The sequence below is a fragment of the Streptomyces sp. NPDC127097 genome, assembly GCF_042724075.1.
Lineage (GTDB): Bacteria > Actinomycetota > Actinomycetes > Streptomycetales > Streptomycetaceae > Streptomyces.
On the sequence record NZ_JBHXFI010000005.1, the window covers coordinates 150,943 to 206,739 of the forward strand.

Sequence of the window (55,797 nt, forward strand, 5' to 3'; positions counted from 1 at the left end):
GCTGCGGCGGGATGGCCGGGCTCCAGGAGAAGGTCGCCGCGGCGCTGGGTGTGCCGCCGCCTCCCCTTTGCCGGCGTCGCCCATACGCCGGCGGGATGCCGCCGCCCCGGGAGCCGTCACCTCCCGGCCGGCAGCACGAAGTTGCCGTGCGCGCGGCCGCCGGGCCCGTGACGCGGCGCGCCCACGTGACGGATTTCTACCCCTCGCGGACGCCCGATTCACCTTGCCGCGTCGGCGGAAGTGCGGCTGCGCACAATCCTCATGACGCCCCCGCACCTGTGTGCATGACGGGGAGAAAGATCGCCTGAAGAGGCGGTGCGGCACGGGGAGTTGAACGGACGCCGAGGGGCGCGGGCGCGTCAGGGAATCACGATCACCGGGCGCTGGGCCCGGCGGGCCAGCCGGCCGGCCACCGAGCCGAAGATCCGGCCGACGATGCCGTGCGTGGAGCCGACCACGATCGCGTCGGCCTCGTACTCCCGGCCGACCTCCTCCAGCTCATGGCAGATGTCCCCGCCGCGCTCGACGAGGATCCAGGGCACCTCGGTGAGATGATCCGCACACGCCAGCTCCAGGCCGAGCACTTCGGTGCGGTGATCCGGCACGTCCACGAAGACGGGGGGCTCACAGCCCGCCCAGACGGTCGTCGGCAGCCGGTTGGCCACATGGACGATGATCAAACCGGAGCCGAGGCGCCGGGCCATACCGATTGCATACGCCAATGCGCGCTCGCTCGACATGGAGCCGTCGAAGCCGACCACGACGCCGTGCCGGAAGGCGGGGTCGCAGGAGTGGCGCGTCTTTTCCGCCGCTTCGAGGTCCGCCAGGGGATCGGCGACCTGCTTGCGGTCCGCGGGTTCGGGGATTTCGTGACCGGCCATTGGTGTCTCGGCGAGGACGTCCTCTTGCGGAGGGGCGAACGGGGAACGGCGATTGACTTGATCCGGCAGTTGACTGAGCTGACTCGCCCGAAGTGCGGGAGCCATAGTTCAAAGAGGAACGATACGACTGGGAATCATCTTCCCAACCCGATACCCCAAGAGTACGGCGCCACTCCCCCGCTGCCCAGAGCCCGCCGCGGACGCGGAGCGCCCGTGCGAGGTGGGTGGGGCCTCGAACGTTCCCCGGAGCATGCCGGAGCGTGGCGCGGATGGCAATGCCCCGGCCTGCCCCCGTACGTACCCCTCGCGGTGACCCATGATCGTCGGCCGCGTTGTAGTAGCAGCCCGTCCGAGGGGAGTGCGCGGTGCCGTTGCCGTCCGACAGATCACCCGACCCAGTGAGCGACGTGGTGCGCTGGGGCGCGTTCAGCTGCGCCCTGGTGCCCCTCGTACTGATCTTCAGCGGTACGTCCTGGGCCGGTGCGGCCGGCGCCGCCGCCGGTCTGGCCGCGGTGACCTGCGCCTGTCGCGCGCTGTTGCGGCATTCCGAACGGACCGCCGCACGCGTCCGCGTGCGCGAGGTCGGACGACACCGGGACAGAAGCGGACGTTCAGGGACGACAGCGCACGGGGGCGGTCGGCACTCCGAAGGGCGTACGCCGGTCGATTGAGGCGTCTGCAAGTCTGCGCGCGACCGTTTTCAGCCAACTTCCGGCCGAGGTCCCCACCTTGCCCGTGGCACCCCTCAACCCTGGTGTGAGCAGGGAGGAAAGGACCGCTGGGCATGGTTGTGCCCTACTGCGAACGGGCAGAGCCGAGACGCGTACTTCCCATGTAGGCCCGACGAGTGGAACGCTTCGTGATCGAATGCTTCGCGCCAAGTTGCCATATCGACATACCAGCGGGTGGTGAACTTGGCACTCCATCCTCACGGAACACAGTAGATTCGATCTTGGTAGCAATGGCGGGGGAACTGTGCAGGACCGAGAGGGCGAGACGACCGAGGGGGGCTTAAGTGCCATGAGCCAGGACTCCGCTGCCGTACCAGATGCCGCACGCAAGCTCGCCGCCCGACGACGCCGCGAAATAGTCGCGGTGCTCCTCTTCAGCGGCGGCCCCATTTTCGAGAGCTCCATTCCGCTCTCGGTCTTCGGCATCGACCGACAGGACGCAGGCGTTCCGCGGTACCGGCTGCTTGTGTGCGCGGGCGAAGATGCGCCTTTGCGCACGACCGGGGGGCTCGAACTTTCCGCCCCCTACGGGCTGGAGGCGATCTCCCGTGCCGGGACGGTCGTCGTTCCGGCCTGGCGATCCATCACCCAGGCGCCGCCGCCCGCGGCGCTCGACGCGCTGCGCCGCGCGCATGAAGAAGGCGCCAGAATCGTCGGGCTGTGCACGGGGGCGTTCGTCCTCGCCGCGGCCGGACTGCTCGACGGCCGCCCGGCCACCACCCACTGGATGTACGCACCGACGCTCGCCAAGCGTTACCCGTCCGTCCATGTGGACCCCCGCGAGCTCTTCGTCGACGACGGCGATGTGCTCACGTCCGCGGGAACGGCGGCCGGTATCGACCTGTGTCTGCACATCGTGCGCACCGACCACGGCGCGGACGCCGCGAACGCGCTGGCCCGCCGGCTCGTCGTGCCGCCCCGCCGGACCGCGTCCGATATGGGGCACCAGCGCTACCTGGACAGGTCATTACCTGAAGAGATCGGCGCCGACCCGCTCGCCGAGGTCGTCGCCTGGGCGCTGGAGCACCTCCACGAGCAGTTCGACGTGGAGACGCTGGCCGCGCGTGCGTACATGAGCCGGCGCACCTTCGACCGGCGCTTCCGCTCGCTGACCGGCAGCGCCCCGCTCCAGTGGCTGATCACCCAGCGGGTGCTCCAGGCCCAGCGGCTGCTGGAGACCTCCGACTATTCGGTGGACGAGGTCGCCGGGCGCTGCGGCTTCCGCTCGCCGGTCGCCCTGCGCGGCCACTTCCGGCGACAGCTGGGCGCCTCGCCCGCGGCCTACCGTGCGGCGTACCGCGCGCGCCGGCCGCAGAACGGGGGATCCGAGCCCGCGCTCAGACCGGAGCGTGCCGAGCGGCCGGAGCGCGAGCGGGCGATGCTCGGCGCGGGCAGCGGGGAGCGGTACGCCGCCGCCGCGCTGGCCGGCCACGGGCTGGCGACCGCGGAAGCGGCCGAAGCGGGCAAACCGCAGTCGGACGCCTACGCCTCCCGGCTGCCGGAATCCCCGGTCGGCCGGGGTCCTGGCCGCCCCGTGCTGCCCGGACAGCGGGAGCGCCCCGTAGGGTGAGATGTATGAACGATCGCATGGTGTGGATCGACTGCGAGATGACCGGACTCTCGCTGGCGAATGACGCGCTCATCGAGGTGGCCGCCCTGGTCACCGACTCGGAGCTGAATGTGCTGGGCGACGGGGTGGATGTGGTGATCCGCCCTCCGGCCGGGGCGCTCGGCACCATGCCGGAGGTGGTGCGCCAGATGCACACCGCCTCCGGGCTGCTGGAGGAGCTCGACGGCGGGACGACGCTGGAGGCGGCGGAGGCGCAGGTGCTTGCGTACATCAAGCAGCATGTGCCGGAGCCGGGGAAGGCGCCGCTGTGCGGCAATTCCGTCGGCACCGACCGCGGCTTCCTGCTGCGCGACATGCCGACGCTGGAGAGCTACCTCCACTACCGGATCGTCGATGTCTCCTCCGTGAAGGAACTGGCCCGGCGCTGGTTCCCGCGGGCCTACTTCAACAGTCCGGACAAAAACGGCAACCACCGGGCGCTGGCGGACATCCGTGAATCCATCGCGGAACTGCGCTACTACCGGGAGGCGGTCTTCGTGCCGCAGCCCGGCCCCGACTCGGACACCGCGAAGGCCATCGCCGCCAAGCACGTCCTTCCTGCTGAGCCGCAGTCCACGCCGTAGCAAGCCACAGGGCGCGTGTCGTGCGGGTGCCCACGGGGCCACCGTGACCCGCACGACACGCCCTCGGGCCCGGGACGCGAAACCTGGGCGCGAGCACCCCCCGGGACCCTGTACACTTTTTCTCAGCCGGTGGGGAAAAAGAACCACACAGCACCGGTCATGGTGGGTATAGCTCAGCTGGTAGAGCACCTGGTTGTGGTCCAGGATGTCGCGGGTTCAAGTCCCGTTACTCACCCCACTTCAAGGCCCCCGACCTCAGGTCGGGGGCCTTGGCGTTTGTGGGCGTCCGGCCGAGCCGCCTATATAGGGGACGGGGCCGGGGCGAGTCGGGGTCCGAGGCCGGGGGCGAGTCGGGTCCGGGCCGGGCGGGGCGAGGATGTCGCCGGTGGTCACCATCAGGCGCCGAGGGCCGTGGTGATCTTCACCAGGTCGCCGAGGGTGCCGTCGGCCACACAGAGGGTGAGCGTGAAGCAGACAGGTGACCGTGAGGCGCCGTGAGGGCGTGCCGTGGAGAGGAAGACGGCGGGGCGCAGCGGGGGGGGGGAGCCCGCTGCGCCCCGGCCTGGGGGACGGGCGGTCCGTGGGGGCGGACCGCCGGTGGGGGTCAGCCCTTGTACGCGCCGAAGGCCCTGGTGAAGTCCAGCGGCTGCTGCTCGATGGAACTACAGGTCGGCTGCGCGGAGTTGCCGGTGCCGCCGGGGCAGGCCCGGTCCCGGGTGGAGGACCACATCGACAGCCAGGCCAGGTGCTTGGTCCGGGCGAACTTCACCAGCTCGGTGGCGTCAGCGCGGCGGAAGACCTCGTTCTGGACGTCGTTGACGCCGATCATCGGGGTCACGGCGACGGTCTTCCAGGCGGCCGCGTCGCTGAGGCCGAGAGCCTTCTTGAGCTGGCCCTGGGTGGCGGTGGCGGCCTGGGTGGCGTAGGTGCCCATGTCGCCGCTGTAGGCGGGGCCGTAGTCCATCGCCATGATGTTGACGGCGGAGATCTTCACGCCGTTCTTCTTGGCGTCGGCGAGCAGGTTCACCCCGTCCTGGGTCAGGCCCTCGGGCATGACCGGCAGGGTGAAGGAGACGTCGAGGCCGGGGTGCTTCTTCTGGAGCTGGGTGATGGCCTGGGCACGGCGGGTGTTGGCGGCGGTGTTCGGCAGGGCGCCGCCCTCGATGTCGAAGTCGGCCTTGGTGAGCTTGAACCGGTCGATGACCTTGCCGTAGGCGGTGGCCAGTTCGCCCGTGGAGCCGCAGGCCACGCCGAGCTCGGAGCCGTTGGCGCCGCCGAAGGAGATCCGGACGTCGCCGCCGGCCGCGCGCAGCGCCGGGATCTGCCGGGCCACCGCGTCGTCGCCCAGCTCGCCGGAGCCGCCCCACTTGGGCACACAGCCGCCGCCGGAGGTGACGAAGGCGAGATGGAAGGTCTTCACCCCGGTCTTCTTGGCGGTGTCGACCAGGTCGTAGGCGGGGCTGAGCGAGGTGTCGACGTACGGGGCGAAGCCGGCCGCCGCCTTCGCGGTGGGGCCGGCGGTCCGGGGTGCCTTGGCGGCCAGGGCGGAGCCGGCGACGGCGAAGGCGCCGCCGGCCGCGACCGCGGCGGCCGCACCGGTCACGATCAGCTTGGTGGTGCGGCTGGTGCGCCGGCGGTGTACCGAGGGACTCATCTCGTGCCTGCCTGTCGTCGCATGGGGGGGGTGGGAGTGCACCGTGGTGCGTCCCGCACGCTAGCGACAGTGAAACGGACAAATGTCGGGAATGGTCCGGCAGTTGGCGGAATTATGGCGGCCTTAAGGTGGCGGAAGGGGGTGGTTAAGAGCCCCTGGCAGTTGCCCGCCGTGCCGCCCGGCCGGTGCCCCGCTCAGGTGTCGATACGCAGGGCCCGCCGCCCCCGGGCACAGAGCGAGCGGCTCAGCCGGCGGCCGCGCCGTCCGCCGTGCGGGGCGCCCCCGCCGTCCAGCGCCAGCCAGACGCGCACCTCGGTCCCGCCGTACACCGAGCGGCCGATGCGGACGTCGCCGCCGGTGGACTCGGCCAGCCGGCGCACGATGTCCAGCCCGAGGCCGGTGGAGCCGTCCCCACCGCCGCCATGGCCGCGGCGCAGCGCGGCGTCCGGGTCGGCGATGCCCGGCCCGGCGTCCGAGACCAGCACGATCACCGCCTCTTCCGCGTTGTGGACATCGACCGCGAACGCGGTGCCCTCGGGGGTGTGCCGGAAGACGTTGCCGAGCATCGCGTCCAGGGCGGCGGCGAGATCGGGGCGGGCTACGGGGAGGCGTACGGGGCGGTCCGCCCCGGCGACGCGTACCGTCCGGCCCTCGTCCTCGGCGAGCGCCGACCAGAACGCCATCCGCTCGCGGATCACCTCGGCGGCGTCACAGCCGGCCACGGCGGCCGCCTGCTGGGTCTGGGCCTTCTGCTCGCGGGCGGTGCGGATGATCTGGTCGACCTCGCGCTCCAGCTGCTCGACGGCGGACCGGGTCTGGTCGGCGGCCGGGGAATCGCCGAGCGAGGCGGCGTTGAGGCGGAGCACGGTCAGCGGGGTGCGCAGCCGGTGCGAGAGGTCGGCGGCCAGCTCCCGTTCATTGGCGAGCAGCTGGACGACCTGGTCGGCCATGGCGTTGAACGCGCTGGCCGCGGACCGCAGTTCCTTGGGGCCGTCCTCCAGGACGCGGACGCCGAGCTTGCCCTTGCCGAGGTCGTGGGCGGCCCCGGCCAGCCGTTCGGCGGGCCGCACCATGCGGGTGCCGAGCCGGTCGGCGACCGCGACCGAGCCGATGACCAGCGCCAGGCCGACGCCGGCCAGCAGCAGCCAGGAGGTGGCGACGCCCCGGGTGAGCGCCTCATCGGGGACGAACACCTCGACGACGGCGATACCGGATGCGACCGCGGTCGGCTGGAGGAGCGAGGTGCCGCCGGCGACCGGTGAGAGGGACGCCCGGCCCAGCTTGACGGCGGCCGCCACATCGGCCTGCGGGGCGCGCCGGGTGCCGATCTCGGTGGGGCTGTCGTTCTTGCCGCCGGGCGGGACATGGACGCCGATCCGGCCGCCGGAGCCGGTCTCGGCGCTGGCGACGGCGCGCTCCAGCTGGCCGCGGTCGGTGGTGATGGCGAGGACCGGGCCGATGGTGGCGGCCTGCCGCTCGGCGTTGGAGTAGGCGCGGTCGCGGGCCAGTTCCTTGACGACCAGCCCGAGGGGGACGGCGAAGGCGACCACGACCATCGCGGTGACCGCCAACGCCACCTTGACCAGGGCCCATCTCACTGATTCTCACCCTTTGCCGCTCCGCCCACGAGGCGCGGAGACGCGGCTGTCTCCGCCGCCTGCGGCCCGGCGGCCGCGCGTGTGACGCTCACCGCGGCGGCTCCAGCTTCACCCCGACACCCCGCAGGGTGTGCAAGTAGCGGGGCCGCGCCGCGGTTTCCCCCAGTTTGCGGCGCAACCAGGACAGATGGACGTCGATGGTCTGGTCGTCGCCGTAGGACTGCTGCCAGACCTCGGCGAGGAGTTCCCTGCGGGCGACGACGACGCCCGGCCGGCCGGCGAGGAAGGCCAGCAGATCGAACTCCCGGCGGGTCAAGTCGAGCGCGACGCCGTCCAGTTCGGCCTGCCGGCGCAGCGGGTCGATGGACAGGCCGCCGACCCGGATCACCCGTGAGGGCGGTTCCGCACCGGCCGCGGTGGCCCGGGAGCGGCGCAGTACGGCCGCCATCCGGGCCGAGAGGTGCTCGACGGAGAACGGCTTGGTGAGGTAGTCGTCGGCGCCGTCGTTCAGCAGCCGTACGATGTCGGCTTCGTTGTCCCGGGCTGTGGCGATGATCACTGGGACATCGGTGATGCCGCGAAGCATTTTGAGCGCCTCGCCCCCGTCCAGGTCGGGCAGACCGAGGTCGAGGATGACGACGTCGAAGCCGACGTGGGCCACCTCGCGCAGCGCCTCCAGCGCGGTACCGACACTGCGTACCGTATGGCCGGCCTCGGTCAGATGCCGGATGAGGGCCGAGCGTACGAACTGGTCGTCCTCGACCACGAGCACACTTGCCATGGGCGGCACCGTACGCCATGCGGGCGACATCTCCGGACCGGAGTTGACAGCGGGGCGGTGCGGTCCGCGGTGCCCGGCCCGGACTGCCACCGGGCGGGCCGGTGGTGCAGTATGAGCCCAATGCAACGAGGACTGGTTCACGTGGCGGCCTGGACGCTGGCGACCGGGGCCGCGGCCGCCCTGTCGTGGTTCGGCGTGCACACCGTGCTGTCCGGCACGATGTACGACGCCCCGCGTGCCCTGCCCCTGACCAGCCAAGTGGGCTCCTCGGGAGGGAAGTTGGACGGCGCCACCCCGCGGGTCTCCTCCACCCACCGCCCCAAGCCGACCCCCTCCCCCACCCGCAGCACGACACCCGACGACCCCGCGCCGTCACACCCGGCCACGCCGTCGCCCACCGGCTCAGCCCGCCCCCGGCCCCCGGCCCCCGACCGGCCGGGCGGTACCGCGCCGGTGTCCGACGGCCAGGTCAGGAGCTACTCCACGTCGGGCGGCCGGGTGGTCCTCGACATGGACGACCGGTCCGCCGAGCTGGTGTCGGCGACCCCGAACCCGGGCTGGGAGATGCAGGTGTGGAAGCAAGTGGGGTGGCTGCGGGTCGACTTCACCGGCAGCGGCGGGCACACGTCCGTGATCTGCACCTGGAACGGCCATCCGCCGACCGTGCAGACCAGCAATCAGGCGACCTAGGGTGCCGGGACCGGACCCGGGCGGAGCCACATGCCGTGGCCGCGCCCGGGCTCCGGGCTCCGGGCTCCGGGCTCCGGGCTCCGGGCTCCGGGCTCCGGGCCCAAGTCTCCGCCGGTCAGCCCGGCGTGATGCGACCGCGCCAGGCGCCGCTCTCGACGCCCCGCTGCTCGATGTAGTGCTTGAAGCGCTGCATATCACCCTTGACCCGCCGGCCGATGGTGCCTGTCAGGTCAGCGGTCTTCTCCGCCGCCCCGCTGGGCTCGACATCCATCACGAGTTCCACCCGGGTGTGCGTTTCGTCCAGGCGCCGGAAGGAGACGAGGCCCTTCTGCTGGGTCTCGCCGTTCGTGGTGCGCCAGGCGATCCGGTCATCGGGAAGCTGGTCGACGATCTCGGTGTCGAACTCCCTCCGGACGCCGCCGATCTTGGTGGTCCAGCGGTTGTGGCGGTCGTCGAGCTGGGTGACCTTCTCGACGCCCTCCATGAACTTGGGGAACTCCTCGACCTGCGTCCACTGGTTGTAGGCGGTGTGGACCGGGACCTCGACGTCCACCGTCTCCTTCACCGTGCTCATGCTTACGCCTCCTCAGTGGTGACTCTCCTGCGTGCATTCCGAGGCGCGCCGTGCGCGCCCCTTCGCGAGTGCCCACGATCGGCTTTCTTCACTCGCCCGCCGGTTCCCGTTCCGGACGCGGCTCAGCCGCAGCGGTCGGTTCGGGGCTGCGGGGCGGGCCGTCTCGCCTACGGCGGTGAAGGCGCGCTCCAGTCCTCCGGCGAGCGACGGGGCCGTGTTCGTCAAGGACGTCCCGCGGAGCGGCCCCTGCCGTGCGCCCGTCCGCGTCAGTCGAAGACGTCGGCCGGCGGGGCGGGCGAGGCGGTGGCGGTGGCGTCGGTGACCGGGGGCGCGCCGGCGGTGAAGTCCCGCAGCGCGCGGCCGTGTTCGACCCGGCCGGACTGGGGATCGGTCGCCGCCCGCCGGGTCAGTTCGGCGACGGGCAGCTCCGCTTCGGCGGCCAGCAGCACGGCGTTGCCGAAGCGCTTGCCGCGCAGGACGGCCGGGTCGGCGGTCAGACACAGCTCGGGGAAGACCGTACGGACGGTGGCGAGCTGGCCGCGCAGAAACCGCAGCGGCGGCCCGTCGGCGAGATTCGCCGCGTAGAACCCGCCGGGCCGCAGCGCCCGGTGAACCTCCGTCACGAATTCGGTGCTGGTCAGATGCGCGGGCGTGCGGGCGCCGGCGAAGACATCGGCGATGATCAGATCCGCCCAGCCGTCCGGGACCTTCGCGAGGCCGGCGCGGGCGTCGCCGCCGCGCACCCGTATCCGCCAGCCGCTGTCCAGCGGCAGCTGCCGTCGTATCAGCTGGACCAGGGCCGTATCGATCTCCACGACCTGCTGGGTGGACCGCGGGCGGGTCGCGGCGATGTAGCGGGCCAGGGTCAGGGCGCCGCCGCCGAGATGGACGACGCGCAGCGGTTTGCCGGCCGGTCCGGCCAGATCGGCGATGTGCCCGAGCCGCCGCTGATAGGGGAAGTCCAGATACGCCGGGTCGTCGAGGTCCACATGGGACTGCGGGGCACCGTCGATCAGCAGCGTCCAGCCGCGTGGCCGGTCCCGGTCGGGCCGTAGCTCGGCACGCCCGCCGTCCACCGTTCCGGTGACGGGTTCCGGGCCACCGCGCCCGCGTCTGCTCTTCGCCATGTCCTCCAGTATGGCCGGTGCCCGGGATGCCGTATCCGCTGGTCAGCGCGATAGCGGTGCGCGGGAGAGCCGGGGCCCGGAGGCAGGGGGCAGAGTGGCGGACCACCCACGACCGAGGTCAGGGGCGATCCGCCAACTGCACATCACGACCCGTGCCGGTCCGAGGTCGATCCGGACCGGCGGGCGGGTCACCTATTGAGGCAGACGTTTCCGAATGCCGGGTTCAGCAGCGCGGCAGCGTTCAGGCTGTTGCCGCAGATGTTGATCGGGATGTTGATCGGGACCTGGACATTGTTACCGCTGAGAATGCCCGGGGAACCCGCCGCAAAGCCCGCCGCGTTGGCACCACTGCGGTGGTTGTAAAGACCGCGGTGGTCGTGACGGTAGTGGTCGCCACGGTGACGCCCGTGGTCCCCGCTTGCGGATGCGATGCCTGCGCCACCCAGAACCATGGCACAGCCGGCCGCAGTCACCGCGGCGGTCGTAACAAACCGCTTCATCCCATTCTCCTTTCAGTTCGCGAATGGGGCAACCGGTCACAACGAGCGAAATGAGGCAGGGATGCGGGCATTCCCTCTTCCGGGAAATCGTTAGCCCTTCTGGCAGTAACAGCCGGGCGATACGAACTCCGGCATTCCCCTGAATGGCCGCCGCCGGCCGAGGTCCGGCGCGCCTGCCGCGGTTTCCAACATGATTTCTGTCAGAGTGCTCTCCTGTTTGACTGATTGAAGTCGGAGAGGAAGACATGCGGAAGTCGATGGACCGCACCGGGCGCGGCGTCGTATGCGCGCCGGCGTCCTTGGCATTGTCGGCCGCCCGGTCTTCGGCAGTGGCCGCACCGGCCCCCGGGGAATCCGCACGAATTCCTTTCACCGGGCGCAATCACGCCACTCAGCACGGCGGTACCGCCCGCGCCGCCAACTCCAGCAGCGCCACCCTGCGCATCCCGGCCGGCTCCCGGGTGAGTGACGCCCGGCTGTACTGGGGCGGCAGCCTCCGCGGCGGCACACAGCAGACCGCCGGGAACAACGGCCGGGTGCTGATCGCCGAGCCCGGCGGCCGGTACCGGCAGGTGATCGCCGACACCCTGAGCGGACACCGCCCGCATTCCGCGGCCGAGGGATTCCAGGCGTCCGCGGATGTCACCCGACTGGTGCGCAGCAGCGGCGCCGGCGCCTATACCGTGGCGCAGATCAATATGGCGACGGGCCATTCCCGCACCGGCGTCTGGGGCGGCTGGACTTTGGTGGCCGCATACGAGAACAAAAAGCAGCCGCTGCGCGGCATCGCGCTGTGGGACGGTTTCCAGGCGCTGGGCGCGGACCGCCGGGAGCTTTCGCTGCGGCTGCCCGGACCGCGCATCCCGGTGAATTCACACGGCCGGGCCGGCGTGGTGGCATACGACGGCGACCGCGGCCGCGGAAATGACACGCTCTCCGTCCGGGCCGGCCGGCACACCGCGCAGACGGTCCGCGACGCCGCCAATCCGGCGACCGACGTGATGAATTCGACGGTCACCGATTTCGGCCGGCCCACGGTGCGGTGGCCCGCTTACCGGAACACACTCGGATTTGATTCCGACGTATTCGACATCACCCCCGCGCTGCGGCCCGGCGGCGATGGGCTCACCTTCCGCTTCACCACCCGCGATCCCGGATATCTGCTCGGCGCGCTCTTCGTCCAGACCGATACCCGGCGCTGAGCCAAGGGCTGTCCCGGAAATTCCCGCCGTGCCCGGAGAGCAGAGAGCGGATCAGCCGATGACGACGGAGAGCGCGGACGCGCACCGCGCCGCCCGGGTCCCGCCCCGGCCGGCGGTCCCCCGCCCGGCGGCCGCGGTCCGTCCGCCCCGCGGGCCGGGGCGGGAAACCCTGCCCCCGCCCCGGCCCGGCCGCGGCGTACGGCGGCGGACCGTCGCCCCGCTGCTGGCCGCCGACGCGCTGGCCACCGCCGCCACCGCGCTGCTCGTCCTCGGCGCCACGACGCCACCCGCCGCCCTCGGCCTCCTGCTGGCGGGCCTGCTGCTGCTCCACTCCCACGCCGGCCTCTACCGCCCCGGCCCCGCCCCGCGAGTGCTGACCGAACTGCCGACGCTGCTGGGCCGGTCCGCCGTCTGCTGGTGCGCGGCGGCCGCGGTGCTCGCCGCCGTACGCCCCGGACAGGCGCTGTCGCCGGTCCTGCTGGCCGGTGCGGTGGCCGGGCACACCGCGCTGGTCTGCGGCGGCCGGGCCGCGGTCCACCGGGCCCGCCGCCGGGCCGCCCGCCGCCGGCCGCGCGCCACGCTGATCGTCGGCACCGACCCGGCGGCCGGGCAGCTCGCCGCCGTGCTGCACGCCCACCCCGAGTCCGGGATGCGCCCGGTGGGGGTGGTCACCCCGCCGTCCCTGCCGCCCGGCGGGCCCGCGGACGCGCTCCCGTCCCCCACCGGCCCGCCGCTGCCGCGGATCGGCTCCGCGCCCGACCTCACCCGGGCCGTCATCCAGCACACCGTGCGGGACGTGGTGTTCACCCTGCCGCCGTACGGCGATCCGCACACCGCCGCGCTGCTGGGCCGCTTCATCGACCAGGGCTCGGCCGTCTGGCTGGCAGGCCCCGCCGCAGCCCGCGAGGGCCGGACCCCGCATGCCCGCACCGACCATCTGTGGGGCTTCCCCTGCCGGCGTCTGGAGACCGCCCCGCCCCGGCACGGCGGCGGGAGCAAACGGCTGCTGGACCTCACGCTGGCCGCGTCCGCGCTGGTGCTCACGGCGCCCTTGCTGCTGGGCTGCGCCCTCGCCGTCCGGCTCGCCGACGGTCCCGGCGTGCTCTTCCGGCAGGAACGCATCGGCCGCGGCGGCCGCACCTTCACCCTGCTGAAGTTCCGCACCTGGCACCCGAGCGACGCACACGAGGCGGCGACGCGCTGGAGCCTGGCCGACGAGCACCGGATGAGCCGGACCGGCCGGCTGCTGCGGCGCACCTCGCTGGACGAGCTGCCGCAGCTGTGGAACGTGCTGCGCGGCGAGATGAGCCTGGTCGGGCCGCGGCCGGAACGCCCCTTCTTCGTCGAGCAGTTCCTCCGCAGCTGCCCGGAGTACGGCGCCCGGCACCGGATGCCGGCGGGCATGACCGGCCTGGCGCAGGTGCACGGGCTGCGCGGCGACACCTCCATCGAGGACCGGGCCCGCTTCGACAATCTCTACATCGACAGCTGGTCGCTGCGGCTGGACCTGCTGATCCTGCTGCGCACCGTGGCCTCGGTGGTGCGGCTGGAGGGCAGATGAGCGCGGGCGCGCCGCCGCCCCGCCCCGGCCGCACCGCCGCGGTGCCCGCCCTGCCCGGCAGACCCGGGGGCGACCACGCCTGGGACCCGCCGGACCCCCGTGACCGCGCCCGGCATCCGCTGCGGCGCCGTGCCCTGCCCCCCGACCGGACCACGACCCCGGCCGCTACCCCTGGAGGCATCCGGTGAAGGTTCTGCATGTGATCACAGACCTCGACGTGGGCGGCGCCGAACAGCAGCTGCGGCTGCTGCTGCGCCGGCTCCCCGTGCCCTGCGAGGTCCTCACCCTGACCAGTCCGGGCCCGGTCGCCGAGGGCATCGAGGCCGACGGCACCCCCGTCACCCACCTCGGGATGACCGGCAACCGGGACCTGACCGCGCTCCCCCGTCTCACCCGGCTGATCCGCGACGGCGGCTACGACCTGGTGCACACCCACCTCTACCGGGCCTGCGTCTACGGCCGGGTCGCCGCCCGGCTGGCCGGCGTACGGGCCGTGGTCGCCACCGAACACTCCCTGGGCGACGCGGTCATCGAGGGCCGCCGGCTGACCCGTGGCGTCCGCACGCTCTACCGGGCCACCGAACGGCTGGGGACGGCCACCGTCGCCGTCTCGGACACCGTCGCCGCCCGGCTGCGCCGCTGGGGCGTACCGGAGCAGCGGATCCATGTGGTGCCCAACGGCATCGAGGCACACCGTTTTGGATTCGATCCGGGGGCACGGGCGCTGGTGCGGACCCGGCTGGGGCTGCCGCTGGACGCCTTCGTGGTCGGTGGCGCAGGGCGGTTGGTGCCCGGCAAACGGTTCGACGTACTGGTCCGGGCGGTGACCCAACTTCCGGGCGTACACCTGCTGTTGGCGGGCGCGGGACCGGAGCGGGACATGCTGCGGCGGATGGCGGAGCAGTTCGGCTCGGGCGACCGGATCCATCTGCTGGGCGAACGTGACGGGGCGGTCGATGGGGCGGTCGATGGGGCAGTCGGTGGAACGGCCGAGGGGGCACCCGACGGCCGAGGGGCCGCCGGGCCCGATATCCCCGGGCTGCTCTCGGCCATCGACGTCTTCGTCTCGCCCTCCCCGGACGAGGCGTTCGGCCTGGCCGTCCTGGAGGCGCTCGCGTCCGGCCTGCACGTCCTCTACGGCAGCTGCCCGGCCGTCGACGAACTCCCCGCCGACCAGGCCCCCGGCGCCCGCCACTTCGGCCTCAACGTCCATGAACTGGCCACCGCCCTACGGGAACTGCGACGCCAGGGCCCGGGCCGGCTGCCGGTGCCGCCCGTGGTGCGGCGCTACGACATCGCCCGCAGCGCCGAGGCCCTGATGTCCGTGTACGAGCAGGCCCTGGCCGACACCCCGGCCCGGCGCGGCGGCCCGACCGCGGTACCGCCACGCCAGGGGCGGGCGGCCGCGCTCCCCCCGGCGAGCGTGTCACTGCCGGATCCGGCACGGTCGCCGGATCCGTCGCCGGATCCGTCGCCGCTCTCGAATCGGTAGGCGGGGGGCAGTTGCCAGGCACAGCACCGCCCCGCACCTCACCACACAAAGAGAAAGCGCAGGGAACTTCCATGTACGACCTCGTCGTGGTGGGCGCCGGCCCCTACGGACTCTCGATCGCCGCGCACGCGGCGGCGGCCGGACTGCGGCTGCGGGTCCTGGGCCGGCCGATGGCCTCGTGGCGCGATCACATGCCCGACGGCATGCTCCTCACGTCCGCGCCCTGGTCGACCGACCTCTCCGACCCGGCCGGCGGCCACACCCTGGCCGACTACTGCGCCGCCCACGAGCTGACCGCCGAGCACGGCGTCCCGCTGCCCCTCGGCACCTTCGCCGCGTACGGCAGCTGGTTCGGCGAACGGGCGGTGCCGCAGGTCGAGGAGGTCACCGTCACCGCCGTACGCCCGGACGGTGACGGCTTCCACGTCGAGACGGACACCGGCGAGCAGATCGCGGCCCGGACCGTGGTGCTCGCCGTCGGTGTGCTGCCGTTCGTCAACCGCCCCTGGCCGCTGCTCGAACTGCCCCCGGAACTCGCCTCGCACAGCAGCGACCACCGCGATCTGCGCCGCTTCGGCGGCCAGGACGTCACCGTGATCGGCTCCGGGCAGTCCGCGCTGGAGACCGCGACCCTGCTGGCCGAACAGGGCGCCCGGCCCCGCCTCGTGGCCCGCGCCGACGAGCTGCACTGGCACGCCCCGCCACCGCCACTGGAGCGCGGCCGGCTGCGGGCGCTGCGCGCACCGCACTCCGGGCTCGGCACCGGCTGGCCGAGCTGGCTGTGGTCGGAGCTGCCCGGGGCGGTGCGCCGGCTGCCCCCGGCGACCCGGGTGCGTCTCGCCACGCACGTACCGGGCCCGGCGGGCGCGTGGTGGCTGCGGGAGCGCTTCGAGCCGGCGGTGCCGGTCCTGCTGGGCCACCGGATCCGGGCGGCGACTCCTCACGAGGACGGGGTGCGGCTCCAACTCACCCATACGGACGGCGGTTCCGAGACCATCGACACCGACCACGTGGTGGCGGCCACCGGCTTCACCCCGGACCTCGGGCGGCTGCGGCTGCTCCACCCCCGGGTGCGCACCACCCTGCGGACGGTGGGCGGCAGCCGGGCGCCCGAACTGAGCGCCGGGTTCGAATCGTCCTGGCCCGGACTGTTCTTCGCGGGGCTGCTGTCCGCGCCGTCGTTCGGCCCGTCGATGCGCTTCGTGTACGGCGCGGCCTTCACCGCGGCGCGGCTGCTGCGCGGCGTACAGCGCCGGCTCGGCGACCGCCGCGGCGCCACCACCATCCCCCGCCCGGCGCGGGACAGCACCCCGGCCGCGCACTAGGGGTTGACCTCGGAGTCCCGCCCGCCCGAAGGGGCCGCCCGGCAGTGGCCGGACGGCCCCTTTCGCGTGCGGCCCCTCCCGCGTGTGGCCCGCTCGCGTACGGCCCTCTCGCAGGCGGCCCGGCCGGGGTCACTGACAGCGGTCGACGGCCTCGATCGTGCGGGCCGCCTCGCCGAGTGCCGCGCGCAGGACGGCCGGATCGGTGGCGGCGGCGCCCGCGCCCTCCGGCGGCACCAGCCAGCCGGTGCCGGTCACCGGCGGCTCCTCCGGGGCCCCTTCCTCGCACAGCGCGCCCAGGGCGATCCCCCGCCCGGAGGTCTGGGTGCAGGCACTGCCCGGCACGTCCCAGCCGTCCGCCGTGCCCGCGGGCACGAGGAAGCCGAGGGTGTCGCAGGCGCCGTCGTGCAGGACGGGGCCGACCCCGTCCCGCAGCCGGAGGATGTCGACGGCTTCCAGACCCTGCCGGGCGGGCACCGTGACGAGGTCACACGCCTGGGCCGGTACGGCCGGTGTCCCGGCCGCGACGGCCGGCCCCCGCCCGCCGCCGGCCCGGCCCGCGGACCCGTTGCCGCCCCTGCTCACGCCGGTCTCCCACACGGAGAACCCCTCCTCCTGCACGTACCCGAGCCTTTACACCGACTTCAACGGCCGGACGTGTCAACAGCTACGGCGGCGTAACGCTGCAAAGGATGGCAGTTCATGGCAGATCGCGCGCGAGATATCCGATTTGTAGCCAAACTGTGCGTATCGGAGCCATCACAGCCGGTACGGTCAACCCGCCGCACCGCCAGGAGGCGGCAACGCCACCTGATGGCACGGAGAGGGCACGGAGAGGGTCCGCCATGGCGTCGCCAGCAGCTAGTTCAGCGTCGTCCCGCACCGTACCCGCCCGCCCGAACCTCGCTTTCCGACAGCTGCGCGGCCGGCTGTCACCGGGCGAGTTCGCGGCGGCGGTCCGACGGTCCGCCCGTGAGATCGGCGAACAGGTCTCGTGCGACGCCCGCTATGTGGGCCGCGTCGAGTCCGGGGAGATCCGGTGTCCGAACTACGCCTACGAGCGGGTGTTCCGGCACATGTTCCCCGGGCTGACGCTGCCCGACATGGGCTTCGCGCCGCGCGAGGCGGTACGCGGACGGGGGGCGCGTACGGCGGCGGTCGGCGCCGCGCCCCTGGCAACCGACCCCGACCACCGCGATACCCGTATCCAGATCTGCGAGGAGAGCGACGTGCTGCGTCGCGCGTTCATCACCGGCGGCCCGGCAGCAGCCCTGGGCTTCGCCGCCCTGCATCCCATCGAGGCCGCTGCCGCCGCCGCGTCCGCCCATGTGCCGGGCCCGCGCGCGCCCGCCACCGGGCGGCCCGGAGCCGCCGAGGCCGCCGCGGTCGAGGAGGCCGTCCGCCACATCCGGCTGCTGGACGACCGGCACGGCGCGGAGGGCATCTACCGCCGCGCCACCCAGCCGCTGCGCGCCGCCTACGAGTTGCTGGACGCGGGCGTACAGCGCAGATCGGTCTCCGACCGGCTGCACGCGGGGGCGGGTGAACTCGCCATCACCGTCGGCTGGCTGGCGCATGACTCGGGACGCTTCGGCGACGCCAGATCGCACTACGCGGAGGCCCTGGCCACCGCCCGGGTCTGCGGTGACGCCGCCCTGGAGGCGCACGCGTTCTGCAATACGGCCTTCCTCGCCCGCGATGCCGGCCGGCCGCGGGAGGCGGTGCGGGCCGCGCAGGCGGCGCAGCAGGCCGCCAAGCAGCTGGCCTCGCCGCGGCTGCTGTCGCTGCTGGCGCTGCGGGAGGCGGGCGGCTGGGCGGGGCTGGCCGACCGGGCCGGCTGTGAGCAGGCGCTGGCGCGGGCCGAGCGGCTGTTCGCGGGCGGGCCGCGGGACGGCGACCCGGAGTGGATGACGTTCTACGGCGAGGCCGAACTGGCGGGCCTGGAGGCGCAGTGCTGGTCGGCGCTGGGTGACGCGGGGCGCGCGGTGGAGCATGCGCGCCGGGCGGTGGCGCTCCAGAATTCCCATTTCACCCGCAATATCGCGCTGTTCACCGCGGAGCTCGCGGGCGATCTCGCGGACAGCGGCGAGCCCGAGGAGGCCGCCGCGGCCGGGAGCCGGGTGCTGTCCCTGCTGGAGGAGGTCCGTTCGGCCCGTATCCGGACGATGCTCGACGAGACGGCCCGGACGCTGCGGGCCCACCACGACGGCGGTGTGGTCGCCGACTTCCTGGAGCGGCACGCGGCCTCGGCCGGGTCCGGTGGCGGGACGCCGGCCGGGGACTCGGCCGGCTGACGGCCCGCCCGCCGGCATCGGCCGCCCGCGGGCCGGGCCCGACGCCCCGTCAGGCGGCTGCGGCGCCGCCCCCGGCCGGGCGGCCGCCGTTCGGCCCAGGCGTCCGGTGTCGCCGTTCAGCCCAGGTGTCCGGTGTCGTCGGTCAGCCCAGGTGTCCGGTGTCGTTCCAGCGCTCGATCGCCGGTTCGCCGTAGGCCCAGCCGAGCACCGACAGGGACGTCGGGTCCAGCCGGATCCGGGCGCCGAAGGAGATGTCCAGGCCCAGCCAGCGGGCGCCGAGGGTGCGCAGGATGTGGCCGTGGGCGAAGACCAGCACATCGCGGTCGGCGGACCGGGCCCAGCTGACGACCTCGTCCGCCCGCGCGGCGACCTCGGCGAGCGTCTCCCCCTCCGGCACCCCGTCGCGCCAGAGGAGCCAGTCCGGCCGGCCGGACTTGATCTCGGCCGGGGTCAGGCCCTCGTACGCGCCGTAGTCGACCTCCATCAGCGCGTCCCACGGCTGCGCCCGGTCGCCGAAGCCGGCCAGCTCACAGGTCTCACTGGCGCGTACCAGGGGGCTGGTGCGGACCTCGACACCCGGCAGTCCGCCCCAGGGGGCACGGTGCAGCCGCTCGCCCAGCAGCTTGGCGCCGCGCCGGCCCTCGTCCAGCAGCGGGACGTCCGTACGGCCGGTGTGCCTGCCGGAGAGGGACCACTCGGTCTGCCCGTGTCTGGCCAGGAATATGCGCGCTGCCATGGTCGTACCTCTCGCCGATCGCTCGGCTGCTCGTTGCTCGGTGCGGGCGGCGGTGACCGCGGGCCTTCCATCATCGCGCATCAGGTCGATTTGTCCCTGACCGGGGAGGGCCTCCCGCCCGGAGGCGGGCTCCCCGGGGCGCTCCCGGATACGGCACAGGGGGCGGGGAGCGGCATCCGGCGACGGCCGGCCGGCGGGCGAGCGCCCCGCATGTCGGTGCCGGATGCGAGACTTCCGCGGGTGAACGTTTCGCGCGAGAGTCGATCCGCGTCGGCCGCCCCTCCGGCGGAGCAGCCGACGGCCACGCCGAGCCTGCGGCAGCGGCTCGCCGAGCTGCGCGGCCCCGGCGTCCGCCCCCGCTCGCTCGACGCCCGCGCGCTGGCCGCGCTGGCCGCCAACCCCGGCTGCCGGCGCCGCGCGCTGCTGGACGGCGCGGGCATCGACAAGGGCGCGCTGGCCCAGGCACTGGGCTCGCCGGCGGCGTACGGCCAGTCCCAGTTCGCGATCGTCCGCGGCAACGCCTTCGAGGCCCGGGTGAAGGCCGACGGCGGCACGGAGCTGCTGCGGCTGCTGCACGAGCGGCTGGCGCCGGGCACCCCGCCGCCCGTGCCGGAGGAGGTCGCCACCCCCGAGCTGTCCGCAGCCGGGCCGGAGGGCCGGGCGGCGCGTACGGCGCTGGCGCTGCGCGAGGCGACCGCGGCCGGCGGCTGGGCGCTGCTCGACCATCCGATGCTGGTCGTCGAGGTGGCCGGTTCGCCGGCCTATGTGGAGCCGGACGCGGTGGTGGTGCATCCGGACGGCAGCTGGACGGTCGTCGAGATCAAGTCCTTCCCGATGATCGACGGTTCGGCGGACGCCGCCAAGGTGGGCGCCGCCGCGCGGCAGGCGGCCGTGTATGCGCTGGCCCTGGAGCCGGTCGCCGGTCATGTCGCCGCGCACACCGGCCGCGCGGTGCGGGTGCGCGACCGGGTGCTGCTGGTGTGCCCGAAGGACTTCTCCAACCTCCCCACGGCCGCCGCCGTCGACGTCCGCAAGCAGCTGGCCACGACCCGGCGGCAGCTGTCCCGGCTCACCCGGGTCGAGGAGATCGCCGCCGCCCTCCCCCCGGAGACCACCTTCGACCTGCGGCTGGCGGACGACGGGAAGACGGCGACCCGTCCGCCCGAGGAGCTGGCCGAGGCCGTCGAGGTGGTCGGCGCGGCCTACGCCCCCGAGTGCCTGGCCGCGTGCGAGCTGGCCTTCCACTGCCGCACGCGCTCCCGTGCGGACGGCGCGGTGGAGGCGCTGGGGCGCGGCGTCCGGGGCGAGTTGGGCGGGCTGCGCACCATCGAGGAGGTGCTGGCGGCGGCCCGTCCCCAGGATCCGGAGCCCCCTGCCGCCGACGGGCCGGACGACCCGGCCGTCGTCGCGCTGCGGCGGGCCGCCGCGCTGCGGGACGGGGCGCTGGCCCGCCCCACCGTGCCGGGACCGCGAGCGGAGGAGCCGGGATGTCACTGATCGAGACGCTGGCCCGGATGGAGGCGGTGGCGGCGGGCCGCGCCCAGCCGCGGTGCACGGTCCGGCACCGCCATCTGGCCGAACGCCCGCTGGTGTTCGTCCCGTTGACGACCGCGGGCGAGGCCGGTGCCCCGCTGGGCGCGCTGGTCGGCACGGACCGCGAGAAGCCGGCGCTGCTGGCCGTGCCGCAGCCGCGCGACCGCGATCTGCGGTTCGCGTTCCTCGCCGAGCTGGCGGAGACGGTGCTGCCGTATGTGGACGGCTTCGCGGACGCCATCGAGTGGGAGGAGCGCAAGGAGACCGACCCGGAGACCGGCAAGAAGGTCCCGGTGCAGGTCGAACTGTGCGCGGATGCCCCGCAGTTGATCGTGCCGAGCGCCGCCGGTATCGAGTTCGTCCGGCTGCTGGGCCGCTCGATGCGGTTCCGGCGGACGGCCGAGCAGGAGCCCGAGGCGCCGTATCCCGCGCCGCCGCATGTGCCACTGCTGGGCCGCTGGCTGACCCATTTCGGCGAGCGGGCGCGGGTCCCGGGCGCGAGCCTGCTGCTGTCCATGACGGGCCTGCTGACCCGCCATTGGGCGACGGGCCAGAGCGTGCTGGAGGACCAGCACCTGGGCGCGCTGCTCTCCTGGATCGACCCGCCGCCGGGGACGTCGGGCCGGGCGGCGGCCGAGCTCGCGGAGTCGGCGCGGGACGCGGACGGGCAGCTGCGGTGCCCGCCGGCCGGCCCGGCCACCGACCCGGCGTTCGACAACCGGCTGCTCGCCCCCGCGATGGCCCGCTACGACGCCGGGCTGCCGGGCGCCGAGGAGGCGCTCCGCACCCTCGTCGAGGGGCAGTTGCGGCCGACCTGGGACGCCGTCTGGCACGGCATCGACCTGCTGCGGACGCTCCCCGCGGGCGCCCGGGTCCCCGACCGCTGGAAGCGCGACCGCTGGTCGTACACCGCGCACCGGGACCGGATCCGCGCCGGGGAGCCCCCGCAGCCCAAGCAGGACGACGCCGTCACCGCCGCGCAGAAGCTGTCCGCGCGGGAGACCGCCCAGGCCCAACTGGACGCCCAGGAAGCCCTGGACGACCCGCTGGTGATGGCCGGGCGCCGGCTGGCCGGGGAGGCGTTCCAGGGCACGGTCACCGCCGTCGAGATGGCCTTCTCCGAGGGCAAGCGGCCGATGCCGCGCCCGCTGGTCACGCTGCGGACGGCCGACCGGCCGCAGCTGTCCGGGGGCGGCAAGCTCTACCGTCCCCTGGCGGACGGCAGGACCCAGACCGCCGAATACGTGGCGGCCGGGGAGCCGGGGATCCTGGTGATCCGGCTGACGGGCGGGATGGGGCGCGGGAAGACGCCGGAGCCCGGTTCGGTGCCGGAGCCGGGCGACGCGGTGTGCTGGACGCTGTTCGAGCACGCCCCGCGCGGCGGCCCGGAGCTCCCGGATCCCGAGGACACCCCATGGACCCATGGCGGCCCGCCGCCCGGCGCCGCGGACCTGCCGCACCCCGCCCCCGACCCCGTGACCGCGGAGGACTTCCTGTGACCGGCGCCCGGCCCTCGACCACCCTGGAGAACGCTCCCGTATGACGGCCACTCAGGACCCATGGGGGTACCTCCCACGCCGTTCAGGCAGTGGGGGAACCACTACGGACGGTCCCTTCGACCCCGCTGCCGCGGCCGCCGCGGCGACCGAGGCGATCCTGCGGGACACCCTGCACGGCACCCGGCGCGGCGTGGTCGTGGACTCCCCGCCCGGCGCCGGCAAGTCCACCCTCGTGGTGCGGGCGGCCCGCGAACTGGCCGCCGCCGGACGCCCGTTGATGGTGGTCGCACAGACCAACGCCCAGGTCGACGACCTGGTGCTGCGGCTCGCCGAGAAGGATCCGCGGCTGCCGGTCGGCCGGCTGCACAGCAGCGAGCCCGGCGCGTTCGACCCGGCGCTGGCCGAGCTGCCCGCGGTCCGTACGTCCGCGAAGATCGCCGATCTGGCCGGGCTGGACATCGTGGTCTCGACGGCCGCGAAATGGGCGTACACCAAGGTCGACGAGCCATGGCGGCACGCCATCGTGGACGAGGCGTATCAGATGCGCTCCGATGCGCTGCTGAGCGTCGCCGGGCTCTTCGAGCGGGCGCTGTTCGTCGGCGATCCGGGCCAGCTGGACCCCTTCAGCGTGGTCGGCGCGGAGCAGTGGGCGGGGCTGGCCTACGACCCGTCGTCCAGCGCGGTCGCCACCCTCCTGGCCCACAACCCCGACCTGCCACAGCACCGGCTGCCGGTCTCCTGGCGGCTGCCCGCCTCAGCGGCGCCGCTGGTCTCCGCCGCGTTCTATCCGTACACCCCGTTCCGCAGCGGCACCGGCCACGGCGACCGCCGGCTGGCGTTCGGGGTGCCGGGCGACGGCTCGGGCGTGGACCGGGTCCTGGACGAGGCCGCCGAGTCCGGCTGGGGCCTGCTGGAGCTTCCGGCCCGCCATACCCCGCGTACGGACCCGGAGGCGGTGCGCGCGGTGGCCCATGTCGTGCGCCGGCTCCTCGACCGCGGTGGCGCCACGACCAGCGAGGCGCCCGGGGCCGCGGAGGGGGCCGCGCCCGCCCCGGCACCGCTGACCGCCGCCCGGATCGCGGTCGGCACCGCCCATCGTGACCAGGCGGCGGCGGTCCGCGCCGCGCTCGCCGAGCTGGGGGTGACCGGCGTCGCGGTGGACACCGCCAACCGCCTCCAGGGCCGCGAGTTCGATGTCACGGTCGTCCTGCACCCGCTGTCCGGCCGGCCCGACGCCACCGCCTTCCATCTGGAGACCGGTCGGCTGTGCGTGCTCGCCTCCCGCCACCGGCACGCCTGCATCGTGGTGTGCCGGGCGGGCGTCGCCGGCCTGCTGGACGAACACCCCTCGACCGAGCCGGTCCGCCTCGGCGTCACGGTCAAGTTCCCGGACGGCTGGGAAGCCAACCACGCCGTCCTCGCCCATCTCGCGGAACACCGGGTGACCTGGCGCCCTTAGGAGCGTCACCCGGACGGCGCCCCGGCAGCGCGTACGGCCACTCCGCGGGGCCCACTTGCGCGCAGCGGGACAATGGAATGCGGCACACGATCTGGAGGTAGGTACATGTCCGAGCCGCGACCGGCTCCCGACCCGCGTGGTACGGCGCCCGGACCACGGCGGCTGAAGCCCGCGCAGCTGCTCTTCGAGCCGCCCGAGGCCGTCGCCGACCCCGAGCACTTCTTCGGCCTGGAGTCGATGGAGGACCCGCGCGAGCTGCTCGGCCGCGCCACGGAGCTGACCCTGGCCTTCCGCGCCGCGGCCGACCGCGCCACGGAGTTCCAGGCGCTGGCCGCGGCCCAGCTGTCCGACCCCAGCCGGTTCGACCGGCTGCCGCTGGCCGTGCTCGCCGAGCAGGCGGAGTGGACCGAGGACTATGCGCAGAAGATGATCGAGTTCGGCCGCAGCCTGATGCGCAGCGGCAGCACCCTGCCGGGCGACATGGACTGACCGCACCGGCCCGACGGCCCCCGGGAATCCCACCCGCCCGACCTGCCTCACCAGCGGCCCATGGTCCATGATCATGGGCCGCTGGCATATGCAAGGGGGGAAAGATACCGGCTCCCCCACCGTCCCGTCCCGTTTTCCGCCAATCGGCCAAGTACCGTGTGCCGGCTGGGTAGACCTGTCCCCATGAGCGACTGGCTGCCTGAGACCCCCCGCACCCTGGCCTTTCCGACCGCGGCTTATGTCACCCTCGCGGGCGCCGACTGGCTCGCCTCGGCCAGCCCCCATCCGGACGAGATGCACGCCCTGTGGGCCACCCGGCCGGCCGCACCCAGCGCACTGCCCTGCGGTACCGCCTTCGACGTGATCAACGCCCCGGCGCTCTTCGGGCGGCGGATGGTGGACCGCTTATGGTCCGACGGCCCCGGCTCGGGGCCGGTGGCGGCGCACCGCGGCCGCATCCTGCTGTTCGCCGCCCCGGGCACCGCCCAGCGGCTGCCGGCGCTGCTCGTCTGGGAGGAGTGGGCCACCGCCGTCCCGCCGCTGCTGTGCCACGGCAGCGGTGACGCGGTCACCATCCCGCCGCTGCACCCCCGCCGGAGCCCCGCCGTGGACCGGGCCGCGGGCGCCGGCGCCCCGGCCGACGCGGACCCGGCCGGCCCGTCCGCCTCCCGGTGGCTGGTGGCACCGGACGTCCGCAACCCCTGGCTGCCCGGTCCCGACGTGCTGCTCTGGGCCTGTGTCCGCGCGGCCCGCTCGATGGCCGGCCCGGCGCCTGAAGCCGCAGCTCAGCCCCCTGTTTCGCTGCTGACCGCGGGCTGAGACAAACCGATTTTTGTCCTCCCCGACCATGATGCTAATGTTTTCCCCGTCAGCAGGCGCCGCTAGCTCAGTTGGTTAGAGCAGCTGACTCTTAATCAGCGGGTCCGGGGTTCGAGTCCCTGGCGGCGCACAGACGGTCGAAGGCCCTCACTCCGGTGGGGGCCTTCGTCATTGCGGTGGACGGCACGGTCAGCCGCGGTTCACCTTCACCGCCCAGTCCCCGTCGGCCATCCGGCCCTCGACCTGGATGCGGACGCCGTCCTCGGCGTCGTCCAGGCTCTCCCCCACCCCCAGCGGCGCGTCCGCGAGCGGCGGATAGACCGAGGTGCCCCAGCAGGCCGAGGTGGCCGGATGCCCGTCGAGCACCTGCACCGGGCCCGACCCGGAGGCCGTCCGGCTGTGCACGCGGTAGACCAGGACGCCCTCGGTGCACAGGGCGCGGTCATTGCCCCTGGCACCGCGTGCCTCGATGGCGAGTGCGCTGTCGGGGCCCGTACGGACCACCAGCAGCCGAGGGCGGCGCTGGGCGCGGGGCTCCTTGGGGGCGGACAGGGGCCGCAGGGAGTGCATGGCGGGTCCGGTCAGCGCGACGCAGTCAACCTGGCTGTCGGCGATCCAGCCGAGCTTCCACTTGTGCCAGGCGAACGGGTCGGGCGCCAGTCCGAACTGGCTGCCCATGAGGTCCCAGTCGCCGACGTAGGTGTCCCAGTCGCCCTTGCCGTCCTCCGGCCGGTGGTAGAGGTCCGGCAGGTCGAAGACGTGCCCGGTCTCGTGGGCGAGGACATTGCGGTCCGGCGGGCTCTGCTCGAAGACGGTGACGAAGCGGCGCAGGTCGTGGTCGTCGGCGTGCATCGGCCGGTCGAGGTTGACGACCTTGGTGGCGTCCGAGTCGACGCCGGGGGCGTCCGGGTCGGCGACGAAATAGACCACGTCGTAGCGGCTGAAGTCGATGGACGGATCGGCGGCGGTGACCGCGTCGTGCAGGTAGGACGAGCGCCGGCCGGCGTCCCAGTCGCGCCGTATCCCGTAGGCGGCGGACGCGCGCGGCATCCGCACCCAGTGGCGGTGGATGTGCGGGCGCAGCCGGAACTTCCCGTAGGAGGCGCGGTCGAAGAAGCCGGAGGTGGCGGGGAAGTAGGCGCGGGACAGCTCCTGCGGCGCCGAGAGGGGCCGGGCGTCCGGGAAGGACAGATAGATCATCACGGCGTTGAGCGGGCGGTCCGGGCGCGGATAGGAGCCGTTCCAGCTGTCGACGCCCTCGGAGTGGTGCGCGTCGGTGCGTCCCAGGGCGCACGGGAGCACGGCCTCGGAGGCGGTGGCGGGTCCGGCGACGATGGAGGTCGCGATGAGCGCGCTCAGAGAGGTGGCGACGGCCGCGACGCGCCGCAGGCTGCGGCGCTCCACCCCGTCGAGCGTCTGGGCGCGCGGCACACATACCTCCAGGGACGGATTCGGAGACCTCATCTACCCTGTGGCGATTTAATGCTATTCGTCCTGTTTTGACGGCCCAGACGGGTGACCGGCGCGTCTTGGCCCTCCCGTAACGGAAAGTCACAAACGACCAAGGGGGCAATCCGTACGAACAGAGCCGGGCAGAAATGGCTGAAGTTCCGTCACGCGGGCGGGCGATCACGGCTGCGTCGCTGGATCGGCCGTCGTGCCAGCCTCTATGATCGCCACACTTTCCAGCGCGAGACCCCCCTCCATCACGAGACAGCGCCACGCGGGAGCGAGCAGTGAGCGGACACCCCGACAGCCCGGGCCGCACGCCCGGAGCGACGCTCCCCTCAGTGACGGAGCGTGAGGACACGACCAAAGAATCCACCGAGGCCCGGCCGGCCCCGAGCGGGCCCGGCGACGACACCGCCGCCTCGCTCGGCGACTACCGCGCCACCTTCTACGCGGCGCGGGTGGCGATGGCCGTCCTCAACCGCGACGGCCTGGTCCTCGCCGCCAACCCGGCCTTCGGCGAGCTGGTCGGCACCGCCCCGGACGGGCTGGTCGCCGCCACCGCGGCGGACCTGACCGACCTCGGCGCCGACCCACGGGTGTGGACCGCCTACCGCGAGGTGCTGTGCGGCCGCAGCGACCGGATGCACTGCACCCGCCGCCTCAAACACCCCGAAGGGCACTCCGTCTGGGTGGAGGTGACCGTCGAGCCGCTCACCCCGGAGCCGCTCAGCGGCGAGGAGCGGATGCTGCTGTCGGTGGCGGACATCAGCGACCGGCACGATCTGCTGGCCCGGCTGCGGCACCTCCAGATGCACGACCCGGTGACCCGGCTGCCCAACCGGGCACTGTTCTTCGAGCGGCTCGCCGCCGCCCTGGAAACGGCCTCCTTCGCGCCGTCCGGCACCGGCCGCATCGGGCTCTGCTACCTCGACCTGGACGGCTTCAAGGCCGTCAACGACACCCTCGGGCACCGCGTCGGCGACCGGCTGCTGAGCGCGGTGGCGCAGCGGCTGACGCGCTGCGCGGAGGCGGCGGCGGAGCGCGGGCCGGGCCGTGGCGGGCACCTGGTCGCCCGGCTCGGCGGTGACGAGTTCGCTCTTTTGGTGGAGGACTCCACCGGCACCGATCAGCTCGCCGAGCTGGCCCAGTGTGTGCTGGACGCGCTTCAGCGCCCGTTCGACCTGGCCGGGCAGCGGCTGTCGGTCTCGGCGAGCATCGGCGTCGTGGAGCGGACCGCCACCGGCACCACCGCGACCGGCCTGATGCAGGCCGCGGACACCACGCTGTACTGGGCCAAGGAGGACGGCAAGGCCCGCTGGACGCTCTTCGACCCGGAGCGCAACGCCCACCGGATGACCCGGCAGGCGCTCTCCAGCACCCTGCGGCCGGCCGTGGACCGCGGCGAATTCACCCTGGAGTACCAGCCGCTGGTCGGGCTGGGCGACGGCCGGGCGCAGGGGGTGGAGGCGCTGGTGCGCTGGCGGCATCCGCAGTTCGGGACGCTGTCGCCGAATCGGTTCATCGCCCTGGCGGAGGAGAACGGCGCGATCGTCGAGCTGGGCCGCTGGGTGCTGGAGCGGGCCTGCTATCAGGCGCGCGCCTGGCAGCTGGCCCACCCCGGCGAGCCGCTCTTCGTCAGCGTCAATGTGGCCGTACGTCAGGTGTGGGACTCCGACCTGGTGGCGGATGTCGCCGGGATTCTCGCCGAGACCGGGCTGCCGCCGGAGCTGCTCCAGCTGGAGCTGACCGAGTCGGCGGTGATGGGCTCGGCCGGCCGCCCGCTCCAGGCCCTCCAGGCGCTGAGCGACATGGGCGTACGGATCGCCATCGACGACTTCGGCACCGGCTACTCCAACCTCGCCTACCTCAGCCGCCTCCCGGTCTCCGTACTGAAGCTGGACGGGTCCTTCGTCCGCGGCTTCCGCTCGCAGGAGCATCCCAACCCGGCGGACGAGATGATCGTGGAGGCGCTGGTGGCGCTGGCACACCGGCTCGGCCTCACGGTCACCGCCGAGTGCGTGGAGAGCGCCGAGCAGGCCGAACGGCTCCGCCGGATCGGCTGCGACACCGGCCAGGGCTGGCTCTACTCCCGCCCCGTCGCCCCCGACCGCGTCGCCGCCCTCCTCGACGCGGGCCGGCACACGGGAGCCTGAGGGGACCACGGCTCACCGACGCGGGCGGGCCCGGACGCGGCCCGGTGCGGGCGGGCTCCGACGCGCGCCCGGTGCGGGTGGAACAACGTTCCGCCCGCACCGGAAGAGAATCCCGCCGCGACGGCGCGCCACCCCCACGGCGAGGGTCCGGCGGAATCACCACCGGCCGCAACCACCACGTACGAACACCCTAGGCCGGCAGGCCATACGCATCGGCGATCAGCTCGTACGAGCGCAGCCGGGCCGCGCCGCCATGCGCGTTGGCGGTGATCATCAACTCGTCGGCGCCGGTGCGCTTGGCGAGATCGTCCAGGCCGTGGCGGACGGCGTCCGGGGTGCCGTGGATGACATTGCCGAGCCAGCTGTCGACGAAGCCCCGCTCCAACTCGTTGAAGCGGTACGCCTCGGCCTCCTCCGGGCTCGGGACGAGACCGGGGCGGCCGGTGCGCAGCCGGACCATGGACAGCGCGCCGGTCATGACCTGGCGGCGGGCCTCCCGCTCCTCGTCGGCGGCCAGCGCCGCGACCCCGATCAGGGCGTACGGCTCCGCCAGCGCCTCGGAGGGGCGGAAGGAGGCGCGGTAGAGGTCCAGCGCGGGGAGGGTGTTGGCCGCGGAGAAGTGGTGCGCGAAGGCGAACGGCAGGCCGAGGGTGCCGGCCAGCCGGGCGCTGAAGCCGGAGGAGCCCAGCAGCCACAGGGGCGGGCGGTGCGGGTCCTGGACCCCGCCCGGCGAGGTGGCCTGGACCGGGCCGGGGACGGCGTGGATCTTGGCGTACGGATGGCCGTCGGGGAAGGAGTCGTCCAGGAAGCGGGTCAACTCGGCCAGCTGCGCGGGGAATTCGTCCGCCCCTTCGTGGAGACGCTCGGTCCTGCGCAGGGCCGCGGCGGTGGCCCCGTCGGTGCCGGGCGCGCGGCCCAGGCCCAGGTCGATCCGGCCGGGGGCCATCGCCTCCAGGGTGCCGAACTGCTCGGCGATCACCAGCGGGGCGTGGTTGGGCAGCATGACGCCGCCGGAGCCGAGGCGGATGCGCTCGGTGTGGGCGGCGAGGTGGGCGAGCAGCACCGCGGGCGAGGACGAGGCGACGCCGGGCATGGAGTGGTGCTCGGCGACCCAGTAGCGGTGGAAGCCCCGGCGTTCGGCCGTACGGGCGATGTCGACGGCCGTGCGCACCGCGCGGGAGGCGGTGCTGCCGGCCCCGACCGTCACCAGGTCGAGCACCGACAGCGGGACGGGTGCGGTGCCCCGGGCGGTGCCCCGTATCCCGTCGCCGGCCGTCTCGCCGCCGGCCCGGATCTCCTCGTCTTCGCCGCTCACGGTGCGGGTCCTCCTCGCGTCGGTGGTCTGCCGAGGAGGACAACCGGAGAGGTTCTCCACTTATTCCCGGGTCAGATACCCGGCGCCGCACCGTGGTCGGCGGGGCCGCCGGACCTGACTCGTCCGGGGCCCCGGGCGCCTCCTAGGAGTGCGCGGTCCGCGAGAAGAGGGTGCCGAGCGCCGGACAGTTGATCATCCGGTCGAGCAGCCGGAGCCCCTCCCAGGCCGTCACCTGATTGGCGGTGAGCACCGGCTTGCGCAGCTCCGCTTCGAGGGCCGGCAGATGTTCGGCGGTGTGCAGCGCCGTGTCGGGCAGCAGCACCACCTCGGCGTCCGGATGGTCACCGGCGCGGGCGAGCGCCAGCACCTCCTCGACGCCCCAGGTGCCGACCTCGGCGGCGGTGATGATGCCGCTGCCGCGGGTCGAGACGACCTCCGCCCCGGCGGACTTCAGGAAGGCGTGGAAGCGCTCGGCCACGTCGTCGGGGTAGGTGGCGGCGATCGCGACCCGCCGGGCGCCGAGCGTCTGGACGGCATGGGCGAAGGCGAACGACGTACTGGAGGCGGGCAGGCCGGCGGTCGCGGACAGCTCCCTGACCTGTTCGTGGGCGCCCTCCCAGCCGAAGACGAAGCTGGCGCTCGTACAGGCCCAGACGACGGCCTCGGCGCCGCGCTCCTTGAGCTCGTCGACGCCGGCCGCCAGCCGCCCGGCGGAGCCCATCTCCAGCAGGGCGTCGACGCGGTGGGCGTCCTCGCCGATGTCGGTGTGGACGAGCGGCAGGCGGACCGTGCCGCCCAGGAGCGATTCGAGCCGGGGGTAGTCGTCCTCCGCGGAGTGGCCGGGGTAGAGGAAGCCGACCGATGCCATGCAGTTCTCCCTTGCGTGTACGGCTGCGGGGGTGTTCGTGGGTGCGGGTGCGCTCACCGGTGATGCGGTGACGCGGGGAAGGAGCGCTGCCGGCGACAGGGACGACGCCGGCAGCATCCGAGGTGGAGGTCGGGTTCGGACCGGCCTCAAACCGGGGGCAGACCACCCGTGTCATCGGGTGGATACGGCGGCGGCTCAAGGCCGTCGAGGGGCTCCCCCTCCGGCGGGGCGGGGGGCCCGGCGAAGGCCGCCTCGGGGGTGGGCCCCGGCACACCTTCCGCGGGTCCGCCCGCTGTTCCGGTCATCGCGGCCGGACCGCGCCGCGCCACCGGGTCGAGCAGCGCCTGGTACGGGCCCACCGCCTGGACCCCGATGGCGCGCAGCGCGGCCCACATCGTGACCTGGTTGGCGGACAGCACCGGCATCCGCAGCTCGGCTTCCAGCTGCGGGATGACGTCGTACGTCGGCAGGTTCGTACAGCTGATGAAGAGGGCATCGGTGGCGCCGACGACGGCCGCGCGGGCCATGTCGACGACATCGCGGTACGGCACCTTCCAGATGTGCCGGGTCAGCCCGAGGTAGGCCCGGCCGGTGACCGTGATGCCGGCCTCGCCGAGATAGTCCTCCAGGGAGTCGGTGACCGATTTCGTGTAGGGCGTGACCACGGCGATGCGCCGCGCGCCGATCTCGCGCAGCGCTTCGATCAGTGCGCCCGAGGTGGTGAGGGAGGGAACCTCCCCCGCCTGGAGCATGGCGGCACACATGGCCCGCTCCCCCGCCACACCCCCGACAAAGCTGCCGGAGGTGCAGGCATAGGAGATGACCTGCGGAGATACCGCACACAGAGCCTGGACGGCGGCGTCCAGCGTTTCGTGCTCACTCACCATTCGGGCCAGGTCGAGGCTGACCTCGACGGGCACAAAAGGGGTGCGGGTGAGGTGGAGGGACACGTCGTCGGGCACCCAGCGCCAGAGCTCTCGGTCGAGCGCGAAGTCGAAGGGAGCGACGACGCCCACGCCGAGCTGCGGCTGTGGGCCACCCAGAAAAGAGACGTCCATGAAGGCCCCTAGAAGAAACGAAGGGCTGGAATGGCCAGGCCAGTGGCCGGAGGATGAGGTGCAACCGGATCAAGCCGGGACGTCGGAACAGAGCCGTTGTTGACACCGTAGATACGACTTCCTAGCGTGGTCAATCCTCGCATCTCAGGCATCTGTCGGCGCCCCTTTTCAGTGAAAGGGGCTCACGTTTCAGAACGGTTTCTGGCCTATGTCCGAACGCACCGTCCTCGTCCTCGGATCCGACCCGCCGCCGAAGCTGGACCGGCTCGCCGGCCGGGCTCGGGTGATCTTCACCGATGAGGACTCGCTCGCCGACCGACTGCCCACCGCCGACGTGCTGTTGGCCTGGGACTTCACTTCCGATGCGATCCGCAGAGCCTGGCCGGAGAAGGGCCCCAGGCCCGGCTGGGTGCACACCGCGAGCGCCGGTGTGGATCAGCTCCTGTGCCCGGCACTGGTCGCCGACGACACCCTGGTGACCAACGCCCGCGGGGTCTTCGAGCAGCCGATCGCAGAGTACGTGGCCGGGCTCGTGATCGCCATGGCCAAGGACTTCTACGGAAGTTGGGAGCTCCAGCGGCAGCGGCGCTGGCAGCACCGGGAGACCCTGCGGCTGGCCGGCAGCCGGGCCGTCGTGGTGGGCTCCGGACCGATCGGCCGGGCCATCGGCAGCACCCTCCTGGCACTGGGTGTCAAGGTCGATCTGGTCGGCCGCCGGGAGCGCCCGGACGATCCGCACTTCGGCCTGGTACACGCGAGTGACGCGCTGAACGACCTGCTGCCCCAGGCGGATTGGGTGATCTGCGCGGCGCCCCTGACCGAGGACACCCACGGCCTCTTCGGCAAGGCGGCGTTCGCCCGGATGTCACCGCGGGCCCGGTTCATCAACGTCGGACGCGGGCCGCTGGTGGTCGAGGACGCGCTGATCGCGGCGCTGCGCGAATGGCGGATCGCGGCGGCGGCACTGGACGTCTTCGAGGAGGAGCCGCTCACCCCGGACAGCCCCCTGTGGGACGTCCCGCATCTGATCGTCTCGCCCCACATGAGCGGCGACACCCTGGGCTGGCGGGACGCCCTCGCCGAGCAGTTCCAGGACAACTTCGATCGGTGGTCGGCGGGCGAGCCGCTGGACAACCTCGTCGACAAGCGGCTCGGGTACGTGCCGGTGAAGTGACGGGCGGGCCGCCGGGCCCGCCCCGGCAGCCGCGCTCCCCCGCCGCCGTCCCGCCCGGGGCGGCCAACGCTCGGAGGACGCATGACCACCGAACCGACCCACCTCGCCGACCTCGGCGCCACCCGGCTCACGGCCGGGTACGCGGCCGGCGAGTTCTCCCCCGTCGAGGCGGTCCGGGCGGTGCTGGAACGCGCCGAGGCCGCGCAGGCCGCGACGAACTGCTTCACCCGGATCGACGCGGACGAGGCGCTGTCCGGCGCCAAGGAGTCGGCGGAGCGCTGGCGGGCCAAGGAGCCGGCCGGGCCGGTCGACGGGGTGCCGGTCACCGTCAAGGACCTGATCCTGACCCGGGGCACCCCGACGCTGCGCGGGTCGCGCACGGTGCGGGCCGAGGGCCCGTGGCCGGAGGACGCCCCGTCGGTCGCCCGGCTGCGGGAGTCCGGTGCGGTGTTCGTCGGCAAGACCACCACCCCGGAGTTCGGCTGGAAGGGCGTCACCGACAGTCCGCGGCACGGGGTGACGGGCAATCCGTACGACCCGGCGCGCACCGCGGGCGGCTCCAGCGGCGGCAGCGCGGCGGCGGTGGCACTGGGCGCGGGCCCGCTGAGCCTGGGCACGGACGGCGGTGGCTCGGTGCGGATCCCGGCGTCGTTCTGCGGGATCTTCGCGCTCAAGGCGACCTACGGGCGGGTGCCGCTCTATCCGGCGAGCCCCTTCGGGACCCTGGCGCATGTCGGGCCGATGACCCGGGACGCGGCGGACGCTGCGCTGATGATGGAGGTGATCTGCGGGGCGGACTGGCGGGACTGGTCCCAGCTCGGTCCGGCCGCCGGCTCGTTCCGGGAGGCGCTGGCCGGTCCGGTCTCCGGGCTGCGGGTGGCGTTCAGTCCGTCGCTCGGCTGGGACGTGCCGGTGGTGCCGGAGGTCGCCGCGGCGGTCCGGTCGGCCGTCGACACGCTCGCCGGACTCGGCGCGGTCGTCGAGGAGATCGACCCCGGCATCACCGACCCGGTGGATGCCTTCCACACGCTGTGGTTCAGCGGCGCGGCCCGGGTGGTGCAGCATCTGGACGACGCGGACCGGGAGCTGCTCGACCCGGGCCTGCGGGAGATCTGCGAGCAGGGCGCCCGCTACAGCGCGCTGGACTATCTGGCCGCGGTCGACACCCGGATGGCGCTCGGTCAGGCCATGGGCCGCTTCCACAGCGCCTACGACCTGCTGGTGACGCCGACCGTGCCGATCACCGCCTTCGCGGCGGGCGTCGAGGTCCCGCCCGGCTCGGCGCACACCCGCTGGACGGGCTGGACGCCGTTCACCTACCCCTTCAACCTCACCCAGCAGCCGGCCGCGACGCTGCCCTGCGGGGTGGACGCGGACGGGCTGCCGATCGGCGTCCAGCTGGTCGGCGCGCGGCACGCGGACGCGCTGGTGCTGCGCGCCGCGCATGCCCTCTACGAGGCGGGGACCGCGGAGATCCCCGCGCCGCCCGCCCCTAGGGGGTGTCCGCAAAGTCCCGTCGTTCGCCCGTAGGGCGGGGCGCGCGGCGTCTGGTGCGTGCGATCGCAAGGCGGAGGGTCGTCCCGGTACTGGGTGTACCGGGGCGATCCCGACAACGCAGCGAGCGTGCGTGCCAGACGCCGCGAGCCAGGCGGGACTTTGCGGACACCCCCTAGGCCCGCCGGAAGCTGAGGGTCTCGCCCAGGGCGCCGGCCCGCCACAGGTCCTGACAGGCATCCGCCATCCGGTCCAGACCGTCGACGACACTTCCCCACACGATGCCCGGCACCCAGCCCGCGTCACCGTTGATCAGTAGATTGTTGCGCTCGTAGAACAGCGCGAGATCGACGACGGTGGCGCGGCCCTGGTGTGCGGCCTGGCTCTCGTAACCGTAGGACTTGGTGCCGAGTTGGGTGTCGGTGAAGGTGAAGTAGCACAGATCGCCAGGGATCGGGGTGATCGTCGGATTCTCCAGCGGCGGCTCCTCGGGAGCGAACGGCTCCAGCAGCGCGTAGATCTCATTGCGGGCGTACTTGGCGTGATAGACGTCGCCGCCGAGCGGGAGGGCGTCCCATACGGCATTGCAGGTGATCGGCGCGCGGTCGTCGAGCAACTTGGCCGTGCAGCTCACGCCGCGCTTGTCCAGGGAGACTTCGATGAAGCGATCGGTCATGCCCCGATCGTAGGTGGGCAATACCGGCGTACGGAACAAGTCCGAGGCACTTCCATCAAGGGCTGGAAACGATCGGCATATGTGTGAGGCGTTCGGGTAGCCGCGCGCCCATGGCTCCACCACAGGAGAACACCAAAATGATCAAGAGAAAATTGGCAAGCGGCATCCGCCGCCGCTCGCTGCTCGCGGGGGTAGCGGCGCTCGGCGCAGCGGGTGCGGTGGGAACGGTCACGGGCTGCTCCCAGGTCGATGTCTCGGGCGCGACCGGCGGCGGGCATCTCCTCGAGGATCTGCGGAAAAAGGGCACCGTCCGCATGGGAATCGCCAGCGAACCGCCCTATGCCTCGATCAACAGCAAGGGCGAGCTGACCGGCGAGGCCCCGGCCGTCGCCAAGACGATCTTCCGGCGGCTGGGGATCAAGAATTTCGAGCCGGTGCCGGTCGAATTCGGCGCCCTGGTGCCGGGTCTGCATTCCTTCCAGTACGACGTGATCGTCGCGGGCATGTTCATCAACAAGGCCCGCTGTGCGGCCGTCCTCTTCTCCGACCCGGATTACGAGAGCAAGGACGCCTTCCTCGTACGAAAGGGAAACCCGGACAACATCCATTCCTATGCGGACATCGCCAAGGGGAAATACCGGATGGGTTCCGGTATCGGCTATGCGGAGATCGACTACGCGGTCGGCAATGGCGTCAAGAAGGGTGACATCCAGACGTACGGTGACCAGATCGCCGGAATGGAGGCCCTGGAAGCGGGCCGTATCGACGTCTTCGCCGGCACCGCGCTGACCATGATCGAGGCGCTGAAGACCGGCGGGCACCCCAAGGTGGAGATGACCCGGCCGTTCACGCCGGAGGTCGACGGTAAGCCCCAACGGGACGGCGGCGGCTACGGCTTCCGGCTCGGCGAGACCAAGCTCCGCGACGCCTTCAACAACGAGCTACAGAAGATGAAGAAGAGCGGCGAACTCCTGCGTATCGCCAAGCCGTACGGCTTCACCAAGGAGTTCATGACCGACCTCACGGCGAAGGAGCTCTGTAAAAAGTGACCGGAGCACTGTGGGGACTGTTCTTCGAAGGTCTGTGGATCACCATCCAGCTGATGGTCTACAGCGCCGCGCTGGCCGCTGTCGTCGCCTTCGGCATCGGCCTGTCACGCACCTCCCGCTTCTGGATCGTGCGCTTCCTGTCGGGTGTCTACGTGGAGTTCTTCCGCGGCACATCGGCACTGGTCCTGATGTTCTGGCTGTTCTTCGCGCTGCCGCTGCTGGGCTGGCAGCTGGTCGGCATCTGGGCGGGCACCCTGGCGCTGGGGCTGTCGTACGGCGCGTACGGCTCCGAGGTCGTCCGCGGCGCGCTCCAGGCGGTGGCCCCCGCGCAGCGGGAGGCGGCCATCGCACTGAGCTTCACGCCCTGGCAGCGGCTGCGGAAGGTGATCCTGCCGCAGGCCGTCCCCGAGATGATGCCGCCGTTCAACAACCTGCTGATCGAGCTGCTCAAGGGCACCGCGCTGGCGTCGCTGCTGTCCATCGGTGAACTCACCTTCCAGGCCAAGCTGGCCCGGCTGTCGACCGGACAGAGCGCCGAGATCTACGGAATCATCCTCGTCCTGTACTTCGCCGTCGCGTTCGTGCTGACCCGGATCATGCGGGTGCTGGAGCGCCGCGCCAAGGCTTCGGTCGGCCGGTCGGTACCCAAGGGTGAGGGCTGGTTCTCCCGCAAACTGCCCGTCGAGAAGCAAGGCCCCGAGGCACTGGCCACCGGAGGAAAGCCGTGAACAACTGGTCATGGAGCTACATCTGGGAGATCATGCCCGAGATCCTCAAAGGGCTGTGGATCACCATCCAGGCGACGTTCTACGGCTCGCTGGTGTCCTTCGCGCTCGGGCTGGTGTGGGCGATGGCCCTGCGCTCGCGGAGCCGCTGGGTGACCTGGCCGGTCAGCGTCTTCGTCGAGTTCGTCCGCAACACCCCACTGCTGGTGCAGCTGTTCTTCCTGTTCTTCGTGCTGCCCGGCTGGGGGCTCACCTTCGCGCCGCTGACCACCGGCGTCATCGGCCTGGGTCTGCACTACTCCACGTACACCTCCGAGGTCTACCGCGCCGGTATCGACGGTGTGCCGCCCGGCCAGTGGGAGGCCGCCACGGCGCTGAACCTGCCGCGCCGGCGCACCTGGATCGCGGTGATCCTGCCGCAGGCGTTCCGCCGGGTGGTGCCCGCGCTCGGCAACTACGTCATCGCGATGTTCAAGGACACGCCGCTGCTGGCCGGCATCACCGTGGCCGACATGCTGTTCCAGGCGAACAGCATCAGCGCCACCACCTTCGACTACCTGGAGCCGATCACCGTCGTCGGCATCCTCTTCGTGGTCATCTCCTACCCCACTTCTCTCCTCCTGCGAGCCCTGGAGCGTCGTCTTGTCCGCTGACAGCACCCCCTCGAAAGAAACGACCGATTCGGCGGACGGCACCTCCCGGACGGAGTCCGGTGGAGGCACCGAGCTGATCCGCTTCGACCATGTCACCAAGCGGTTCGGGACCAACACCGTCCTGGATTCCCTGGACTTCACCGTCTCCTCGGGCAAGCACGTCACCCTCATCGGCCCGTCCGGTTCCGGCAAGACCACGATTCTGCGGCTGCTGATGACGCTGCTGAAGCCCGACGAGGGCACCATCAAGGTCGGCGGCGCCTATCTCACGCACGAGGAGAAGGGCGGCAAGCTCGTACCGGCCGGGGAGAAGCACATCCGCGAGGTGCGCAAGAACATCGGCATGGTGTTCCAGCAGTTCAACCTCTTCCCCAACATGAAGGTGCTGCGGAACATCACCGAGGCGCCGGTGCACGTCCTGGGGATGGAGAAGGACGCCGCCGAGGAGCGGGCCCGCGAGCTCCTCGACCTGGTGGGCCTGACCGAGCACCTCGACAAGTACCCGACCCAGCTCTCCGGCGGCCAGCAGCAGCGGGTCGCCATCGCCCGCGCGCTGGCGATGCGCCCGCAGGTGCTGCTGCTGGACGAGGTGACCTCGGCGCTCGACCCCGAGCTGGTGGCCGGGGTGCTCGACGTCCTGCGGGACATCGCGCGCACCACGGACATCACCATGCTCTGCGTCACCCATGAGATGAACTTCGCCCGGGACATCTCCGACGACGTCCTGATGTTCGACGCCGGCCGGGTCATCGAATCCGGCTCCCCGGAGAAGATCTTCACGGAGCCGGAGCACGAGCGCACCCGGGAGTTCCTGAGCGCGGTGCTCTGAACGGCACACAGCAGGCAGTGAGTTCGGGTGGTGGGCCTCGCCGGGGCCCGCCACCCCTTCTCGTCCGGGGGCCGGCGACCGCACGGCGTACCGCCCCGGGGCCCGGCACTGTGACCTTGGCATATGCCAAGGTCGTGCGCCCCAGTACAGCTGACCAGGGCGCGCTTCTTTTCAGTCAAGACCCTCTCCCCCGACGCCCGTTGGCCGCTATCGTGAGGGATGCCCCGTTGCCCGGGAGCGGCCGCGCCAGCGCCGGCCGTGACCACCGACGGCGGTCACGACGCAAGCGGTAACAACCTGCTAGGGGGACACCGTGGCGCTGAAGCCCGAGCCGACCGCGCCGTTCCATTCGGTGCAGTACGCCCTTCGCGTGCTCGAAACGGTCTCCAGGCACGCCGAGGGCGTGACCGATGCGCAGATCGCCCGCGAGACGGGGCTGCCCCCGGGCCAGCTCGGCCACATGCTGGCGATGCTCCGGCGCGAGGGCTATGTCGAGCAGGTCACCGACGGCGCCTACGTCATCGGCGAATCGCTCCTGCTCCTCGGCTCGGGCGGCGACCGCGACCAGGCGCTGCGCGACAAGCTCCAGCTCACCCTCGACCAGCTGCGCGACTCGGTCGGCGCGGCGGTCTACATCAGCCGGTACATCGACGGCGAGGTGAAGATCCTCCACTACGCCGACGGACCGCTGGCCCCCAAGGTCAACGAGTGGGCGGAATTCCACCGCACGGCGCACGCCAGCGCGGTCGGCAAGTGCCTGCTCGCGCAGCTCGACCACGACGGCCGCAAGGACCACCTCTCCCGGCACAAGACCGCCCGGCTCACCTCGCGGACGATCACCAACGAGAAGGTGCTGTTCCACAAGCTCGACAGCCAGCCGCCCACGGTCCCCGTCCTCGATCTCCAGGAGTACGCGGTGGGCACGGTCTGCGCGGCGGTGCCGATCACCGCCGGTGCGACGGTCGGCTGCCTCGCGCTGTCCATGCCGCTCGAACACGCGCACCGGCTGCGCCAGGCGGCCGACACCCTCAACCGCCGGGCCGCCCCGGTCCTGCTCTCCCTGGCGATCTGAGCCGGGGCGGGCCGGGTCGCACGGCCGGCGGTTCCGGAGCGCACCGCTCCGCGGCCATGGTCCTGAGCACCCCTCTCGACCAGGTAGCATTTCTTTCGTCAGCGCGCGCCGCTAGCTCAGTTGGTTAGAGCAGCTGACTCTTAATCAGCGGGTCCGGGGTTCGAGTCCCTGGCGGCGCACGTATCGAGTGGGCGTTTCCGGTTCTCCGGAAACGCCCACTTCGTTGTGTCCGGGGATACGGATAGTGGTGTCCGGGGACACGGACCGGATCACCGGTGCGGCGGCCGGTCCCTTCCGCCGCCGCCCGCCGGCGGCGTCAGGAGAGGCCGACGTCCGAGCAGGCGTAGCAGGGGGGGTGCCCGTGGGTGAGGGCAGGGGTGACGGCCGTACTGACGGCAACCGTTTTGGCGGACGGTACGGGGGCGGCGGCGCGGGCGGGCGGGGCGCTTCGGGTCAGGCCGCCCTCGTGAGCGGAGCCTCCGTGGGGCGGGCCGCGGCGTGCACCAGGGCCGTATAGGTGCGGCGGAGGGCGATCAGGGACTCCTGGGCCTCGCGGTAGACGGCGGCGTCGGGGCCGCCGCGGTGGGCGAGGGTACGCACCGGGGCGCAGTGGCGGTCCATCGCGCTGAGCCAGGCGCGGTGCTGCGCCGGGAGATGGCGGCGCAGCAGCTGCCGCCGGCCCTCCCGCAGCCGCCGGGCGCCGATGCCCAGTACCGCGTCGGCCGCCTGGAGCACCGGTGGTTCCAGGGCGCCCTGTCCGGCCAGCGCGCCGAGTACCGCGCGCTGCTGCGGGGTGGCCGGCGCGGCCGTCAGCTCCGCCGCCTCGGCGAGGAGCTGGGCGCGCAGCGCGTGCTGGACCCGGACCAGCCGGCGCAGCGCCGTCGGGGTGGAGGAGTCGTCGGGCGACCGGCCCGCCAGGGTCTCGGCGAGCCGGAAGAGCCAGATCCCGTGTGCCTCCAGGCGGGTCGCGGCCAGCATCAACCGGTCCAGCCGGCTCAGCGGTTGGCCTTCCGGGGCCCAGCGGACGATCGGTACCAGCGTTTCGGTGCGGGCCAGTTGGTCGATGGGGATATGGCGGCGGGGTTTGCGTTCCGGGGCCCAGTTGTGGAGCGCCAGGGTGGGCAGCGCAACGAACTGATCATGGCCGATGCGGTGCGCGATGGCCGCCCAGAGGTCGAGGAACGCCTCGTCGGCGACCTCCCGTGCGGCCGGCGCCTGGGGGTCGATCCCGCACCAGCCACAGGACACCGCGATGACCGCGATCCGCATGGCGGCGGCCTCCGCGTTGCGCAGCGAGAGCCGGGAGACGCGCTGCCGGAGGGCGGCCAACTCCTCGGCACGGTGCGCCCGTTCGACGAGCGCGACGGCGGCCTCCCGGTCGGGCGCGACCGCGGCCGCGCGGGCCATGGCGTCCAGCCGGGTCCAGGTGCCGATCAGCGAACGGACGGGCGGCCGCTCGGGCAGGAAGCCGTGTGCACAGGGGTCGTGCGGGGCGGTCGTGGCGGCGTCGGCGGACCCGTCCGGCTCCCCGTCGGCACGCCCCGGACGGGCGGCGGCGGCCGACTGCCCCTTGCCCTCCCCCCGGCCGGCCGGCTGCGCGGCCTCCTCCGCCCGGGCCGGGGCCGTGGCGCGGCGGGGGGTCGGCAGCGGGGCGGTGGGAGTGGCCGGGGTGACAGGGGTGGCGAGGGTCGCAGCGGTGGCGGATGGGGTGCCGGGGCCGGACGGGGTGCCGGGGCCGGACGGTATGCCGTCGGCGGACGGTCTGCGGGCTGCGGGCGGTATGCCGGGGGCGGGCTCCGTGGTGGCGGGCGACTCTCCGGGGCTCGCCACGGGGAGGGCTGCTGCGTGGGCCGGGCGGCAGGAGCCGGGCGCGCCGGTCCCGGCCGTCGTCACCGTCGCCGGGCCCGTCGCCGTCACCTGGCCGGTCACCCTCACCGGCTCAGCCGTCGTCCCCGGCTCAGCGGTCTTCACCGGCTCAGCCGTCGTCACCGGTCCGGCCGCCGTGACCTGCCCGGCCGTGGTCGTCTTCGTGATTGCCGTGTCCCCCATCAGCACTTCCCAGCGAACAGCCGGGCCAAGTGGGCGTCCATGTCGAGGTAGTCACCCTCGTGGCCGGGCGGCACGATCGCCGCGGTCTGCTCCAGCCAGGCGGTCAGCTCCGTCGCGCGCACCGACAGCTCGCAGACGCTGTCGTCGGTGGACAGCTCGATATGTACGCGGCGCGGTTCGCCCGGCCGGCGGAAGGACCACACCCGCACGTCCCCCTCCCCCGCCTCGTCATGCAGCCCGGCCAACAGGAGCTCGCGGGCGAACAGCCAGGTGGCGACCGTCTGGCCGCGGCTGATGAAGGCGACCTCGACCTCGTACGGGCGGTCACTGCGGTAGCTGAACCGGCCGGCCACCGGAACTGCTTCGTCCGGCCCGAGGAGGAGCCGCATCTCAAGGGTGCGCTTGGCTGTCGACACCACGACGATCAACCTTTCCGACGGAGGGGCGAGTCCCGGGGACCCGGTCCGGGGCTGCGCGTCCTGGCAGACGTTGCTGTGGGGGGTGGGGTTGCGGCAGGCGCAAGAGGAGTGACGGACGCCATGGCCGGCACCCTCTGGACCATGTTCAGTTCTTGCGCCGCGGCGCTCGCCTCAGCCTCTCAACCGGCAGGAGATACCGCATGTTGATGGGGCAACTGGTGGGCAATGGGACGAAGAGGGGCAGAGCGGTACTTCAATGAACAATTCGGGCGACTATCGGCCGCAGATCTCAAGATCGGGTGGCTTTTGTCCCATGTGGGCGGGTGCGCCTCCCAGGGCGAGGGGGGGGCGGGCAGGAGGTCGCCACGAGTGGCAGGGATCACATGGGCTGAGTGCGTGAGCAGGGCGGTCGCGGGTACGGAGCACCCTCCGAGTTCGTGTAAAGTTCTTCAGGTCAGCACGCGCCGCTAGCTCAGTTGGTTAGAGCAGCTGACTCTTAATCAGCGGGTCCGGGGTTCGAGTCCCTGGCGGCGCACGACACACTGAGGCCCCTCGCCATGCGAGGGGCCTCAGTCGTATGTCCGCCAATGCGGTGGGGCGGAGCGGGGGCGGGTGTGAGATCGCGCGCCGCGAGCGAGCGGGAACGCTTGTGCGAGGCGGCGCGCCCGGATGCGGCGGCATGGCGGACCGTACCGCCGTAATGCCGCATTGCCGCGCCGCTCAAGGCCGCGCCATCCGACCCGGGCCACCCGATCCCGCCCCATCCGACCCCGCGCCACCCGACCCCGCGTCATCCGCTCCGTGCTGCCGCGAGCGGGACCGGGCGGACCGCCGGGAGGCGAAACGGTGTCACCGACCGGCGGGGATGTCGAGGGGGCGGCGCCGGCCCCGGGTCGCCGGGCCTGACGTTCAGCCAATTCGCGGTACTCGCAGGTCACTTACGCGGATTCGGCGGTTCGGGCCGAATCCGTTGCGGATCTACCCATCTCCCATTTGCGGGTGAATTCCTTCAGAAACTGTTCCAAATCGTACGCATGACCTCAAGGGTCCCGGTCCGCCCGTTCGCCCGCGCCGCCGCCATGTGCAAATCGTTGCGTCTCGCACGCCAGAATCCGCCGACTCTCCTTATTGCATTGCCAGTTGCTGACGGACTTTGCGAGGGAGGGGCGTTTCCTTTGCCGGGCGAGGGTAACTCCGTGCTCACGGAGCGTGTTATTCCAGCTATCGCGTCCGACACCGCCAACAAGCCCGAAATGGGGTGTCGTTCCAGGTCAAAGCGATGCGCGTGGCGCCTTTTGGCGTCCGGATATTGCCTCTCCCGGCCCTCTTGCCTTGTGCTCAGTCTTGCAATCAGGGGGGCTGTTCGGCACTCTGACCTGGGAACTCGGTCGAAATGCGGCGGGGTTCCCAGGAGTGGGAAGAAAGGGATACGCCGGTTGGCGTGATGTGAACGCGGGGACCCCGCTGCTTGGCAGGATTACGGGGCGTTCCTCACACCACCGGAACATGGCCGACACCGTCGCAGGCACGGACGGCCGAGACCAGTGAGCCCGAGCCGGTCGAGGGGACCGGGGAAATCGGGCTATCAGCACACGGCACGCAGCCAGTTGCGTGCGGGGGGATGGACTCATGACGTCGCCACCTGAGGGTGCCCGGCCGCAGCACTCGTACGATTCGTCCGCCACCGCGCGCCTGCGGGTGCCACGTCAGCAGCGGCAGCGGCGCACCCCGCGCAAGCCGCTGCCGCGCTACGACTACGAGCACTACAGCAGACTCGCCGGGCCGCTCACCCAGCCCGACCCGGACAAGCCGTACAAGGTCCGCTATCGCTCGCTGCTCGCCGACGAGCCGCACCGGATCCGGGCGGCCCTGCTGCTCGGTGCCGCGCCGCTGCTCTCGTTCGGGCTGCTGATCTGGCTGATGCAGCCGAACCACTGGACCGAACGCGACTACCCCGCCTACGAGTTCCTGCCGGTGCTGGACGTCGTCATGCTGGTCTCGATCGGGCTGATCGAGTTCTTCCGGTGCATGAATGTGCTGTCCAACGCGCACGCCACCCTCGTCGCCCGCGACCCCATACCCGTCATACCCGAGAGCGGCACCCGTGTCGCCTTCCTCACCTCCTTCGTGCCGGGCAAGGAACCCCTGGCCATGGTGACGAAGACGCTGGAGGCGGCGGTCAAGATACGTCACCGCGGGCTGCTGCACATATGGCTGCTGGACGAGGGCGACGACCCCGAGGTCAAAGAGGTCTGCCGGCGTCTGGGCGTGCACCACTTCTCCCGTAAGGGCATCCCGGAGTGGAACCGGCCCAAGGGGCCGCACCGCGCCAAGACCAAGCACGGCAACTACAACGCCTGGCTGGCGGCGCACGGTGACGACTACGACTACTTCGCCTCCGTCGACACCGACCATGTCCCGCTGCCCAACTACCTGGAGCGGATGCTGGGCTTCTTCCGCGACCCGGACGTGGGCTTCGTCATCGGCCCCCAGGTATACGGCAATTACGACACCTTCGTCACCAAGGCCGCCGAGTCCCAGCAGTTCCTCTTCCACGCGCTGATCCAGCGGGCCGGCAACCGCTACGGCGCGCCGATGTTCGTCGGCACCTCCAACGCCGTACGCATCAGCGCGCTCAAGCAGATCGGCGGGCTGTACGACTCGATCACCGAGGACATGGCGACCGGGTTCGAGATCCACCGGCACCGCAATCCGCAGACCGGGAAGAAGTGGCGCTCGGTCTACACCCCGGACGTGCTCGCGGTCGGCGAGGGGCCCACGGCCTGGACGGACTTCTTCACCCAGCAGCTGCGCTGGTCCCGCGGGACGTACGAGACGATTCTCAAGCAGTTCTGGAAGGCGCCGTTCACCCTGCCGTTCGGCCGGCTGGTCAACTACACCATGATGGTGATCTTCTACCCGATGTCGGCGCTGAACTGGATTCTGGCGGCGCTGAGTTGTGCGCTGTTCCTGGGTCTGGGCGCCTCGGGTGTGGAGATCGATCCGACGGTGTGGATGATGCTGTACGGCAACGCCTCGGCGCTCCAGATCGGCCTGTACATCTGGAACCGGCGGCACAATGTCTCCCCCCACGAGCCGGAGGGCTCCGGCGGTGTCGCCGGCATGGTGATGTCCGCGCTGTCCGCGCCGATCTACGCCCGGTCGCTGTTCGATGCGGCGCTGCGGCGCAAGAGCAAGTTCGTGGTCACGCCGAAGGGCGACTCGTCCAGCCCGGACACGCTGTTCGGGACCTTCCGGGTGCATCTGTTCTTCCTGCTCGTCTTCGGCGGCTCGCTGATCGCCTCGTTCGTGCTGGGGCACAGCCATCCGGCGATGGTCATCTGGGCCGTCCTCGCGATGCTGATCACCGCCGCACCGATCTTCGCCTGGCGGCGGACCGTACGGGATGAGAAGCGGAAGCAGAGCTCGGCCGGCGGCGGCTCCGATGCCACGGCCGGCGGCGGTCCTGCCACGGTGGCCGGCGGCGGCTCCCCCACGACGGCCGGCGGCGAGGGCTCCCGCACGACGGCCGAGGGCGAGGGCCCTGCCGCGGCGGCCGACGGCGAGGCTTCTCCCGCGGCGGCCGCTGACCAAGCCGCCGCTCCGGCCGCCGGCCGTGCCGCCGACCCGGCCGCCACCACTGAACAGACCATGCAGATCGCCCTTGGGGGACGTCACACATGAAGTACCGTCCGAGCCGTCGCACCCGCAGAGTGGCGATAGCAACGGCGGTGGTGCTCGCGCTGGCCGGGATGAACGGGCCGGCTCTCTATGGCTTCGCCTCGGAGCAGTACCACCAGTACGTGATCAACAAGCCGGAGTACAAGGCGGAGAACGGCCACTGGGATGTCCTCAACGTCCCGCAGAAGTACCGCATCAACACCATCCACGCGGCCCTGCTGCACACCGGAAAGGTGCTGCTGGTCGCGGGATCCGGCAACAACGCGGCGAATTTCAAGGCCAAGTCGTTCCGTACGGTCCTGTGGGATCCGGAGAAGAACACCTTCAAGAACATCCCCACCCCCAAGGACCTCTTCTGCTCCGGGCACACCCAGCTCCCGGACGGGAAGCTGCTGGTGGCCGGCGGCACCCAGCGCTACGAGAAGCTGAACGGCGATGTGAAGAAGGCCGGCGGCCTCATGATCATCTACAACGAGGACCCGGACGGCCCGAAGACGTTCCCGGCCGGCACGCTCTTCACCGGCAAGAAGAACGGCAAGACCTTCGCCGCCAAGGACCCGGTCGTGGTGCCCCGGGCGAAGAAGATCACCGACCGGGCGACCGGCAAGGTCACCGTCGTGCACAGCGAGGCCCGGGTCTATGTCGAGGCCCTCAAGGACGGCCAGTCGCACTCCACGGGCACCCAGGACAACTACCGCATCCACGGTCTGACCGGCGCGGACGCCCGTAACTTCTACGGCATCGCGCAGAAGCTGTCCTTCGACAAGAAGGACTTCCAGGGGATCAAGGACAGCTTCGAGTTCGACCCGGTGGCCGAACGCTATGTGCCCGTCGACCCGATGAACGAGGCCCGCTGGTACCCGACGCTCACCACGCTTCAGGACGGCAAGGTCCTGTCCGTCTCCGGGCTGGACGAGATCGGACAGGTGGTCCCCGGCAAGCAGGAGATCTACGACCCGAAGACGAAGAAGTGGCGCTATCTGCCCAAGCAGCGCTTCTTCCCGACCTACCCGGCGCTCTTCCTCACCGACCAGAACCGGATCTTCTACACCGGCTCCAACGCCGGCTACGGCCCCGACAACATCGGCCGCAAGCCCGGCATCTGGGACCTGAAGACGAACAAGTTCCAGTTCGTGCCCGGGATGAGCGACCCGAACATCCTGGAGACCTCGATGTCGGTGCTGCTGCCGCCGGCCCAGGAACAGCGGTACATGGTGCTGGGCGGGGGCGGGGTCGGCGAGGACCCGAAGGCCACGGACAAGACCCGGATCGTGGATCTGCACGCCCCCTCGCCGCGCTTCAAGGACGGCCCGCCGCTGTACGCGAAGGCGCGCTACCCCAGCAGCGTGATCCTGCCGGACGACACCGTGCTGACCACGAACGGCTCCGGTGACTACCGCGGGCGCGGCGACTCCAACGTGCTGAAGGCGGAGCTGTACGACCCGGCGGCCAACACCGCCCGGAAGGTGGCCGATCCGCTGGTGGGCCGCAACTACCACTCCGGTGCGCTGCTGCTGCCCGACGGCCGGGTGATGACCTTCGGCTCGGACTCCCTCTTCGCCGACAAGGACAACACCAAGCCGGGCGTCTTCCAGCAGCAGATCGACCTCTACACCCCGCCGTACCTCTACGGGAAGTCGCGCCCGAAGCTGACCGGCGGGGCGACGAAGACGCTCTCGCTGGGCGGCCGCGCGACCTACGGCGCCGAGAACGCCGCCGGCATCAAGAAGATGCGGCTGATGCGCCCCGGCTCGTTCACCCATGTCACCAACATCGAACAGCGCTCCATCGCGCTGGACTTCACGGTGACGAAGGACGGGAAGGGTGTCACGGTCACCCTTCCCAAGGACCCCTCGCTGGTGCCGCCCGGGTGGTACATGCTCAACGCGGTGGACGGGGAGGGGACTCCGTCGAAGGCGGTGTGGGTGAAGGTCGCGCCCGAACGGCAGTAGGGAGCGCGCCCCGCGTGGTGGCCCGGTGGATTCCGTATCCGCCGGGCCTTCGCCGTGGCGGGTGCGGTGGCGGCGGCGGGGGTGCGGTCCGGTGTCGTGGGCGGCGGGCGTGCCCGGTTGCCGTGACGGCGGGTGCGCCCGGTTGCCGTGACGGCGGGCGTGCCCGGTTGCCGTGACGGCGGCCGGGTGGTCGCCGTCACGGCGGGGAGCGGTGGGTGGTGGTTACTTCGCGCCGTGGGCCAGGCCGAGGGCGTACTTGGGCCACCAGGTGCCCGCCTTGGGGCCGCCCTTGCAGGTGCCGTCCGACTCGCCGGGGCGTTTGATCCACAGGTAGGCGGCTATCTGGGGGTCGCCGGTCTTGGTGGTGGGTGGCTCGCCCAGGGCGCGGCCGGGTGGGTTGCACCAGTTTTCCGGGTCGTCGCCACCGGGGGCCGGGCCGTTGCCGTTGCGGCTGGTGTCGATGACGAAGCGCTTGCCGTCGACCATGGCGGACAGCTTCTTGCCGTACTTCGTGTTCTCCGCGGTGGTCTGGTAGTTGGAGATGTTCAGCGCGAAGCCGTCGGCACGGTCGATGCCGGCCCGCTTGAGCGGCTCGACCATCCGGCCCGGGTCCTTGATCCAGTGGGGGTTGCCGGCGTCCAGATAGACCTTGGTGCGCGGCAGCGCCTTGAGCTTGCCGACCGCCTCCGTGAGCAGGGCGTAGCGCTCCTCGTGGAACTGCTGCGGGGTGCACTTGTCCGCGATGTGCGGCAGCGCGTCGGGCTCCAGGATCACGGTGGTGGCGCGGTTGCCGATGCCCTTGAGCACGCCGTCCAGCCAGGCGCGGTACGCGTTGCCGTCGGCGGCGCCGCCCTTGGAGTAGCTGCCGCAGTCGCGGTGCGGGATGTTGTACAGCACCAGCAGCGCCTCGCGGTCGGCCTTCGCGGCCGCCTCGGTGAAGCCGCGGGCCTCGCCCTGCGGGTCGTCGACGCCTATCCATTCGGCGACCGGCTGCGTCGCGATCTTGTTGACCGCGCGGGCGTCGCCGGACTTGCCGTCCTTGCCGTACGCGGCCACCTGACGGGCCGCCTTGCTGTCCGGGTTGACCCAGAACGGGGCGACGGACTTGGGGCGTTGGCCGGGTCTGTCCGGCACGCTGCCGTCGCTGTCGCCGTCGGAGCAGCCGGCGAGCAGCAGCAGAGCCAGCGCCCCGACCACCGCCCTCGGCGGTGCCGCACCGGCATGCGCGGAGCGCCGCCGGCCGTCGCGGGACCCGCCCGTCGAACCGACCCCGGCCATCCGTCGCAGATTGCCGTACATCCACTCCCCCCTCGGAGCACGAACACGGAACACGGTCGGCAGGGGACCACCGGCCGCATCCATCGTGGCACACCCCGACTTGCCCGGGTCGGCCTGTGGACGAGCCGGGCACAGGGCGCTTCGCGGGAGGTGCCGGCCGTCTTGCGGATGCGGCTTCGTCGTGGCTGGGCGCGCAGTTCCCCGCGCCCCCTTCGGGCGCGACCGCACCGCACCGCGCCGCGCCGCATCGGGCTTCGGCGAGGTGGCTCAGTCGCCGCCGGGGGTGTGCGGGGGCTCCTGGTAGGACGTCAGGTAGGCGGAGACCACCACGATCACGTGGGCCGTCTCCCCGCCGCCCGGCCGGCCGGTGGCACCGGCGGGGCTGTTGTCCTCGGTGATCAGGCGGAGTTCGGAGCGGCCGCGGTCGTGGGCGGCGTAGGCCCGGCGCGGGTCGAAGCGGTGGCGGTCGTAGAGCTGGACGTCCTCGATGGTGAAGCGTGCGGTGCTGCCGTCGGCGCGCTGGATGTCCACCCGTTCCCCCGGCTTGAGGCGGGACAGGCGGTGGAAACCGGCCCGTTGGGCGCCGGGGCCGCGGAGGGCGTCCGCACGGGCCACGAGCAGCGCCGCGCCCGGCTCGCCCGGTTGCGGCCCCCCGGCGTACCAGCCGACGGGCTGCGGTGAGGTGTACGGGGGCGGGGTGAGCAGGCCGTCCCCGTCCAGGCCGCTTCCGGTGATTCCGGCCTCCCGTACGCCGAGCGCGTCAAGGGTGATCCGGACGGGCCGTGCGGTGGCCGCGGCACGTACCGGGGCGTGCGCATGCGGCGGCGCCTGTCGGCCCAACGGGCGGCCGGCGGCGGCCACATCACCGGTCGTGGCGAGCTGCGCGGCCACCTCGTCCGCCAGATCCCGGCCCCACAACCACAGCCCCAACAGCAACACCGCCCAGGCCACACCGCCGAGCAGCCGGCCGGGGCGGTGGGCGGTTCCGGGGGTGGGGGCGGGGCTGGTGTCCCTCTTGGGGCCGGGGCCGGGGCCCGTAACGGTGCCGGAGCCAGGTCCGGGGAAGGCATGGGTGCCCCGTAGGGCAACGACGTTGAGCGCCTCACGGGGGCCATGGGTGCCGGATGTGCGGGAGGCACCCGGCCCTCTGGGCGCGGCCGCCACGGCCCTCGTGCCGTCCCCGTTGCCGTCCACATTTCCGTCCGGGCCGGATACGCCGGGTCTGGCGGTCACCCCGACCGCACTCGCCCGCCCCTCCGCGTCAGCGCTCATCGGCGTCGCCCCGCCGCTCGCGGCGCAGTCTCAGCCGGAGCCGGAGCAGCTGCCCCGCGATGACCAGGATGGCGCCACCGGCCAGCACCAGGCCCACGGCCGAGGTACTGCTCAGCTCACGGTTCGAGGTGGCTTTGGCTTCCTTGGCGGCGTTGGTGGTGTGGGCGGCTCGGGTGGCGGGAGAAGCCGGATGGGTGCCGGGTGCCCAGCCGGAGCGGACGAGGGCCCGCCCGGCGGTGCCGCCGGTGGCCCGCCAGGTGTCCGCGCCGCGGGAGGCGGGGGTGACCTGGACCGTTGCGGTTCCGGTGGCGCGATGCTCCGCGCCGTACGCGGGCGCCGGCGCCGTCGTCACCGCGCACGCCGCGACCGCGGCACAGAGAGCAAGTTGCCGTGAGCGCATGGTGAACCTCCGATAACTCCGAAGGTCCGCCCCCGTGCGCCCGGCCGCATCCGGTGCGGTCCGAGGCTGCGCCGTTCGGGTGGGGCGCCTGGGCCACCGGCGTCCACGGCCGGATCAGGCCGCCCCACCCGCCCCGATCACACCAGGTCGATGAGATCCGCGATCGAGTCCACCACGCGGGACGGCCGATACGGGTGCCGTTCGACTTCCTCGGGGCGGGTGAGCCCGGTCAGGACGAGGAAGGTCTCCATGCCCGCCTCCAGGCCGGCCACCACATCGGTGTCCATCCGGTCGCCGATCATCGCGGAGGTCTCGGAATGGGCGCCGATGACGTTCAGCCCGTGCCGCATCATCAGCGGGTTGGGCTTGCCGACGAAGTACGGGTCGATGCCCGTCGCCTTGGTGATCAGCGCGGCCACCGACCCGGTCGCGGGCAGCGCGCCCTGCGGGGAGGGGCCGGTCTCGTCGGGGTTGGTGGCGATGAACCGGGCCCCGTCGTTGATCAGCCGGATGGCCTTGGTCAGGGCCTCGAAGCTGTAGGTGCGGGTCTCGCCGAGGACCACGTAATCCGGGGAGTGGTCGGTCAGCACGTAGCCGATGTCGTGCAGGGCGGTGGTCAGGCCGGCCTCGCCGATGACGTAGGCGGTGCCGCCGGGCCGCTGGTCGTCCAGGAACTGGGCGGTGGCCAGCGCGGAGGTCCAGATCGACTCCCAGGGGACGTCCAGGCCGATGCGGTTCAGCCGGGCGTGCAGATCACGCGGGGTGTAGATGGAGTTGTTGGTCAGCACGAGGAAGGGTTTGCCCGACTCGCGCAGCCGCTTGATGAAGGCGTCCGCCCCGGGAACCGGAATGCCCTCGTGCATCAGGACGCCGTCCATGTCGGTGAGCCATGACTCGATCGGCTTGCGCTCTGCCACTGCCGGACTCCTGCCGTGCGTGATGACCAGGGGCGCCGACCGCCTCCCGCACGCGCCGTGGACCACACGAGGTACCCCACGCGTCGTACGGACGGCCGACGCCCCCACCCTAAGTCAGCGGGCAGGACCCCTGACCCTCGCGCTCACTCCGGACCTTCTGGCGCGGACTGCCCGGCGCCTCGGCTCTCGGCAATCCGCAGTACATCGCGCAACGCCTCGATCAGCCGCTCCACGAGGAAGCGCAGCTCGCCATTGGAGACCTGGCGGGCGTCGAGCATCGCGCGGGCGTGTCCAAGCAACTCGGCCCCCATCTCGATCTGCGCCGCCTCCATCTCATCTGCGAAGCGCGAGACGGGGCCGTCTCCATCTCCTATGACGTAGCAGGGTTTGCCCCCGGGACCGGACCACGGAAGCAATCGGGGCTGTTGCCGGTGCGAGAAATGCATGGTGGACCACCGCCTCATGTCGGGCTGTTCACGCACCAGAACGTAACGCCATTCGCGAATACCAGCAAGGATGAGGATGCCGGTCCGGGCTTGTCACTTGTTCCGTAAGGCAGCACAGTTGTTCAGTAGGAAGACGATCAACCGTGCCGGAGGATGCCGTGAACAGCACCGAGTGGGTCACCACGTCCGTGCCGTACCTGACCCCGCGTGCGCCGGGGCAGCGCGACGCGTGGAGTGCCGAGAGCGCGGCCACGGGCCGCCGGGGCAGCCAACGCATCGTGCAGGCGGGGGAGGTGGCCGCGCCCGGCGGGATCGCGGAGCTGCTGGGGGTGGGGCAGGGCGATCGCGTCGTCGTGCGGCGCCGCATCATGTATCTCGACGGGCGGCCCTGCGAGTTGACGGACACCTACTACCCGCTGTCCATCGCCCGGGGCACCCGCCTCGCCGGGACGGCGAAGATCCCCGGCGGCGCGGTCACGCTGCTCGCCGAGCTCGGATACGTCGGTGTGCGAGCCCGCGAGGACGTCACCGCGCGCCTGCCGAGCAGCGAGGAGGCCACGGCCCTGGAATCGGAACCGTCGCAGCCGGTATTGCAGTTGCTCCGGCTCACCCTGGATGCCGGGGACCGCCCCGTCCAGGCGGACAGAATGGTGATGCCCGCGCAGCTCCAGCGGCTGCGCTACGACCTGAGGATCGGATGACCGGCGTGCCCAGCGACAGCACCGACACCGTCGACAACCGCCCACTGCACGAACGTATCGCTGCCGATCTGCGCGACGAGATCATGAACGGCGATCTCGCGCCGGGCGCCAGGCTGCCGTCCACGGCTCGGCTCAAGGAGCGGTTCTCGGCGTCGAGTGCCACCGTGCAGAAGGCACTTGGACTCCTCAAGGAGGAGCGTCTGGTCGTGGGACGCGCCGGTTCCGCCGTGACGGTACGGGAACACCGGCAGCGGACCATGCGGCCGGCCTCGTACATGGCTCCGGCGGACAGCGGCGACCGGTATCGCTGGCTCACCGAGGCGGAGAAGCTCGGGACGCGGGCGCGGAGCAAGCTGCTCCGGGTGGCGGAGGCCGCGCCGCCCGCCGATGTGTCCGCGCTGCTCGGTCTTCTGGAGAGCGGCACGGCCCTGCTCCGTGAGCAGTTGCTGCTGATCGACGATGAACCGGTTGAGCTGGTCAGCTCCTATTACCCGCTGGAGATCGCCCGGGGCACGGCCCTCGCCAAGCGCCAGAAGATCAAGGGCGGCACGCCGGTGCTGCTGGCCGGGCTGGGGTATCCGCCGCGGCTCAGCGTGGACCGGGTCTCGGCGCGGGTGCCCACCCAGGAGCAGTTCAGCGCCCTGCGCCTGCCGGGCGATCTGCCCGTGCTGCGCACGCTTCGCGTCGTCCACAGCGACGACGAGCGCCCCATCGAGGTCACGGTGATGGTCAAAGCGGGCCATCTCTACGAGTTGCAGTACGAGTTCACGGCCGGGTGAGACCCGCGCCCGCCCCCGAAGGCGGGCGCGGGCAGGCACGGATGCCCCGGGCGGGAGGCTCAGCCCCCCGTGGCCTCCCGCCACGCCTCCACATAGGAGTCCAGGTTCTTGTCGACGTCCTTCCAGTCCGGGTGGAAGATGTCGACGTTCTTCATGATCTTGGCGAGTTCGGTGGCGTGGGGGTCGGTGGCCTTGATGTCTTTGCGGGCGGTGAAGCCGCCGCCCACTGCGGAGACCTGGCGCTGGACGGGGACGGAGAGCAGGTAGTCGAGGAGCTTCTTGGCGTTGGCGGAGTGGGGGGCCTGCTTGACCAGGCCGGCCGCGTACGGGAGGGCGAAGGTGGTGGGCCTGCTGCCGGGCCTGGCGGCGGGGAAGAAGATGCCCTGGTTCGGCAGGGACTTCAGGTTGGCGTAGTTCATCTGGACATCGCCGTTGGCCACCAGGAGTTCGCCCTTGTCCGTCTTGGGGGCGAGCTGGCCGGTGGAGGAGGACGGGCCGACGTTGTTGGCCTGGAGCTTCTTGAGGAAGTCCATGGCGGGGCGCTGGCCGCCGAAGTCGTGCAGGGCCTTGAGGGCGGCGGGTGCGCCGGCCCAGCTTCTCGGCGGCCGGCGCGGCCCAGGTGCCGGCGGTGAGCGCGGCGAGGCTGGCGGCGAGCGCGGGGCGAGGGTGATCAGGAAGGAGGGAAAGCGAGGAAGAGGTCGATGAAGCGGCTGAGCACCGGCCCCCGGGGAACGGGACGAAGGTGATCCCGCGACCGGCCGGGCGGCAGCGGCGGCTGGACGGCGGGCTCCCCCGGCTACGCCGTGCGCCGCCGGGGGCACGCCCCCTCACCGCGCCACGGTGACCCCCCGCGCCCCGAACAGCGGCGCCAGCACCAGCTCCGCCGCCCCGTCCGCGACCACCTGCGCGCCGCCCCGGGCCAGCGCCACCGGGACCGCGGCCCTGCCACGGGCCCGTGCCTGGCCGTCGAGCGCCTCGGCCACCCCCGTCCGGAACCCCTCGGGGTTCTCCAGTACGGTGCGCCCGCCGAGCAGCACCCGGTCGATGTCCAGCAGCTCGACGAGGTTGGCGGCGCCCGCCCCCAACACCGCGGCCGCGCCCGCCAGATCGCCGCGGGCCACCGCCGCCAGACACAGCGCCTCGATACAGCCGCGCCGTCCGCAGCCGCACCGCGGCCCGTCCCACTGCACGGTCTGGTGCCCGAACTCCCCCGCGCCGGTACGCGGGCCGCGGTAGAGGCTGCCACCCAGGACGAGCCCGGCGCCCAGGCCGGTGCCCAGATGCAGATAGCCGAACGAGCCGGCGCCGGACGGCATCCCCTGAGCCAGGCCGAGCGCGGCCGCGTTGGTGTCCTTGTCGAGGACGACGGGAAGCCCGAGGCGTTCGGCGAGCGCGTCCCGCAGCGGGAAGCCGTCCCACTGCGGTGCGCCGGTGACCCGGTGCAGCACCCCGGTGGTGTGGTCCAGCGGCCCCGGGCAGGCCACCCCGGCACCCAGCACCGGCGGCCCGCCGGCCTCCGCGCGCAGCGCCGCGACCTCCCGAGCGGCGGTGTCGAGCACCGGCCCGGCGCCCGCCTCGAAGGCGAGCGGTGAGCGGCGTACGGCGACGGCGGCGCCGGTGAGATCGGCGAGTACGGCGATCAGCTCATCGCGGTCCAGGTGCAGCCCGACCGCGTGCCGGGCGCCGGGCACCAGCCGCAGCACGGTGGCGGGCTTCCCGCCCGTGGAGGCGCGGCGCCCCGCCTCGACGGCCAGCCCCTCGCCCCGCAGCCGCGCGGTGATCTTGCTGACGGCCTGCGGGGTCAGCCCGGTGTGCGCGGCGAGCTCCAGCCGGCTGAGCCCCTCCGCGCCGGCCGCCCGCAACAGCCCGAGCACCAGCGCGGCGTTGTGCCCGCGCAGCGCGGGGAGGTTGACGCCGGGATTTCCGGTGGCGGCCGGGTTTCCGGTGGCGGCCGGATTACCCGTGACGCCCGGCTTACCGGTGACGGCCGGAGGCCCGGCCGCCGCCGCGCCCGGAGCGCCGCCGCCGTCCCGCTCCCCGGCCCGCCCCCGGTCGATGTCATCGCTGCTCACCCACCCATTGTCCGCATCGCTTGCACTTTGGCAACAGCGTTGCTTAAGTGGAGCGCATGAGCAGCGAGACGAGCGACCCCACCGGCACCGCCGCCCCCCATGGCCCGCTCCGCGTCGGCCTCATCGGCTACGGCCTGGCCGGCTCGGTCTTCCACGCCCCTCTGATCGCGGCCACCGA

48 protein-coding genes, 4 tRNA genes and 2 pseudogenes (1 of these 54 only partly in view) are annotated in these 55,797 nt (G+C 72.5%); 31 read left to right on the forward strand and 23 right to left on the reverse strand.

The annotated features are described in order from the left end of the window. Positions 1-359 precede the first annotated feature (359 nt). A complete protein-coding gene (locus ACFWJW_RS07135; protein ID WP_093646379.1) occupies positions 360-881 on the reverse strand; it encodes a universal stress protein in 522 nt (173 codons plus the stop codon). A gap of 1,020 nt (positions 882-1,901) precedes the next feature. On the opposite strand from ACFWJW_RS07135, the gene ACFWJW_RS07140 reads away from it, so the two are divergent. The 3 genes from ACFWJW_RS07140 (at position 1,902) to ACFWJW_RS07150 (ending at position 4,043) form a co-directional block, all read left to right on the forward strand. Continuing rightward, positions 1,902-3,182, forward strand: a complete 1,281-nt coding sequence (locus ACFWJW_RS07140) for a GlxA family transcriptional regulator (RefSeq protein ID WP_387236138.1) — start codon at positions 1,902-1,904, stop codon at positions 3,180-3,182. A 5-nt stretch (positions 3,183-3,187) separates the two neighbouring features. After that, positions 3,188-3,805 (forward strand): oligoribonuclease, encoded by a 618-nt coding sequence (gene orn / locus ACFWJW_RS07145; RefSeq protein ID WP_387236141.1) that lies wholly within the window; start codon positions 3,188-3,190, stop codon positions 3,803-3,805. Between the two features lie 162 nt (positions 3,806-3,967). Next, a tRNA-His gene (locus ACFWJW_RS07150) sits at positions 3,968-4,043 on the forward strand. Positions 4,044-4,409: 366 nt separating this feature from the next. Here the strand turns inward: ACFWJW_RS07150 and ACFWJW_RS07155 are convergent. The 3 genes and pseudogenes from ACFWJW_RS07155 to ACFWJW_RS07165 all read right to left on the reverse strand — a co-directional run. Continuing rightward, positions 4,410-5,300, reverse strand: a pseudogene (locus ACFWJW_RS07155) (chitinase); the annotation flags it as partial. 353 nt (positions 5,301-5,653) lie between these two features. After that, positions 5,654-7,057, reverse strand: coding sequence for an ATP-binding protein (locus ACFWJW_RS07160; RefSeq protein WP_387236144.1), 1,404 nt, complete (start codon positions 7,055-7,057; stop codon positions 5,654-5,656). A gap of 88 nt (positions 7,058-7,145) precedes the next feature. Then, positions 7,146-7,838 (reverse strand): response regulator transcription factor, encoded by a 693-nt coding sequence (locus ACFWJW_RS07165; protein WP_387236147.1) that lies wholly within the window; start codon positions 7,836-7,838, stop codon positions 7,146-7,148. A gap of 111 nt (positions 7,839-7,949) precedes the next feature. Between ACFWJW_RS07165 and ACFWJW_RS07170 the strand changes: the two genes are divergently transcribed. Next, complete coding sequence (locus ACFWJW_RS07170) at positions 7,950-8,528, forward strand: hypothetical protein (RefSeq protein WP_387236150.1); 579 nt, start codon at positions 7,950-7,952, stop codon at positions 8,526-8,528. A gap of 115 nt (positions 8,529-8,643) precedes the next feature. On the opposite strand, the gene ACFWJW_RS07175 is transcribed toward ACFWJW_RS07170, so the two are convergent. The 3 genes from ACFWJW_RS07175 to ACFWJW_RS07185 form a co-directional block, all read right to left on the reverse strand. Continuing rightward, positions 8,644-9,102, reverse strand: coding sequence for an SRPBCC family protein (locus tag ACFWJW_RS07175; RefSeq protein WP_387236153.1), 459 nt, complete (start codon positions 9,100-9,102; stop codon positions 8,644-8,646). A gap of 266 nt (positions 9,103-9,368) precedes the next feature. Beyond that, a complete protein-coding gene (locus ACFWJW_RS07180; protein ID WP_387236156.1) occupies positions 9,369-10,229 on the reverse strand; it encodes a spermidine synthase in 861 nt (286 codons plus the stop codon). Positions 10,230-10,417: 188 nt separating this feature from the next. Further along, a complete protein-coding gene (locus ACFWJW_RS07185) occupies positions 10,418-10,729 on the reverse strand; it encodes a chaplin (RefSeq protein ID WP_387236159.1) in 312 nt (103 codons plus the stop codon). Positions 10,730-10,974: 245 nt separating this feature from the next. Here ACFWJW_RS07185 and ACFWJW_RS07190 point away from each other — a divergent pair, with 245 nt between their 5' ends. The 5 genes from ACFWJW_RS07190 to ACFWJW_RS07210 all read left to right on the forward strand — a co-directional run bounded on the left by ACFWJW_RS07190 (position 10,975) and on the right by ACFWJW_RS07210 (position 16,309). Next, on the forward strand, positions 10,975-11,931 hold the full coding sequence (locus tag ACFWJW_RS07190; protein ID WP_387236161.1) for a hypothetical protein: 957 nt from the start codon (positions 10,975-10,977) through the stop codon (positions 11,929-11,931). A 58-nt stretch (positions 11,932-11,989) separates the two neighbouring features. Further along, positions 11,990-13,492 carry an exopolysaccharide biosynthesis polyprenyl glycosylphosphotransferase gene (locus ACFWJW_RS07195; protein WP_387236164.1) on the forward strand — a complete coding sequence of 501 codons (1,503 nt, stop codon included), beginning with the start codon at positions 11,990-11,992 and terminating at the stop codon, positions 13,490-13,492. Further along, on the forward strand, positions 13,489-13,680 hold the full coding sequence (locus ACFWJW_RS07200; RefSeq protein WP_387236167.1) for a hypothetical protein: 192 nt from the start codon (positions 13,489-13,491) through the stop codon (positions 13,678-13,680). The genes ACFWJW_RS07195 and ACFWJW_RS07200 overlap by 4 nt, the downstream gene beginning before the upstream one ends. Then, entirely contained in the window at positions 13,677-14,984 is a 1,308-nt protein-coding gene (locus ACFWJW_RS07205) for a glycosyltransferase (RefSeq protein WP_387236170.1), read from the forward strand. Before ACFWJW_RS07200 ends, ACFWJW_RS07205 begins: the two co-directional genes overlap by 4 nt. A gap of 71 nt (positions 14,985-15,055) precedes the next feature. Continuing rightward, positions 15,056-16,309, forward strand: a complete 1,254-nt coding sequence (locus ACFWJW_RS07210; RefSeq protein WP_387236173.1) for an NAD(P)-binding domain-containing protein — start codon at positions 15,056-15,058, stop codon at positions 16,307-16,309. A gap of 129 nt (positions 16,310-16,438) precedes the next feature. On the opposite strand, the gene ACFWJW_RS07215 is transcribed toward ACFWJW_RS07210, so the two are convergent. Next, positions 16,439-16,927, reverse strand: coding sequence for a hypothetical protein (locus tag ACFWJW_RS07215; RefSeq protein WP_387236176.1), 489 nt, complete (start codon positions 16,925-16,927; stop codon positions 16,439-16,441). Positions 16,928-17,151: 224 nt separating this feature from the next. Here ACFWJW_RS07215 and ACFWJW_RS07220 point away from each other — a divergent pair, with 224 nt between their 5' ends. Beyond that, positions 17,152-18,600, forward strand: coding sequence for a tetratricopeptide repeat protein (locus ACFWJW_RS07220; RefSeq protein ID WP_387236179.1), 1,449 nt, complete (start codon positions 17,152-17,154; stop codon positions 18,598-18,600). 142 nt (positions 18,601-18,742) lie between these two features. On the opposite strand, the gene ACFWJW_RS07225 is transcribed toward ACFWJW_RS07220, so the two are convergent. Continuing rightward, the gene (locus ACFWJW_RS07225) at positions 18,743-19,336 is read right to left on the reverse strand and encodes a histidine phosphatase family protein (RefSeq protein WP_387236182.1); all 594 of its coding nucleotides are present in this window, start codon (positions 19,334-19,336) and stop codon (positions 18,743-18,745) included. A 240-nt stretch (positions 19,337-19,576) separates the two neighbouring features. Between ACFWJW_RS07225 and ACFWJW_RS07230 the strand changes: the two genes are divergently transcribed. The 6 genes from ACFWJW_RS07230 to ACFWJW_RS07255 all read left to right on the forward strand — a co-directional run bounded on the left by ACFWJW_RS07230 (position 19,577) and on the right by ACFWJW_RS07255 (position 25,265). Next, positions 19,577-20,833: a hypothetical protein gene (locus tag ACFWJW_RS07230; RefSeq protein ID WP_387236185.1), complete on the forward strand. Its 1,257-nt coding sequence runs from the start codon at positions 19,577-19,579 to the stop codon at positions 20,831-20,833. Continuing rightward, positions 20,824-22,368: a hypothetical protein gene (locus ACFWJW_RS07235; RefSeq protein WP_387236188.1), complete on the forward strand. Its 1,545-nt coding sequence runs from the start codon at positions 20,824-20,826 to the stop codon at positions 22,366-22,368. Before ACFWJW_RS07230 ends, ACFWJW_RS07235 begins: the two co-directional genes overlap by 10 nt. Before the next feature lie 40 nt (positions 22,369-22,408). After that, positions 22,409-23,827, forward strand: a complete 1,419-nt coding sequence (locus ACFWJW_RS07240; RefSeq protein ID WP_387236191.1) for an AAA domain-containing protein — start codon at positions 22,409-22,411, stop codon at positions 23,825-23,827. Positions 23,828-23,932: 105 nt separating this feature from the next. Continuing rightward, positions 23,933-24,316 carry a hypothetical protein gene (locus ACFWJW_RS07245; protein WP_387236194.1) on the forward strand — a complete coding sequence of 128 codons (384 nt, stop codon included), beginning with the start codon at positions 23,933-23,935 and terminating at the stop codon, positions 24,314-24,316. 183 nt (positions 24,317-24,499) lie between these two features. Next, positions 24,500-25,135 carry a bifunctional DNA primase/polymerase gene (locus tag ACFWJW_RS07250; protein WP_387236197.1) on the forward strand — a complete coding sequence of 212 codons (636 nt, stop codon included), beginning with the start codon at positions 24,500-24,502 and terminating at the stop codon, positions 25,133-25,135. A gap of 56 nt (positions 25,136-25,191) precedes the next feature. After that, positions 25,192-25,265 (forward strand) — tRNA-Lys (locus tag ACFWJW_RS07255). Between the two features lie 59 nt (positions 25,266-25,324). Here ACFWJW_RS07255 and ACFWJW_RS07260 read toward each other — a convergent pair. Then, positions 25,325-26,566, reverse strand: coding sequence for a M6 family metalloprotease domain-containing protein (locus ACFWJW_RS07260; RefSeq protein ID WP_387236200.1), 1,242 nt, complete (start codon positions 26,564-26,566; stop codon positions 25,325-25,327). A 359-nt stretch (positions 26,567-26,925) separates the two neighbouring features. On the opposite strand from ACFWJW_RS07260, the gene ACFWJW_RS07265 reads away from it, so the two are divergent. Next, on the forward strand, positions 26,926-28,740 hold the full coding sequence (locus tag ACFWJW_RS07265) for a putative bifunctional diguanylate cyclase/phosphodiesterase (protein WP_387236202.1): 1,815 nt from the start codon (positions 26,926-26,928) through the stop codon (positions 28,738-28,740). Between the two features lie 190 nt (positions 28,741-28,930). Here the strand turns inward: ACFWJW_RS07265 and ACFWJW_RS07270 are convergent, their stop codons facing one another. From ACFWJW_RS07270 to ACFWJW_RS07280, 3 genes are all read right to left on the reverse strand, one after another. Continuing rightward, positions 28,931-30,055 carry an LLM class flavin-dependent oxidoreductase gene (locus tag ACFWJW_RS07270; RefSeq protein WP_387236205.1) on the reverse strand — a complete coding sequence of 375 codons (1,125 nt, stop codon included), beginning with the start codon at positions 30,053-30,055 and terminating at the stop codon, positions 28,931-28,933. A 142-nt stretch (positions 30,056-30,197) separates the two neighbouring features. Further along, a complete protein-coding gene (locus ACFWJW_RS07275) occupies positions 30,198-30,923 on the reverse strand; it encodes a decarboxylase (RefSeq protein ID WP_387236208.1) in 726 nt (241 codons plus the stop codon). Positions 30,924-31,069: 146 nt separating this feature from the next. After that, positions 31,070-31,981, reverse strand: a complete 912-nt coding sequence (locus ACFWJW_RS07280; protein WP_387236211.1) for a decarboxylase — start codon at positions 31,979-31,981, stop codon at positions 31,070-31,072. 208 nt (positions 31,982-32,189) lie between these two features. Between ACFWJW_RS07280 and ACFWJW_RS07285 the strand changes: the two genes are divergently transcribed. Both ACFWJW_RS07285 and ACFWJW_RS07290 read left to right on the forward strand, forming a co-directional pair. Further along, a complete protein-coding gene (locus ACFWJW_RS07285) occupies positions 32,190-33,155 on the forward strand; it encodes a D-2-hydroxyacid dehydrogenase (RefSeq protein WP_387236214.1) in 966 nt (321 codons plus the stop codon). Positions 33,156-33,236: 81 nt separating this feature from the next. Next, positions 33,237-34,685 carry an amidase gene (locus ACFWJW_RS07290; RefSeq protein WP_387236217.1) on the forward strand — a complete coding sequence of 483 codons (1,449 nt, stop codon included), beginning with the start codon at positions 33,237-33,239 and terminating at the stop codon, positions 34,683-34,685. Between the two features lie 139 nt (positions 34,686-34,824). Here the strand turns inward: ACFWJW_RS07290 and ACFWJW_RS07295 are convergent, their stop codons facing one another. Next, entirely contained in the window at positions 34,825-35,325 is a 501-nt protein-coding gene (locus tag ACFWJW_RS07295; RefSeq protein WP_330317767.1) for a DUF3830 family protein, read from the reverse strand. Between the two features lie 110 nt (positions 35,326-35,435). On the opposite strand from ACFWJW_RS07295, the gene ehuB reads away from it, so the two are divergent. The 6 genes from ehuB to ACFWJW_RS07325 all read left to right on the forward strand — a co-directional run bounded on the left by ehuB (position 35,436) and on the right by ACFWJW_RS07325 (position 39,832). Beyond that, a complete protein-coding gene (gene ehuB / locus ACFWJW_RS07300; protein ID WP_387236222.1) occupies positions 35,436-36,374 on the forward strand; it encodes an ectoine/hydroxyectoine ABC transporter substrate-binding protein EhuB in 939 nt (312 codons plus the stop codon). Then, positions 36,371-37,102, forward strand: coding sequence for an ectoine/hydroxyectoine ABC transporter permease subunit EhuC (ehuC, locus tag ACFWJW_RS07305; protein WP_386689594.1), 732 nt, complete (start codon positions 36,371-36,373; stop codon positions 37,100-37,102). Before ehuB ends, ehuC begins: the two co-directional genes overlap by 4 nt. Positions 37,103-37,134: 32 nt before the next feature. Next, complete coding sequence (gene ehuD / locus ACFWJW_RS07310; protein ID WP_042155561.1) at positions 37,135-37,752, forward strand: ectoine/hydroxyectoine ABC transporter permease subunit EhuD; 618 nt, start codon at positions 37,135-37,137, stop codon at positions 37,750-37,752. Next, the gene (gene ehuA / locus ACFWJW_RS07315; RefSeq protein WP_387236225.1) at positions 37,742-38,581 is read left to right on the forward strand and encodes an ectoine/hydroxyectoine ABC transporter ATP-binding protein EhuA; all 840 of its coding nucleotides are present in this window, start codon (positions 37,742-37,744) and stop codon (positions 38,579-38,581) included. Before ehuD ends, ehuA begins: the two co-directional genes overlap by 11 nt. A gap of 313 nt (positions 38,582-38,894) precedes the next feature. Further along, positions 38,895-39,653 (forward strand): IclR family transcriptional regulator, encoded by a 759-nt coding sequence (locus tag ACFWJW_RS07320; RefSeq protein WP_387236228.1) that lies wholly within the window; start codon positions 38,895-38,897, stop codon positions 39,651-39,653. Between the two features lie 105 nt (positions 39,654-39,758). Next, positions 39,759-39,832 (forward strand) — tRNA-Lys (locus tag ACFWJW_RS07325). 274 nt (positions 39,833-40,106) lie between these two features. On the opposite strand, the gene ACFWJW_RS07330 is transcribed toward ACFWJW_RS07325, so the two are convergent. Beyond that, positions 40,107-41,702 (reverse strand): hypothetical protein, encoded by a 1,596-nt coding sequence (locus tag ACFWJW_RS07330; RefSeq protein WP_387236231.1) that lies wholly within the window; start codon positions 41,700-41,702, stop codon positions 40,107-40,109. Then, on the reverse strand, positions 41,702-42,121 hold the full coding sequence (locus ACFWJW_RS07335) for an SsgA family sporulation/cell division regulator (RefSeq protein ID WP_387236233.1): 420 nt from the start codon (positions 42,119-42,121) through the stop codon (positions 41,702-41,704). The genes ACFWJW_RS07330 and ACFWJW_RS07335 overlap by 1 nt, the downstream gene beginning before the upstream one ends. 461 nt (positions 42,122-42,582) lie before the next feature. On the opposite strand from ACFWJW_RS07335, the gene ACFWJW_RS07340 reads away from it, so the two are divergent. From ACFWJW_RS07340 to ACFWJW_RS07350, 3 genes are all read left to right on the forward strand, one after another. After that, positions 42,583-42,656, forward strand: a tRNA-Lys gene (locus ACFWJW_RS07340). A gap of 1,094 nt (positions 42,657-43,750) precedes the next feature. Next, a complete protein-coding gene (locus tag ACFWJW_RS07345; protein WP_387236236.1) occupies positions 43,751-45,805 on the forward strand; it encodes a glycosyltransferase family 2 protein in 2,055 nt (684 codons plus the stop codon). Beyond that, complete coding sequence (locus ACFWJW_RS07350) at positions 45,802-47,754, forward strand: galactose oxidase-like domain-containing protein (protein ID WP_387236239.1); 1,953 nt, start codon at positions 45,802-45,804, stop codon at positions 47,752-47,754. The genes ACFWJW_RS07345 and ACFWJW_RS07350 overlap by 4 nt, the downstream gene beginning before the upstream one ends. Before the next feature lie 222 nt (positions 47,755-47,976). On the opposite strand, the gene ACFWJW_RS07355 is transcribed toward ACFWJW_RS07350, so the two are convergent. The 5 genes from ACFWJW_RS07355 to ACFWJW_RS07375 form a co-directional block, all read right to left on the reverse strand. Further along, the gene (locus ACFWJW_RS07355) at positions 47,977-49,053 is read right to left on the reverse strand and encodes a glycoside hydrolase family 6 protein (RefSeq protein WP_387236242.1); all 1,077 of its coding nucleotides are present in this window, start codon (positions 49,051-49,053) and stop codon (positions 47,977-47,979) included. Between the two features lie 246 nt (positions 49,054-49,299). Further along, positions 49,300-50,304: a sortase domain-bontaining protein gene (locus ACFWJW_RS07360; RefSeq protein ID WP_387236245.1), complete on the reverse strand. Its 1,005-nt coding sequence runs from the start codon at positions 50,302-50,304 to the stop codon at positions 49,300-49,302. After that, complete coding sequence (locus ACFWJW_RS07365; protein ID WP_387236248.1) at positions 50,294-50,704, reverse strand: hypothetical protein; 411 nt, start codon at positions 50,702-50,704, stop codon at positions 50,294-50,296. The genes ACFWJW_RS07360 and ACFWJW_RS07365 overlap by 11 nt, the downstream gene beginning before the upstream one ends. 137 nt (positions 50,705-50,841) lie before the next feature. Further along, entirely contained in the window at positions 50,842-51,621 is a 780-nt protein-coding gene (locus ACFWJW_RS07370; RefSeq protein ID WP_387236251.1) for an HAD-IIA family hydrolase, read from the reverse strand. Between the two features lie 143 nt (positions 51,622-51,764). Next, positions 51,765-51,953, reverse strand: coding sequence for a hypothetical protein (locus tag ACFWJW_RS07375; protein ID WP_387236254.1), 189 nt, complete (start codon positions 51,951-51,953; stop codon positions 51,765-51,767). 272 nt (positions 51,954-52,225) lie between these two features. Here ACFWJW_RS07375 and ACFWJW_RS07380 point away from each other — a divergent pair, with 272 nt between their 5' ends. Together ACFWJW_RS07380 and ACFWJW_RS07385 are read left to right on the forward strand one after the other, a co-directional pair. Continuing rightward, positions 52,226-52,768, forward strand: coding sequence for a GntR family transcriptional regulator (locus ACFWJW_RS07380; RefSeq protein ID WP_387236257.1), 543 nt, complete (start codon positions 52,226-52,228; stop codon positions 52,766-52,768). Then, entirely contained in the window at positions 52,765-53,547 is a 783-nt protein-coding gene (locus tag ACFWJW_RS07385) for a GntR family transcriptional regulator (protein ID WP_387236260.1), read from the forward strand. Before ACFWJW_RS07380 ends, ACFWJW_RS07385 begins: the two co-directional genes overlap by 4 nt. A 59-nt stretch (positions 53,548-53,606) precedes the next feature. Here the strand turns inward: ACFWJW_RS07385 and ACFWJW_RS07390 are convergent. Continuing rightward, positions 53,607-54,116, reverse strand: a pseudogene (locus ACFWJW_RS07390) (2-aminoethylphosphonate ABC transporter substrate-binding protein); the annotation flags it as partial. A gap of 258 nt (positions 54,117-54,374) precedes the next feature. After that, entirely contained in the window at positions 54,375-55,619 is a 1,245-nt protein-coding gene (locus ACFWJW_RS07395) for an ROK family protein (protein WP_387236262.1), read from the reverse strand. 56 nt (positions 55,620-55,675) lie between these two features. On the opposite strand from ACFWJW_RS07395, the gene ACFWJW_RS07400 reads away from it, so the two are divergent. Further along, positions 55,676-55,797, forward strand: partial view of a Gfo/Idh/MocA family oxidoreductase gene (locus ACFWJW_RS07400; protein ID WP_387236265.1) — the 5' end (the start) only. It continues 997 nt past the right edge of the window; the window shows 122 of its 1,119 coding nt (coding positions 1-122); the start codon lies at positions 55,676-55,678; its stop codon lies off the right edge, out of view.

What these genes read in the sequence shown, in the direction of transcription:
- ACFWJW_RS07135 (WP_093646379.1), bottom strand. Translation starts at nt 881, where the DNA reads ATGGCCGGTCACGAAATCCCCGAACCCGCGGACCGCAAGCAGGTCGCC.
- ACFWJW_RS07140 (WP_387236138.1), top strand. Translation starts at nt 1,902, where the DNA reads ATGAGCCAGGACTCCGCTGCCGTACCAGATGCCGCACGCAAGCTCGCC.
- orn (WP_387236141.1), top strand. Translation starts at nt 3,188, where the DNA reads ATGAACGATCGCATGGTGTGGATCGACTGCGAGATGACCGGACTCTCG.
- ACFWJW_RS07165 (WP_387236147.1), bottom strand. Translation starts at nt 7,838, where the DNA reads ATGGCAAGTGTGCTCGTGGTCGAGGACGACCAGTTCGTACGCTCGGCC.
- ACFWJW_RS07170 (WP_387236150.1), top strand. Translation starts at nt 7,950, where the DNA reads ATGAGCCCAATGCAACGAGGACTGGTTCACGTGGCGGCCTGGACGCTG.
- ACFWJW_RS07175 (WP_387236153.1), bottom strand. Translation starts at nt 9,102, where the DNA reads ATGAGCACGGTGAAGGAGACGGTGGACGTCGAGGTCCCGGTCCACACC.
- ACFWJW_RS07180 (WP_387236156.1), bottom strand. Translation starts at nt 10,229, where the DNA reads ATGGCGAAGAGCAGACGCGGGCGCGGTGGCCCGGAACCCGTCACCGGA.
- ACFWJW_RS07185 (WP_387236159.1), bottom strand. Translation starts at nt 10,729, where the DNA reads ATGAAGCGGTTTGTTACGACCGCCGCGGTGACTGCGGCCGGCTGTGCC.
- ACFWJW_RS07190 (WP_387236161.1), top strand. Translation starts at nt 10,975, where the DNA reads ATGCGGAAGTCGATGGACCGCACCGGGCGCGGCGTCGTATGCGCGCCG.
- ACFWJW_RS07195 (WP_387236164.1), top strand. Translation starts at nt 11,990, where the DNA reads ATGACGACGGAGAGCGCGGACGCGCACCGCGCCGCCCGGGTCCCGCCC.
- ACFWJW_RS07200 (WP_387236167.1), top strand. Translation starts at nt 13,489, where the DNA reads ATGAGCGCGGGCGCGCCGCCGCCCCGCCCCGGCCGCACCGCCGCGGTG.
- ACFWJW_RS07210 (WP_387236173.1), top strand. Translation starts at nt 15,056, where the DNA reads ATGTACGACCTCGTCGTGGTGGGCGCCGGCCCCTACGGACTCTCGATC.
- ACFWJW_RS07220 (WP_387236179.1), top strand. Translation starts at nt 17,152, where the DNA reads ATGGCGTCGCCAGCAGCTAGTTCAGCGTCGTCCCGCACCGTACCCGCC.
- ACFWJW_RS07225 (WP_387236182.1), bottom strand. Translation starts at nt 19,336, where the DNA reads ATGGCAGCGCGCATATTCCTGGCCAGACACGGGCAGACCGAGTGGTCC.
- ACFWJW_RS07235 (WP_387236188.1), top strand. Translation starts at nt 20,824, where the DNA reads ATGTCACTGATCGAGACGCTGGCCCGGATGGAGGCGGTGGCGGCGGGC.
- ACFWJW_RS07240 (WP_387236191.1), top strand. Translation starts at nt 22,409, where the DNA reads ATGACGGCCACTCAGGACCCATGGGGGTACCTCCCACGCCGTTCAGGC.
- ACFWJW_RS07245 (WP_387236194.1), top strand. Translation starts at nt 23,933, where the DNA reads ATGTCCGAGCCGCGACCGGCTCCCGACCCGCGTGGTACGGCGCCCGGA.
- ACFWJW_RS07250 (WP_387236197.1), top strand. Translation starts at nt 24,500, where the DNA reads ATGAGCGACTGGCTGCCTGAGACCCCCCGCACCCTGGCCTTTCCGACC.
- ACFWJW_RS07275 (WP_387236208.1), bottom strand. Translation starts at nt 30,923, where the DNA reads ATGGCATCGGTCGGCTTCCTCTACCCCGGCCACTCCGCGGAGGACGAC.
- ACFWJW_RS07280 (WP_387236211.1), bottom strand. Translation starts at nt 31,981, where the DNA reads ATGGACGTCTCTTTTCTGGGTGGCCCACAGCCGCAGCTCGGCGTGGGC.
- ACFWJW_RS07285 (WP_387236214.1), top strand. Translation starts at nt 32,190, where the DNA reads ATGTCCGAACGCACCGTCCTCGTCCTCGGATCCGACCCGCCGCCGAAG.
- ACFWJW_RS07290 (WP_387236217.1), top strand. Translation starts at nt 33,237, where the DNA reads ATGACCACCGAACCGACCCACCTCGCCGACCTCGGCGCCACCCGGCTC.
- ACFWJW_RS07295 (WP_330317767.1), bottom strand. Translation starts at nt 35,325, where the DNA reads ATGACCGATCGCTTCATCGAAGTCTCCCTGGACAAGCGCGGCGTGAGC.
- ehuB (WP_387236222.1), top strand. Translation starts at nt 35,436, where the DNA reads ATGGCTCCACCACAGGAGAACACCAAAATGATCAAGAGAAAATTGGCA.
- ehuD (WP_042155561.1), top strand. Translation starts at nt 37,135, where the DNA reads ATGCCCGAGATCCTCAAAGGGCTGTGGATCACCATCCAGGCGACGTTC.
- ACFWJW_RS07330 (WP_387236231.1), bottom strand. Translation starts at nt 41,702, where the DNA reads ATGGGGGACACGGCAATCACGAAGACGACCACGGCCGGGCAGGTCACG.
- ACFWJW_RS07345 (WP_387236236.1), top strand. Translation starts at nt 43,751, where the DNA reads ATGACGTCGCCACCTGAGGGTGCCCGGCCGCAGCACTCGTACGATTCG.
- ACFWJW_RS07350 (WP_387236239.1), top strand. Translation starts at nt 45,802, where the DNA reads ATGAAGTACCGTCCGAGCCGTCGCACCCGCAGAGTGGCGATAGCAACG.
- ACFWJW_RS07355 (WP_387236242.1), bottom strand. Translation starts at nt 49,053, where the DNA reads ATGTACGGCAATCTGCGACGGATGGCCGGGGTCGGTTCGACGGGCGGG.
- ACFWJW_RS07360 (WP_387236245.1), bottom strand. Translation starts at nt 50,304, where the DNA reads ATGAGCGCTGACGCGGAGGGGCGGGCGAGTGCGGTCGGGGTGACCGCC.
- ACFWJW_RS07365 (WP_387236248.1), bottom strand. Translation starts at nt 50,704, where the DNA reads ATGCGCTCACGGCAACTTGCTCTCTGTGCCGCGGTCGCGGCGTGCGCG.
- ACFWJW_RS07375 (WP_387236254.1), bottom strand. Translation starts at nt 51,953, where the DNA reads ATGGAGGCGGCGCAGATCGAGATGGGGGCCGAGTTGCTTGGACACGCC.
- ACFWJW_RS07385 (WP_387236260.1), top strand. Translation starts at nt 52,765, where the DNA reads ATGACCGGCGTGCCCAGCGACAGCACCGACACCGTCGACAACCGCCCA.